This is a genomic window from Enterococcus italicus DSM 15952 (assembly GCF_000185365.1).
Classification (GTDB): Bacteria; Bacillota; Bacilli; order Lactobacillales; family Enterococcaceae; genus Enterococcus_G; species Enterococcus_G italicus.
In genome coordinates, this window is sequence record NZ_GL622241.1 from 1744161 (window position 1) to 1787708 (window position 43548).

At 39.4% G+C, this 43548-nt stretch carries 45 protein-coding genes and 1 pseudogene; 15 read left to right on the forward strand and 31 right to left on the reverse strand.

The features are described 5' to 3' along the window. Positions 1–76 precede the first annotated feature (76 nt). From HMPREF9088_RS08145 to HMPREF9088_RS11700, 3 genes are all read right to left on the reverse strand, one after another. Positions 77–1477: an MFS transporter gene (locus HMPREF9088_RS08145; RefSeq protein ID WP_007208724.1), complete on the reverse strand. Its 1401-nt coding sequence runs from the start codon at positions 1475–1477 to the stop codon at positions 77–79. A 255-nt stretch (positions 1478–1732) separates the two neighbouring features. Next, a complete protein-coding gene (locus HMPREF9088_RS08150; protein ID WP_007208725.1) occupies positions 1733–2251 on the reverse strand; it encodes an HdeD family acid-resistance protein in 519 nt (172 codons plus the stop codon). Between the two features lie 221 nt (positions 2252–2472). Then, positions 2473–2643 carry a hypothetical protein gene (locus tag HMPREF9088_RS11700; RefSeq protein ID WP_007208726.1) on the reverse strand — a complete coding sequence of 57 codons (171 nt, stop codon included), beginning with the start codon at positions 2641–2643 and terminating at the stop codon, positions 2473–2475. A 177-nt stretch (positions 2644–2820) separates the two neighbouring features. Between HMPREF9088_RS11700 and HMPREF9088_RS11705 the strand changes: the two genes are divergently transcribed. The 3 genes and pseudogenes from HMPREF9088_RS11705 to HMPREF9088_RS08160 all read left to right on the forward strand — a co-directional run bounded on the left by HMPREF9088_RS11705 (position 2821) and on the right by HMPREF9088_RS08160 (position 4532). After that, a complete protein-coding gene (locus HMPREF9088_RS11705) occupies positions 2821–2982 on the forward strand; it encodes a helix-turn-helix domain-containing protein (protein WP_007208727.1) in 162 nt (53 codons plus the stop codon). A 20-nt stretch (positions 2983–3002) separates the two neighbouring features. Next, positions 3003–3335 carry a hypothetical protein gene (locus tag HMPREF9088_RS08155; protein ID WP_071859062.1) on the forward strand — a complete coding sequence of 111 codons (333 nt, stop codon included), beginning with the start codon at positions 3003–3005 and terminating at the stop codon, positions 3333–3335. 46 nt (positions 3336–3381) lie between these two features. Further along, a pseudogene (locus HMPREF9088_RS08160) lies at positions 3382–4532 on the forward strand (tyrosine-type recombinase/integrase). 80 nt (positions 4533–4612) lie between these two features. Here the strand turns inward: HMPREF9088_RS08160 and HMPREF9088_RS08165 are convergent. The 6 genes from HMPREF9088_RS08165 to HMPREF9088_RS08190 all read right to left on the reverse strand — a co-directional run bounded on the left by HMPREF9088_RS08165 (position 4613) and on the right by HMPREF9088_RS08190 (position 8331). Further along, complete coding sequence (locus HMPREF9088_RS08165) at positions 4613–4921, reverse strand: DUF1292 domain-containing protein (RefSeq protein ID WP_007208732.1); 309 nt, start codon at positions 4919–4921, stop codon at positions 4613–4615. Positions 4922–4938: 17 nt separating this feature from the next. Continuing rightward, entirely contained in the window at positions 4939–5376 is a 438-nt protein-coding gene (ruvX, locus tag HMPREF9088_RS08170) for a Holliday junction resolvase RuvX (RefSeq protein WP_007208733.1), read from the reverse strand. After that, complete coding sequence (locus tag HMPREF9088_RS08175; protein WP_007208734.1) at positions 5376–5642, reverse strand: IreB family regulatory phosphoprotein; 267 nt, start codon at positions 5640–5642, stop codon at positions 5376–5378. Before HMPREF9088_RS08175 ends, ruvX begins: the two co-directional genes overlap by 1 nt. Before the next feature lie 118 nt (positions 5643–5760). After that, on the reverse strand, positions 5761–6591 hold the full coding sequence (locus tag HMPREF9088_RS08180; RefSeq protein WP_007208735.1) for a TIGR03943 family putative permease subunit: 831 nt from the start codon (positions 6589–6591) through the stop codon (positions 5761–5763). 3 nt (positions 6592–6594) lie between these two features. Continuing rightward, positions 6595–7521 (reverse strand): permease, encoded by a 927-nt coding sequence (locus tag HMPREF9088_RS08185; RefSeq protein ID WP_007208736.1) that lies wholly within the window; start codon positions 7519–7521, stop codon positions 6595–6597. Between the two features lie 153 nt (positions 7522–7674). Next, positions 7675–8331 carry a redox-sensing transcriptional repressor Rex gene (locus HMPREF9088_RS08190; RefSeq protein WP_007208737.1) on the reverse strand — a complete coding sequence of 219 codons (657 nt, stop codon included), beginning with the start codon at positions 8329–8331 and terminating at the stop codon, positions 7675–7677. A 222-nt stretch (positions 8332–8553) separates the two neighbouring features. Here HMPREF9088_RS08190 and HMPREF9088_RS08195 point away from each other — a divergent pair, with 222 nt between their 5' ends. Together HMPREF9088_RS08195 and HMPREF9088_RS08200 are read left to right on the forward strand one after the other, a co-directional pair. Then, entirely contained in the window at positions 8554–10491 is a 1938-nt protein-coding gene (locus tag HMPREF9088_RS08195) for an ABC-F family ATP-binding cassette domain-containing protein (protein ID WP_007208738.1), read from the forward strand. A gap of 62 nt (positions 10492–10553) precedes the next feature. After that, positions 10554–11939, forward strand: a complete 1386-nt coding sequence (locus HMPREF9088_RS08200) for an MATE family efflux transporter (RefSeq protein ID WP_007208739.1) — start codon at positions 10554–10556, stop codon at positions 11937–11939. 157 nt (positions 11940–12096) lie between these two features. Here the strand turns inward: HMPREF9088_RS08200 and HMPREF9088_RS12695 are convergent, their stop codons facing one another. The 5 genes from HMPREF9088_RS12695 to HMPREF9088_RS08225 form a co-directional block, all read right to left on the reverse strand. Next, on the reverse strand, positions 12097–12204 hold the full coding sequence (locus HMPREF9088_RS12695; RefSeq protein ID WP_169309448.1) for an IS3 family transposase: 108 nt from the start codon (positions 12202–12204) through the stop codon (positions 12097–12099). A gap of 919 nt (positions 12205–13123) precedes the next feature. Continuing rightward, entirely contained in the window at positions 13124–14197 is a 1074-nt protein-coding gene (locus tag HMPREF9088_RS08210; RefSeq protein ID WP_007208741.1) for an ABC transporter substrate-binding protein, read from the reverse strand. Next, positions 14194–15027: an ABC transporter permease gene (locus HMPREF9088_RS08215; RefSeq protein ID WP_007208742.1), complete on the reverse strand. Its 834-nt coding sequence runs from the start codon at positions 15025–15027 to the stop codon at positions 14194–14196. Before HMPREF9088_RS08215 ends, HMPREF9088_RS08210 begins: the two co-directional genes overlap by 4 nt. Continuing rightward, positions 15024–15833: an ABC transporter permease gene (locus HMPREF9088_RS08220; protein ID WP_007208743.1), complete on the reverse strand. Its 810-nt coding sequence runs from the start codon at positions 15831–15833 to the stop codon at positions 15024–15026. The genes HMPREF9088_RS08215 and HMPREF9088_RS08220 overlap by 4 nt, the downstream gene beginning before the upstream one ends. Positions 15834–15848: 15 nt before the next feature. After that, on the reverse strand, positions 15849–16934 hold the full coding sequence (locus HMPREF9088_RS08225; RefSeq protein ID WP_040366858.1) for an ABC transporter ATP-binding protein: 1086 nt from the start codon (positions 16932–16934) through the stop codon (positions 15849–15851). Positions 16935–17195: 261 nt separating this feature from the next. Here HMPREF9088_RS08225 and HMPREF9088_RS08230 point away from each other — a divergent pair, with 261 nt between their 5' ends. Genes HMPREF9088_RS08230 through HMPREF9088_RS08245 form a run of 4 tightly spaced genes read left to right on the forward strand, consistent with a single transcriptional unit; the run spans position 17196 to position 20154 of the window. After that, positions 17196–18191, forward strand: coding sequence for a YhdH/YhfP family quinone oxidoreductase (locus tag HMPREF9088_RS08230; protein ID WP_007208745.1), 996 nt, complete (start codon positions 17196–17198; stop codon positions 18189–18191). Next, entirely contained in the window at positions 18188–18934 is a 747-nt protein-coding gene (coaB, locus tag HMPREF9088_RS08235; protein WP_007208746.1) for a phosphopantothenate--cysteine ligase, read from the forward strand. The genes HMPREF9088_RS08230 and coaB overlap by 4 nt, the downstream gene beginning before the upstream one ends. A gap of 11 nt (positions 18935–18945) precedes the next feature. Beyond that, positions 18946–19497 carry a phosphopantothenoylcysteine decarboxylase gene (coaC, locus tag HMPREF9088_RS08240; protein ID WP_007208747.1) on the forward strand — a complete coding sequence of 184 codons (552 nt, stop codon included), beginning with the start codon at positions 18946–18948 and terminating at the stop codon, positions 19495–19497. A gap of 18 nt (positions 19498–19515) precedes the next feature. After that, positions 19516–20154 carry an ECF transporter S component gene (locus tag HMPREF9088_RS08245; RefSeq protein WP_007208748.1) on the forward strand — a complete coding sequence of 213 codons (639 nt, stop codon included), beginning with the start codon at positions 19516–19518 and terminating at the stop codon, positions 20152–20154. Between the two features lie 55 nt (positions 20155–20209). Here HMPREF9088_RS08245 and murB read toward each other — a convergent pair whose 3' ends face one another. Next, positions 20210–21115, reverse strand: coding sequence for a UDP-N-acetylmuramate dehydrogenase (murB, locus tag HMPREF9088_RS08250; protein WP_040366860.1), 906 nt, complete (start codon positions 21113–21115; stop codon positions 20210–20212). A gap of 156 nt (positions 21116–21271) precedes the next feature. Here murB and HMPREF9088_RS08255 point away from each other — a divergent pair, with 156 nt between their 5' ends. Both HMPREF9088_RS08255 and HMPREF9088_RS08260 read left to right on the forward strand, forming a co-directional pair. Beyond that, positions 21272–22030, forward strand: a complete 759-nt coding sequence (locus HMPREF9088_RS08255) for an exodeoxyribonuclease III (protein WP_007208750.1) — start codon at positions 21272–21274, stop codon at positions 22028–22030. Between the two features lie 4 nt (positions 22031–22034). Continuing rightward, entirely contained in the window at positions 22035–22568 is a 534-nt protein-coding gene (locus tag HMPREF9088_RS08260) for a 3'-5' exonuclease (protein ID WP_007208751.1), read from the forward strand. Between the two features lie 42 nt (positions 22569–22610). Here HMPREF9088_RS08260 and tsaE read toward each other — a convergent pair whose 3' ends face one another. The 3 genes from tsaE to HMPREF9088_RS08275 form a co-directional block, all read right to left on the reverse strand. Next, complete coding sequence (tsaE, locus tag HMPREF9088_RS08265) at positions 22611–23078, reverse strand: tRNA (adenosine(37)-N6)-threonylcarbamoyltransferase complex ATPase subunit type 1 TsaE (RefSeq protein WP_040366862.1); 468 nt, start codon at positions 23076–23078, stop codon at positions 22611–22613. A 198-nt stretch (positions 23079–23276) separates the two neighbouring features. After that, the gene (gene pta, locus HMPREF9088_RS08270) at positions 23277–24260 is read right to left on the reverse strand and encodes a phosphate acetyltransferase (RefSeq protein ID WP_040366864.1); all 984 of its coding nucleotides are present in this window, start codon (positions 24258–24260) and stop codon (positions 23277–23279) included. Between the two features lie 160 nt (positions 24261–24420). Next, positions 24421–25095 (reverse strand): uracil-DNA glycosylase, encoded by a 675-nt coding sequence (locus tag HMPREF9088_RS08275; RefSeq protein WP_007208754.1) that lies wholly within the window; start codon positions 25093–25095, stop codon positions 24421–24423. 109 nt (positions 25096–25204) lie between these two features. On the opposite strand from HMPREF9088_RS08275, the gene HMPREF9088_RS08280 reads away from it, so the two are divergent. Further along, a complete protein-coding gene (locus HMPREF9088_RS08280) occupies positions 25205–25720 on the forward strand; it encodes an LURP-one-related/scramblase family protein (protein ID WP_007208755.1) in 516 nt (171 codons plus the stop codon). Between the two features lies 1 nt (position 25721). On the opposite strand, the gene HMPREF9088_RS08285 is transcribed toward HMPREF9088_RS08280, so the two are convergent. Next, the gene (locus tag HMPREF9088_RS08285; protein WP_007208756.1) at positions 25722–26288 is read right to left on the reverse strand and encodes a GNAT family N-acetyltransferase; all 567 of its coding nucleotides are present in this window, start codon (positions 26286–26288) and stop codon (positions 25722–25724) included. A 56-nt stretch (positions 26289–26344) separates the two neighbouring features. Between HMPREF9088_RS08285 and nrdI the strand changes: the two genes are divergently transcribed. Continuing rightward, complete coding sequence (gene nrdI, locus HMPREF9088_RS08290) at positions 26345–26794, forward strand: class Ib ribonucleoside-diphosphate reductase assembly flavoprotein NrdI (RefSeq protein ID WP_007208757.1); 450 nt, start codon at positions 26345–26347, stop codon at positions 26792–26794. Between the two features lie 283 nt (positions 26795–27077). Here the strand turns inward: nrdI and HMPREF9088_RS08295 are convergent, their stop codons facing one another. The 6 genes from HMPREF9088_RS08295 to groES all read right to left on the reverse strand — a co-directional run bounded on the left by HMPREF9088_RS08295 (position 27078) and on the right by groES (position 33953). Continuing rightward, complete coding sequence (locus HMPREF9088_RS08295; protein WP_040366868.1) at positions 27078–28898, reverse strand: LTA synthase family protein; 1821 nt, start codon at positions 28896–28898, stop codon at positions 27078–27080. A gap of 251 nt (positions 28899–29149) precedes the next feature. Continuing rightward, positions 29150–29974 (reverse strand): ammonia-dependent NAD(+) synthetase, encoded by an 825-nt coding sequence (gene nadE, locus HMPREF9088_RS08300; protein ID WP_007208760.1) that lies wholly within the window; start codon positions 29972–29974, stop codon positions 29150–29152. Positions 29975–29986: 12 nt separating this feature from the next. Next, entirely contained in the window at positions 29987–31456 is a 1470-nt protein-coding gene (locus HMPREF9088_RS08305; RefSeq protein WP_007208761.1) for a nicotinate phosphoribosyltransferase, read from the reverse strand. Positions 31457–31529: 73 nt separating this feature from the next. Then, entirely contained in the window at positions 31530–31808 is a 279-nt protein-coding gene (locus tag HMPREF9088_RS08310; RefSeq protein WP_007208762.1) for a hypothetical protein, read from the reverse strand. A 203-nt stretch (positions 31809–32011) separates the two neighbouring features. Then, complete coding sequence (gene groL / locus HMPREF9088_RS08315) at positions 32012–33637, reverse strand: chaperonin GroEL (protein ID WP_040366870.1); 1626 nt, start codon at positions 33635–33637, stop codon at positions 32012–32014. A gap of 31 nt (positions 33638–33668) precedes the next feature. Further along, complete coding sequence (gene groES / locus HMPREF9088_RS08320) at positions 33669–33953, reverse strand: co-chaperone GroES (RefSeq protein ID WP_007208764.1); 285 nt, start codon at positions 33951–33953, stop codon at positions 33669–33671. A gap of 202 nt (positions 33954–34155) precedes the next feature. On the opposite strand from groES, the gene HMPREF9088_RS08325 reads away from it, so the two are divergent. After that, positions 34156–34782 carry a CPBP family intramembrane glutamic endopeptidase gene (locus HMPREF9088_RS08325; protein WP_007208765.1) on the forward strand — a complete coding sequence of 209 codons (627 nt, stop codon included), beginning with the start codon at positions 34156–34158 and terminating at the stop codon, positions 34780–34782. Positions 34783–34999: 217 nt separating this feature from the next. Here HMPREF9088_RS08325 and HMPREF9088_RS08330 read toward each other — a convergent pair whose 3' ends face one another. From HMPREF9088_RS08330 to yycF, 5 genes are read right to left on the reverse strand one after another with little or no spacing between them, the layout of a single operon-like run. Then, complete coding sequence (locus HMPREF9088_RS08330) at positions 35000–35806, reverse strand: MBL fold metallo-hydrolase (RefSeq protein ID WP_007208767.1); 807 nt, start codon at positions 35804–35806, stop codon at positions 35000–35002. Positions 35807–35856: 50 nt separating this feature from the next. Next, complete coding sequence (locus tag HMPREF9088_RS08335; protein ID WP_007208768.1) at positions 35857–36711, reverse strand: two-component system regulatory protein YycI; 855 nt, start codon at positions 36709–36711, stop codon at positions 35857–35859. Position 36712: 1 nt separating this feature from the next. Then, positions 36713–38026: a YycH family regulatory protein gene (locus HMPREF9088_RS08340; protein ID WP_007208769.1), complete on the reverse strand. Its 1314-nt coding sequence runs from the start codon at positions 38024–38026 to the stop codon at positions 36713–36715. Continuing rightward, entirely contained in the window at positions 38023–39864 is a 1842-nt protein-coding gene (gene walK / locus HMPREF9088_RS08345) for a cell wall metabolism sensor histidine kinase WalK (RefSeq protein WP_007208770.1), read from the reverse strand. The genes HMPREF9088_RS08340 and walK overlap by 4 nt, the downstream gene beginning before the upstream one ends. 8 nt (positions 39865–39872) lie before the next feature. Continuing rightward, positions 39873–40577, reverse strand: a complete 705-nt coding sequence (yycF, locus tag HMPREF9088_RS08350) for a response regulator YycF (protein WP_007208771.1) — start codon at positions 40575–40577, stop codon at positions 39873–39875. Positions 40578–40926: 349 nt separating this feature from the next. Here yycF and HMPREF9088_RS08355 point away from each other — a divergent pair, with 349 nt between their 5' ends. Continuing rightward, complete coding sequence (locus HMPREF9088_RS08355) at positions 40927–41940, forward strand: zinc-binding alcohol dehydrogenase family protein (RefSeq protein WP_007208772.1); 1014 nt, start codon at positions 40927–40929, stop codon at positions 41938–41940. 71 nt (positions 41941–42011) lie between these two features. Here HMPREF9088_RS08355 and HMPREF9088_RS08360 read toward each other — a convergent pair whose 3' ends face one another. Then, positions 42012–43418, reverse strand: a complete 1407-nt coding sequence (locus HMPREF9088_RS08360; RefSeq protein ID WP_040366873.1) for an aldehyde dehydrogenase family protein — start codon at positions 43416–43418, stop codon at positions 42012–42014. Positions 43419–43548: the final 130 nt, after the last annotated feature.

Here is a 43548-nt window from a genome sequence, read left to right on the forward strand (position 1 = left end):
GGATGTGCTGTTTTTTTTTGCGTCTAACCGAGCTTTTATTCAGATTTAACAGCACAATATTAGTTATGTACCGTGTCTATTTTTTGGATTTTTTTGCCGAAAAAAGTGTCAACAAAAAGGCAATTGTACAAAGGATAGCAGAAAAACCAAATGCCAAGTGCATGCCTTGAAAGAAGTAACTTGGATTGGCTGTTAGACTTGTTACGGCCTTGCCATTCATTTGAGTAATCGATACTGTTAATATCAATGTTGATAATGCGACACCTAATACCATACCTAAATTCCTAGCCAAGGCGTTCAGTGCGCCTGCAATTCCTAAAAACTTTGTATCTACTGCATTCATTATGACTGTATTGTTTGGCGCTTGAAAAAATGAATTTCCAATCGAAGACAATACAATAGACGGAATAATAATCGTTAGAGGTGTATCTAATTGCCAAAGAAAATAACTAGCTTGTCCTAGTGTTAATAAAAATAGCCCGAGAATTGTTAGCTTTCTTTTATCATAACGATCGGCTAAATAACCCGCGATTGGCGCCAAAATAACTTGCACAATTGGAAAAACCATCATAATCAGACCAGCATCACTCGCTGTGTATCCTTTAATATCTTGCAAATAAAATCGCATAATCATCGTGTAAAAAAAGGCGGAAATAAACACTAAAAAAGCACTGAGCAAACTCTCCGAAAAAATTTTATTCGAAAAGAGTGACAACTGTAGCAAAGGTTTCTCTATTCGTTTTTCCCAATGTAGGAAAAAATAACAGCTACCTAAAAACAACCCAGTCAAAATAATGACAGGCCATTGGAAAATATTGCCACTTTGGATAAATTGAATGCTTGCATACATAGACAAAATCGTTAGTGCAAGTAAAATAAAACCAAGGTAGTCGATTGTTCCTTTGCCCACTCTTTTTTGGACAGGTAAAATTCGATGGCCCAACAAAATACCGAATATACCAATTGGTACATTTACTAGAAAAATCGAGTTCCATGAAAACTGAGCCAATAATAACCCACCTAAACCAGGACCAGTAATCGCACCCAGCGAAACAAAAGCTCCCACCATTCCAAGTGCACGCCCCCGCTGATTCGGAGCAAACGTCTCAGTGATGATGCCATTACTGTTACTCATGGTCATACCTGATCCTGCCGCTTGGATAATCCGGGAAACAACAAGCATTGGTAAACTATTGCTAAATCCACATAAAGCCGAACCAATAATAAAAATAATGCCACCGATTTTAAAAATTTTTGCCTTTCCAAAGGTGTCACCTAGCTTACCGTAAAGTAACAAGCTACAACAAATGACTAATAAATAGCTAGAAACAATCCATTCACTATGAGTCAACGTAATTTCTAACTCTTTACTAATTGTCGGTAATGCAATATTTACGATACTTGAGTCCAACACGGACATAAATGTAAACAAACAGACCGTCACTAAAATCCATAACTGTTTTTTTGTGTTTTCCAAAAATCATTCTCCTCATATTGCTTCTCAAAATGAAAAAGCTAAATCCAAGTATACTTGAAGTTAGCTTTTTTCATTTTTTTTTATTCTTCTTCAGTCATGAATGACGTTTTAATTTCAACGAATTACGAAGCCTATTATAATAACAATAATTTAATGATTATCAGTAACTTTACATCATACAAACTCATATTTAATTAATGATATGTGGGTCACTGTGTGGGTCAATAAATATCATTGCGCTTGGGGAGCATTTTTTTAAAATGCAAATGCGATTAAAGAAATACCAATCATCATTAAATAAAAACCTACTAAAAAGGCTAAAGTAAATGCTGAAACGATAGGATTAAAGAATAGCATAACTCCCAAAATAATTCCGATAATATTTAAAATGACTACAAACCAGTAATAACCTTTACTAGCACTTTTGAAAATATCTGCTTCTGCCAAATTGATAACAGAATCTACAATAAACCAAATTGCAAAAATAAATGGTAACGTTAGCAATCCAATTTCTACGTTAAAGAACAAGAAAATACCAATGATTAAATCAAGAATACCTAGCACGATTAATAAAGTTGATTTTTGATTTGTAAATTCATGTAATTTACGTCTGAAAAACAGTTCAAAAACCCCTTTAATAATAGCAAGTATTGCGAACAAATAAACGATTGCTACCAAACTACCTGTTACATCTTGAAACGCAAATAAAGAAACCAATACAAACAATACTCCCATTAAAAAATAAGGCCAATTAAAACTACTTCTTTTTTCCATTTTAAATCATCCTTTCTATGTTTGAAATAATTATATCGCTTATTAAAAAATAATGAAAATAATAACATAAAAAAAAGCCGCTCTCTATTAAAAGAAAGCGACTTTATTTGTATTTAAAATGCTAGATTGATTTCTGAATCTTGCCCCATTGCTTGAGAAATATCGTCTACTAATGCCGAAAATTGTTGATACTTAGACGAATGTTGAACGTAGCCGATTGTTTAGCATCTTCCAAATTTAAGGTGTGTATTGCGTAACTGCTCGGCGTTTTTCTGCATCGTCTTAGATTGATTTTCAAAGGCTGCAATTCCTTTACTAAATTGTTCTTCATCACTAGCGATATACAACCCAAACGGCTTTTCTCTTGATGCAACAATAGGGACTTGCTTCAAGTCTCGCTCGTTTAGATAGCCACCCTTTGCATTTAAGCTTACAGATCGTGTAGGGCTTTCCTACAAGTCTCTCGGTTATCTTATTCAATTATTGAATCCTATCGGTGTCACATAGTTTTAAAAAAAAACTTTAATCGACAACTATCGGCGTCATTTTTTTTAGAAAGGGGTGAATTGATGTCAATTGGAGAAAATTTGAAAGTTCTAAGAAAGAAAGCAAAGAAAAATCAAACTAAATTTGCGAAAGATATTGGAATTTCCAGAACATATTTAAGCGATTTAGAGCACAATAGAAAGTCTCTTAGCATAGATACAATAGAAAAGATCGCAAAAAATTAAACGTTCCTGTAACTGATTTATTGTATTCTGGAAAATCATTAGATGCCATGTTTTCAAATTCATTAGATAATATGAAAAAAAATGCGAGCAATGATGAAATAAAAAAATCTATTATCAGTTTCCAAAATATTGTACAAAAGGAAAAAGATAACAAAGAATTCTTTGATTTATTTTCAAAACTATTTTCCGATACAGATAGGTTTACTGAGTTTGATTTTTTAGATTGGAAAATTTCGAATATGCAATCACAAGAAGAAATTGAAGAAGAAATTCAAAAGCGTTTTGAAGCATACAAAAATACGTTTGAAAAATTATCTTCTTATCAATTAGAAAATATTTTAAAAGAACTATAAGATTAACCCCCCACTTGCCCCCACGCATAGTACGGAGGGAAAAATAATGGCAACATTTAAAAAATATAATAGAAAAGATGGCACTGAAGCATGGCAGTTTCAAGCCTATCTCGGTGTAAATTCTGCTACTGGTAAGCCTGTAAAGACTACTAGGCGCAATTTTAAGACAAAAAAAGAAGCCCAACCTGCGCTGCTAAGGCTTCAAGTGGACTTCGAGAACAACGAATTGCAAAAGGATTCTAAACAGACTTTTAAAGAAGTCTTTGAGTTGTGGCTTGAAACTTATCAAACGACTGTGAAAGAAGTAACGTTCATTAAAACAAAAATCAAGTTTGATAAGTGGATATTGCCAAAATATGGCCACATGAGAATAAAAGAAATTGACGTTTCCACCGCTCAAAAAAATTGTCAATCACTGGGCAAAGACTACCGATTAGTATAGAGTGCTTCACTCTAGCGCTAGTCGTGTATTCAAGTATGCTATTAACCTAGGTATCATAGACCGTAACCCACTAGAGTATGTTCTAATGCCTAAACGTATCAAAGAAGCGCCACGAACTGAAAAAATCAAGGTATATACTAAGCAAGAATTAAAAGAGTTATTCCACTACTTAGACAATACCAAACCAAGCTACAATAACGATTTTAACAATATTCTGTTTCGTTTCTTGATTTATAGCGGCTGCCGTATCAGTGAAGCTCTAGCGCTTAATTGGTCGGATATTGATTTCAATAATCAAACGGTCACAATCAACAAGACACTAAGCCAAACGAAAAACGGTTATAAGGTATCTACCACTAAGACCGCTGCAAGTAATGCTACTTTGATTCTAGACGCTACAACAATCAATAAATTAAAGAAATGGCAAATAAACCAAAGAAAATATATGCTGACTTTGGGCATTACTGAACCAACTACAATTTTTTGTGGTATTTACAAACAGACTATAAACCACCATGCCAATATATGCACGTTTAATCACAATCACAAAAGAAGCTAATGTGCCATTCTTAGGAGTACATTCCACAAGACACACACACGCTTCTCTTTTACTGGATAGCGGTGCAACAATGAAAGAAGTCCAAGAACGTTTACGGCATACAAAAATTTCTCAAACGCTAGATGTATATGGTCACTTAGCTAAAGAAACCAAAGAAAAAACGGTTGAGAAACTCGTAAAACATTTGAATTTTTAACTGATGGCATTCAATATGGCATTCAATAAGCAAATAAAAAAGGAGAAACCTTTTTGTATCAAGGTTTCTCCTACTTATTTCTATTCTGCTTCTTCTTCAGCCATGAACGTATTGAATACTTCTTCAATCATATCCCATTCTTGATCCGTTTCGATTTGTTGCAAGTCACCTTCCATACCGTCTTCTTTTTCAACGTAGGCATAGGCTAATAATTCTACATCCTCTTCTTCCGGCACACCTGCTGGATAAAGTAGGACGTAATTCCGACCAAATTCTTCTTGTCCATCAATCGTTAACAAGATTTCGTATAATGTTTCGTTGCCCTCGTCGTCAACTAGTGTAATGTGCTCATGTCCTTCGTGGTCATGATCATGTGTATGTTCTGTCATTTCGTTTCCCTCGTTTCTTATAATTCAAAGATTTTTTTGCCGCTACCATCCAGAAAATTTTGAAGTATCATCACTGCAGCTAGTTTATCGATGACTTTCTTTCGTTTTGCTCTGGATGCATTCGCTTGTTCAATTAGCATCCGCTCAGCTTGCACTGTCGTCAAACGCTCATCTTGATACGAAACAGGCAGACCAAATAGTTGTTCCAACTTTTCACCATAAGACATGGATGCTTCTGCTCTAGGGCCAATGGTATTATTCATATTTTTTGGTAAACCTACAACAAAATGACCAATCTCATATTGATCAGCTAGTTCCTTCACGCGATCAAATCCAAAATTATCTTCGTCTTCATTGATCTTGATGATTTCGATTCCTTGCGCTGTCCACCCCATCGGATCGCTGACTGCAATCCCAACAGTACGTGAACCCACATCTAATCCCATAATTCTCATTATAAATCGACTCCGTGATTCTTTAAATAATCTCGAATGAGAACTTCTAATAACTCATCTCGTTCATATCTGCGAATCAAATTACGAGCATCTTGATAACGAGGAATGTAGGCAGGGTCGCCAGAGAGCAAATACCCTACGATTTGATTAATCGGATTGTATCCTTTTTCCTCTAACGCACGATAGACAACTGCTAATGTCTCACTCACTTCTCTTTTTCGATTATCGTCAAAATCAAAGCGAACTGTTTTATCTGTAAACCCCATGGTACAACACCTCTTTCATAAAAAAATCCGTTTCCTACTTACCTATTGTACTAAACATTTTTGCAAACTACAATTATATCTGGTTCAAACTAATAGAAAAATAATATTTTACTTGATTCTAGAACGAACGATAGACATATTCATTCTTTGGCGTCGCAATCTTGGTTATTTTTGATACATTTACAGTCGGCAAGTCGCGTTGCAAGTGTTCATAATAATCCAATTCAATCGTTCCTTCAACTTGAATCCATTCGTTGTCTTTAACCGTCGTTCCTTGTGGTAATATAATCCGCAGACCAAATACCCCAGAGTCTGCCACACAATGAATAATCCCAAAGCGAAACAGAAACGTACCTTGATTCTTTGGGGCATTAAAGATAAATCCTTCGTAGTGGATCTTGCGCCCAGTAAATTCACTCGGGTAGTTATAAATGAGCTCCATCACTTCTAGATAATTCTCATCCGTGACCGCTACTGTACCGGTCGAGCCATATTTTTCTTTTAATTTGTCCATTTGTTTTTGATAATCTTCTTTGTTGAAGTAAATACTTGTATTCGGTTGCAAATATTGTGTATTCATTTCGGGATCACCGACTGACTCTTTGCTTATCGGAAACTGAAAACCTTTTGCTTGAACGATGGTTGTATCCAAACTGACGGTAGGGAATAAAAAGCCCACCATTAACGGAATGCTGAGTAAACAATAGGCACCTATCTTTTGTTTTCGACTCATCACATGCGTATGATTGTGAAGATGCGGATGGCGATGCTCTTTGGGATCATTGGTTACCCAAACATACAATTGAACCAATGCGAGGATAAAGGAAAGCACCATAGAAAGTATTGCTAAATACTGGTAATGGGTATTAATGAATTGATCTAATTTGCCAGTTAATTGCAAATACATCATTAGCTGACTATACCCTAACAAAATAAAAAACCGAATCATTGTCTACACCACCCATGCAAAAATCGTAACCAAACTTGCGATCACTAACACCAACTGAACGATAAATTTGCCACCAAAATATCGTTTCATCATCAACAAATTTTTAATATCTACCATTGGACCAAAAACCAAAAATGCAACAACTGGTGCCACACCAAACAAACTCAACAGACTCGCGCCAATAAAAGCATCTGCTTCTGAACACAACGACATCACAACAGCTAATACTAACATTACACCAATTGCTAATAATTTAGTGGAGCCTAATGTAAGCATAACACTTGTCGGTAGGTACACCTGCAATGACGATGCGATTAACGCTCCAATTATCAAGTAGCGGCCTGTATCGAAAAATTCATCTAAGCTATGCTCTAGAAATTGAATGATTTTTTTACCTACACTTGTCTTCTTTTCGTTAGGCAGCGTGCAATCCTCATGGTGATGCCTATGCTTTTCTCTTTGCTCGTTGTGATGCGGTTCTTCTTTTAAAGGTGTCCCCTCATATAGATACGCTAACCAAAGCCCAACAACTAACGAGACAAAAATACTGCCGCCAACTCGTAAAAACACAAAGCGCCACGAATCACTGAATGCAATAAAGGTCGAAAAGACAACAATTGGATTGATGATTGGTGCCGTCAACATAAATGGAAAAGCGGTATATATGGGGACATCTTTTTTGACAAACTGATTGACAATCGGCACGATGCCACACTCACAAGATGGGAAAAAGACACCCATAAAAGAGCCTAGTAAAATCGCTAAAAAGCGATTTTTTGGTACATATTTTTTGACCACTTCGGGACTTAAAAATTCGTGGAGTAGGCCTGAAATCAGGCAACCTACTAAAACAAACGGCAATGCCTCGATGACCACAGACAAAAAAATCATACTCATTTGCGACAATGAGTTTGGGATTGATTGAAACATAAAACGGCTCCTTCATAAAAAATATCTCATAGGAATCTTACGTCTCACTAGAAAAAGAAACTAGTTATTTTATCAAAACTTTGGAAATAGTTAAGATTTAAAAAAACTGATCCTAAAGCGCTACTATGCAACACTTTAGGCTCAGTCTATCCATTAGTCTTCAGTTGTTTCATCAAAGGAAGGTTCGTTTGAATGTAGAAAATAAATCAGTGTTTGTAATTCATTGGTTAAGTCTACATTTTGGATTAGCACGCCTTCTGGAGCTGTGATACGCGCTGGCGTAAAGTTCAAAATCCCCTTAATCCCTGCGTCCACTAGAGTATTCACGACATCTTGAGATTTTTGCGCAGGAACAGTCAAAATCGCAATATCAATTTGTTGGATTTCGATTTGCTCTTTCATGTCGCTCATTGGGTAAACCGGTATACCATCGACAATTCTACCAACAATATCATCATTCACATCAAACGCAGCACTCACACGGATACTATTGCTTTGATGAAATTTGTATTTCAATAAGGCACTTCCCAAATTCCCAACCCCTACTAAGGCAACGTTGGTCATTTGATCGTCATTTAATGTTTTCGCAAAAAACTGCATCAAGTCTTGGACATCATAACCATATCCGCGCTTTCCTAACTCACCAAAGTAAGAAAAATCCCGACGAATCGTTGCGCTGTCAACTTGCACTGCTTCACTTAATTCAGTAGAAGACACTTTTTTCTTTCCTGCATTATTCAATATCCGTAAGTAACGGTAATACAAAGGCAAGCGTTTCGCTGTCGCCTTTGGAATTTGATTGTCTTTCAATTAAAACCCTCCATTTGTGAAAACTTCACTAGTACAAAATCCATCATACAAAATTCATCTTAAAAAGGCAATTTGATTGCTCAGAAACTTGCAACTTTCTAAAGAATGTTCGTCTCTCAAGTCGCGCTAATCTAGAAAATATGATAGACTAGTTTTGCGATAAATCCCTTTATTGTAGGGAAGGCTATCTGATTAGACAATATTAATTAAAGTGGGGATCATATGATTTTATTACAAGTAGCGCAAATTGCTCGTCTCTTTGGCGCAGATGTATTGTTTCAAAATATACAAATGGAAATTGACAGCCACGCGCGGATAGGCTTAGTAGGCAGAAATGGCGCGGGAAAATCGACCTTGCTGAAAATCATCGCTGGTCTTGAAGAACCTGATCGAGGAACAATTTCAAAAAACAAACAAGCCACCCTTAGCTATTTGGCGCAAGATACTGGCTTGATTTCTGATAAGACGGTCTGGGAAGAGATGCTAGACGCCTTCTCTTCTGTTCGTAAAATGGAAGCTCGCATGCGCGAAGTCGAACTAGCCATTAGTCAAATATCACCCAGCGACTCGAACTACGCTCGGCTATTAAAAGAATACGATCAGCTACAACATGAATTTGCTGAAAAAAATGGGTATGGCTACGAAAATGAGATTCGGTCCGTCCTCCATGGCTTTCAATTTGATGCATCCTTTTATGACAAAGCCATTGCAACGTTGTCCGGTGGTCAAAAAACTAGATTAGCTTTAGCAAAATTACTCCTACAAAAACCAGATATCTTGATTCTTGATGAACCGACCAATCACTTAGACATCCCGACCTTGTCTTGGCTAGAGTCGTATCTGCAAGGATATAGTGGCGCCCTTTTGATTGTCTCGCATGACCGCTATTTTCTAGATAAAGTGGTCAATGAAGTCTATGAAATCAGTCGTCACAAAATGCGTCACTATAAGGGAAATTATAGCCGCTATTTAACGATGAAAGCCGAACAACTGACTAGCGAGATGAAGGCATATGAAAAGCAACAAGACCAAATAGCCAAACTTGAAGATTTCGTCGCACGTAATCTCGTACGTGCCTCTACTACTAAACGGGCCCAAAGCCGTCGCAAACAATTAGAAAAAATGGATCGCCTAGACCGTCCTCAAGGCGATGAAAAATCTGCTCATTTTTTATTTGCTATCGAAAAGCCCTCTGGTAATATCGTCTTACAAGTCGAAGATGGCGCCATTGGCTACGATGCCCAGCATGTATTGGCGGAGCCCATTCAACTTGATATCCGTAAAACGGAAGCTGTCGCACTAGTCGGACCAAACGGAATTGGGAAATCAACTCTTCTGAAATCCATTATCCATCAGTTGCCGTTCATCAGAGGAAAAGAACAACTAGGGACCAATGTAACGATTGGCTACTATGATCAAGGACAAGCAGACTTGCATTCTAATAAGACTATCTTGCAAGAACTATGGGACGAACATCCAACCACACCAGAAGTAGAAATTCGTAATGTCTTAGGCGGATTCTTATTTTCTGGTCAAGATGTAGAAAAAACAATTCCTCTACTAAGTGGTGGTGAGAAAGCTCGGGTCGCCTTGGCGAAGCTAGCGATGAACCAAGAGAATTTTTTAATTTTGGATGAACCGACCAATCACCTAGATATCGATAACAAAGAAGTCCTCGAAAATGCCTTGATTGATTATGAGGGTACACTATTATTTGTTTCCCATGACCGATACTTCATTAATCGGGTCGCGACCAAAGTCGTGGAGCTTTCTGAAAATGGGACCAGAGTGTATCTAGGAGACTATGATTACTACTTAGAAAAGAAACAAGAAGAACGAGAATTGCAGGCTTTGTTGCAAGACGAGCAAGAAGAAGAGGTCAATCCTTCAGCAGGCAAGCAGTCGTTTCAATTGTCAAAAGAGCAGCAAAAACAACTTCGCCAAGCGCGCCGCAAAGTAGAGCAAATTGAAAACCAATTAGCAAAATTAGAGGATGACATCGCCAATTACCAGACTCAAATGGCCGATCCAGACATCCTCGATGATCATGTGCAGCTCCAAAAGCTAAATCAGCAATTAGAAGAAGCCCAAGAAGCACAAATGACCCTGCTAGAGGAATGGGAACAAGAGAGTCTGATATTAGAATCATTAGAAGAATAATCAAAACAATAGACTTGATAACAACTTGTTGACTGGTCTATTCTCTTGAGAACGGAGTAATTATGAAGCGATTCATTGGAACCAAACAGTTTTACCGCACCTTATTAACTATCGCCATTCCCGTGATGATTCAAAATGCCATCACGAACTTTGTCGGTTTATTAGATAATTTGATGGTCGGACAATTAGGAACAGCTGAAATGTCGGGCGTAGCCATCGTCAATCAGCTCATTTTCGTCTTTAATTTAAGTATTTTTGGCATAGTCTCTGCCGGTAGTATCTTCGGTACACAATTTTATGGCAAGCGTGATTATCACGGAATGCGCGATGCCTTTCGCTTTAAAGTAATCGGCAATGCCATAATTTGCCTCATTGCTATGCTAGGCCTGTATACGTTTCGAGACTTTTTTATTTCTTTATACTTACACGGTAGCCCACGTTCACAGGAACTAGCCGTGGCACTAAAATCAGCCGAAGAATTTTTATTGATTCTCCTATTTAGCTTGCCATTTTTTGCCTGTTCACAAGCCTATGCTAGCTCCTTACGTGAGATGGGCAAGACGACAGTACCGATGTTTGCCAGTAGCATCGCTGTTGTAACCAATACCTTATTGAACTTTTTATTGATTTTCGGCTTGATGGGCTTTCCACGATTGGGTGTAGTAGGAGCGGGTATTTCCACATTAATTGCACGAATCATTGAATGTGCCATCACTGTCTTTTGGGTACACAAGCATGCAGCAACGACTCCATTTGTTCTCCATGCCTATCGTGAGTTTCACATTCCAAAGCAATTAATCAAAAATATTTTAAAAAAAGGATCGCCTCTGATGGCCAATGAAATTCTTTGGGCAATCGGACAAACACTTATCATGCAAGCTTACTCTGTGCGTGGTCTTTCCGTCATCGCATCCTTAAATATTTCATCAACTGTTTCAAATTTATTTAATATTGTTTATGTTGCATTAGGCAGCGCAGTGGCTGTAATGGTCGGGCAATTACTTGGAGCCAATCAAGCTGAGCAAGCCAAAGATACTGCTCGCAAGCTACTATTCTTTTCAGTTGTGAGCTGCCTAGTTATCGGCTTACTGATGTTTGTCATTGCCCCCTTCTTTCCAGAAATTTATCATACGGACCAGACCGTCAAGCGCTTAGCTAGCCAATTTATCGCCATCGCCGCACTGTGCATGCCGATGTACGCATTTAATCATGCAAGTTACTTTATACTTCGCTCTGGCGGCCAAACTTTTTTGACCTTTTTATTCGATAGTGTCTTTACTTGCTTCATCGTGCTCCCACTAGCCGTCCTTTTAAGTACTCATACTGCACTGTCCATTGTCCTAGTCTATCTCTTCTGCCAACTGGTAGAACTACTAAAAAGTGGCATTGGCTATCAGTTAATAAAATCAGGCAAGTGGATTCAAACAATTGTCCATGAAAATAATTAACGTATGACTAACAATGCATTCTTATAAAAAACTAGCACACTTCATGATAATGAACCGCTCCGGGCAAGTAGTTAGGAAAAAATTGTTAGAATTTCACTCGAACTGGCCTTGCGAGGAGAGAAAGTCCCTCTCTCCTCTTACAGGTTAATAAAAAGACTTAAGCGACTGCCTTGCTTCTGATTTCCATCGGAGTGAGTCCGTCGTGTTTTATTGTGATTCGTGTGTGATTGTAGAAGTGAATATAGTCTTCCACGGCTGTGACCAAAGCTTCTCTAGTCAGTTATTCAGGTAGTAACGCTCTATTTTTAAAGTGCCCCAGAAGCTTTCGATTGGCTGGTTATCTAGACATTTCGAAACTCGTGACATACTTGCGATAAATTTGTACGTATCTCTCAATACTTTGTAGGGCAAAATTTTATTGCATTACTTAAATGAAAGTATTTGCATTTTATAAAAAAAGAATAAAACGAAGAAAAGTGAACGCGATCACAAGTAATGCAAGGACTTTGCTGGAAAAAACCTATGTTAGAATTCATAAAAAAATCTCAATATGTAACTCCTATTTTTTCGACTCAAAGCTTTGGAACGTTTAATAAACAAGTAATGAGAAAATCTCATAGTATAAATAAGTGGAAAAAACGCACAAGAAATTGGCAAGGTAAAAAAAATTCGAATAAATTCGGTATTTTTAGGACAAAGTATACAAGAATTAGAAAAAATTATAGACTTTTGCTATGAAAATAATGTTGAAAAATATTCTTTAGCATATAAATACGATACCAATGCTGATTGGAATACTTTATTAATATTTAGTGCAACAATGGAGGGAATTTAGGTTTGACATTTGTCAATTGATGCAATCTAATTCAGTAACAACAATATCCTCTTCACGAATATACTTCAGCGTATCTTGCAATTGTAGACGTTCCATGGACTTCAGCACTTATTTAGCAGTAAAAACCTTAAAAATACCCTCTGATGCTTTCAGCTGTCTATCTATATTTGTATCTTTACTGATAACAATTGCACAACTTAGTTGGCATTCGATGAACACTAATATAATACTACATACCAAAAGCGGCTAAAGAGCCGCTTTTGGTATGTTATTGGAAAACTCAAGATAAAAAGGATGCTTTTTTCTTACTAGGTAGTTGATAAATTCGCACTCTTCCTGAGTTTTATAGCTATTTTCTGTACATCTTCAATTCTAAAAATAAATCATTGTAAATACCTAGATATTTTGAACCTAGGTCACGATAGACTTCCATTTTAGCCATCATTTCTTTGGTAGGATAGAATTGCTTATCTTCAACAACTTCTTTGGGCATTAATTTCATAGCCGCTTCATTTGGTGTTGAATAGCCAATGTACTCTGCATTTTGTGCCGCATTTTTTGGCTCTAACATGAAATTAATAAACGCATAAGCGCCCTCTTGATTTTTGGATGTTTTTGGAATCACAATATTGTCTGACCAAAGATTGGTGCCTTCTTTTGGAATCACGTAATGAAGATGACTATTTTCATACATCATATCCGCTGCTTCACCAGAAAATGTGACCGCGACTGCACTCTCTTCATTTTCCATATACATTTTGATTTCATCTGCCACAATGGCTTTCACGTTTGGAGTGAGTGTCCGAAGTTTGGCGACTGCTTGATTTAATTGGTCCATATTTTTACTATTGACCGAATAACCTAAACTATTAAGCCCCAACCCAATAATTTCGCGTGCACCATCAATTAACATGATATTGTCTTTTAATTCTGGACGCCACAAGTCATTCCATGAAGTCATATCTTCGGCATTCACAAATTTGTCATTGTAGACAATACCTAGAGTTCCCCAAAAATAGGGAATCGAGTATTGATTACCTGGATCAAAATCTAAATTTAAGAAGGAATCACCAATATTCGATAACCCTTTGATTTTACTATGGTCTAGGGGAATCAACAAGTTAGCTTTGATCATTTTTTGAATCATGTATTCACTCGGAATGGCTATATCATACGCCGTTCCGCCTTGTTGAATCTTTGTATACATGGCTTCATTGGAATCAAATGTTTCATAGTTTACTTTATAACCTGATTCTTTTTCAAACTTTTTAATTAAAGCTGGATCAATATAGTCGCCCCAGTTGTAAATATTGACGACTTTCGCACCCGCCATACCTGTCGACTTTTCTAATTGGTGTGCACCAAACATCAGGACAAGGATGACGCATACAATTCCGATAATAAGTGAAGTAATTTTTTTCATCGTAAAGGAGCCACCTCCACATCACGTTTGCGTGAGCGTTTGGACGTGTCATCTTTACTAATGAAGTAATAGCCGACAACAAGAACCATCGAAAATAAGAAGACTAACGTGCTTAATGCATTGATTTCCAAACTGATTCCTTGGCGGGCCCGTGAATAGATTTCGACTGAGAGTGTTGAGAAGCCATTACCGGTAACAAAAAATGTCACAGCAAAGTCATCTAATGAATACGTAAAAGCCATAAAATAGCCGGCGATAATACCCGGTGACAAAAATGGCAAAACAATATTTTTAATGACTTGTAAATTATTCGCTCCTAAATCTCTTGCCGCATCAATCATCGAGTCATTCATTTCTTGTAGTTTTGGCATCACCATTAATACCACGATTGGAATACTAAAAGCGATATGCGAAAGCAAGACGCTAAAGAACCCAAGACTAAAACCACGAATCACCGCGCCTACCATCGTAAAGAAAATCAAGAAACTCGCACCGATAATAACATCTGGTGAGACTAATAAGATATTGTTTAGCCCTAAAAGAAGTGCTCGACTTTTTCGCTTGGGCGTATAGTAAATGGCCATCGCCCCGAACGTGCCAATCAAAGTGGCCAATAAAGAAGAAAGAAATGCCAACATAAATGTATCCAAGACAATAATCAATAAGCGCGTATCCTCAAAGACAGACAAATAATTGTCCCAGGTAAAGCCTGTAAAGCGATTCATTGTTCCACCATCATTAAAAGAATAAAAAATCAAATAAAAGATAGGTGCATACAATAATGCAAAGACGAGCACGAGATACACATACGACCATTTTATTTTTTTCATTTTCTTACTCCTCCTTTGCGAGATTCACCCGTAAAGAACATTACGATAAACATCGCAATGATTAGCACCACGCCAATGGTTGAACCCATGCCCCAGTTTTGAGTGACTAAGAAATGTTGCTCAATCGCAGTACCTAGTGTAATCACGCGATTTCCACCAATCAAACGAGTCAGCATAAATAGTGAAAGCGAAGGAATAAACACCGCTTGCACACCGCTTTTCACACCGTTCAATGACAGTGGAAAAACAACGCGTCGAAATGTTTCAAATGAATTGGCACCCAAATCACGACTGGCGCTAATCAATGAAGGATTTAACTCCTCCAATGCATTAAAGATTGGCATGATCATAAACGGCAACTCGATATACGTAGCAACGACTAAAAAACTAAAATCGGTAAACAATATTTGCTTTGGCCCAATGCCAAAGATGCTTAAGAAATTATTGACGCTGCCATGAATGCCAAAAATACCGATAAAGGCATAGGCTTTTAACAACAGATTGACCCAGGTTGGTAAAATAATTAGCAATAGCCACAAATTTTTATGCTTTAGCTTCGATAAAAAATAGGCAGTTGGGTAGCTAATAGCCAGTGTAATCATCGTAATCAAAAACGCATACCAGACAGAATTAACTGTCATGGTCAGGTATTTTCCTGAAGCAAAATACGTGGCATAGTTGGTCAAGGATACTTGACCGGCCATATTAAAGAATGACTGATAGACAATCAACAAGACTGGGGCAATCACAAACAAAAGTAACCAAACAAAATACGGGACGGCATACACGCGACGAATTTTTTTCATTTCTTTCCCCCCGCCCTATTCTTCATAACTTTCAAGTCGTGCATCAAACTCTTCTTCCGACTCATTAAAACGCATAACATGAATGTCTTCTGGTTCGAAAGCTAGCCCAATTTGGCTACCTTCGACCGCTTTACGTGTCGAGTGAACCATCCATTCATTTTCTTGCTCATCGTAGCAAATGATTTCATAATGTACGCCTCTGAATAGCTGCGTATCCACTCTAACAACTAATTTTCCCTTATCAACTGTGGTTAAACTCAAGTCTTCCGGCCGAATAACTACTTCGACTGGTTCATTGGTCCGCATACCACCATCGACACATTCGAACCGCTTGCCGACAAATTCGACCACATTGTCTTCAATCATTGTCCCATTGACAATATTGGATTCTCCGACAAAGTCAGCAACAAAATGATTAATTGGTTCATCGTAAATATCCACTGGTGTCCCACTTTGAACGATCTTTCCTTTATTGATGACGAAAATCTCGTCGCTCATCGCTAACGCTTCTTCTTGATCGTGGGTCACAAAGATAAACGTAATACCTAGTCGTTGTTGTAATTCTCTTAACTCATATTGCATATCTGTACGGAGCTTTAAGTCTAATGCTGACAATGGTTCATCTAACAAAAGAACTTTCGGCTCGTTAATAATTGCGCGTGCAATGGCGACCCGCTGACGCTGCCCACCAGACATCTCGCTGATTTCTCGCGACTCATATCCTCCGAGTTGGACGAGACGAAGCGCCTGTTTCACCTTTTGCTCGATTTCTTTTTTGGGAACTTTTTTGATTTTGAGACCAAAAGCCACATTATCAAAGACATTCATATGTGGAAACAAAGCATAATCTTGAAAAACCGTATTTACTTGGCGTTGATTCGCAGGCACATCATTGATTCGCTTTCCTTCAAAGAAAACATCTCCTTCCGTTGCCTCAGAAAACCCGGCGATAATACGCAGAATCGTCGTTTTGCCACAACCTGACGGACCAAGAAGCGTATAAAACTTTCCTTCTTCTAGCTCGAAGCTAACTTTCTTTAGAACATCCTCGTCGTCGTAGCGTTTGACCACATCGTTAAACGAAATGATTGGTTTTCCCATTTTTTTCCTCCTTGTATACAGTGTATTATATGTCATTGCTTCAAAACGTAATTGAAGACATACCATATCGGTCTTTCTCGCTTTATTGTTCATGGCACAACATACTGTATAAGAATAGGGTTTTTTTGAAAAAAATACAAGCATATAATTGTAAGAATGAATGATTCAAAGAAATTCGATAGAAAATAAATAATCCGTTTTGAAAATATGTTATGATGTTCGTGATATCTATGATTGAAAGAAACAAGGAGGCTCATACTCATGACAACCTACCAAGCATTAGAAGTAACTCAGCAAGAAGCAAACGTATTCGCGACTGTCACAGATAGACAGCTGGCTGAACCCAAAGAAAATGAAGTCATCGTTAAAATCCATTATTCTTCCCTTAACTATAAAGATGCCTTGGCAACCAAACAAAACGGAGGCGTTATCCGTAACTATCCAATGGTGCCTGGCATTGATCTAGCCGGTGAAATTCTCGCGTCTCATGACCCGCAGTGGCCAATAGGAGAAAAAGTACTGGTGACTGGCTTTGGTCTAGGAGTGACACATCCTGGTGGCTATAGCCAAGCACAAGTTGTTCCTACCGACTGGCTCGTGCGACTACCTGATCGTCTTTCCTTAAAAGAAAGTATGCTCTTTGGCACCGCTGGCTTCACCGCAGCATTGGCCGTTTTGGCTGTTATTGATGACTCTGTCAAAAAAAATGCATCTATCTTCGTGACAGGAGCAACTGGGGGGGTTGCTAGTACCGCGATTGGTTTACTTGCATCACTAGGCTATCAATCCATTACCGCCATCACGCGCAAAAAAGAAACGGCTCAATGGCTCACTGTCTGTGGTGCAACAAGCATTTGTACCCCAGAAGAAGTCCTACCCGAAAAAAAACGCCCCCTTGCCAAGCAAACAATCGATGTGCTTATCGACACAGTCGGTGGCCCATTCGTCAGTGAGTTGCTACCGTCTCTTTCTTATGGCGGAAAAGCTGCTCTGTGTGGCAATGCTGGCGGTATTCAACTAGAAACAACTGTTTTACCATTTATCTTGCGTAGTGTTCAGCTGATTGGGATTGATTCTGTGGCAGTACCGATTGATAAAAGAGCAGCTATCTGGGACTTTTTAGCAGCACACAAAGAGCTACTCACAGCGATTCCACAGACGGAGATTGCTTTATCGGCTATCCCAGCCCAGGCTGATCTACTCCTTGCAGGGACGCACAGCGGTAGAACATTGATTTCTATCCAGGTGAAAAAATGAGAATCTTAGTCACACTGGGTGGTACAAGTGAAAAAATCGATGATGTGCGGTCGATTACCAATCATGCCACTGGTACATTAGGCACCTTGATTGCTTCTGCTTTTGAACAATCGGGTGCAACCGTCGATGTCATCGCATCCGCATCTGCCATTAAACCCAACGAATCAAGCAAGCTACACGTGACGACCATTCACGATACGTATGAACTTAGTCAAGCCCTTGAACGATGCATGAAAGAACACGTCTATGATGCGGTCATCCATAGCATGGCCGTCAGCGACTTTACGACGGAAACAGTCTACTCAGAGGAACAATTTTTGACACAGATGAATCAGTGGCATCTTGCCCATCCCAATCAAACATTAGACAAAGAGTCGTTGGCCACCTTCTTGGCTAATAAGCCTGAAGTAAATGAAACAAAGCTCTCGTCAAATACCAATCACTTAGTCTTATTTCTACAAAAAACACCGAAAGTGATTCAGATGATTAAGTCACTTCAACCCAAAACGTGTTTGGTTGGGTTCAAATTACTTGTTGATGTCTCAAAAGATGATCTGTTCGCCGTGGCAGAGGCAAGTCGTAAAAAAAGCCAAGCTGATTTTGTATTGGCCAATGACTTGACTTCGATTGCCGGTAATGACCATATTGGCTACTTGCTAAATGAACACGGTATCGTCGCACAGGCTGAAACCAAGCCAGCCATCGCACAAATGCTAGTCGATCAACTAAAACACATCAACTAAGGAGCAAAACTATGAGAAAAACGCGGATTTTACTCGGTGTCAGTGGCAGTATCTCAGCTTATAAGGCTGCTGACTTAACCAATGAATTAACCAAAATAGGCTATGATGTCGATGTCTTGATGACCCAAAATAGCCAAGCATTTATTACACCGCTAACGCTACAATCGTTATCCAAACGCGCAGTTCACACTGACGTAATGAGTGAGCAAAACCCAGCATTCATCAATCACATTGAACTGGCAAAGCAAGCAGATCTATTTGTCATTGCACCAGCGACAGCCAATATCATCGCCAAATTGGCAAATGGTATAGCCGATGACCTATTAACGACCATTGCCTTAGCATTAGAGCCATCGACCCCAAAACTAATCGCACCGGCGATGAATACGAAAATGTATCTCCACCCGTTGACGCAAAAAAATCTGCAACAACTTAAAGATATTGGCTACCAAGAAATTGAACCTCGCCAAGCATTATTGGCTTGTGGCGATTTTGGTCCAGGTGCTCTAGCAACTGTCGACACGATTATAAAAGAGATTGAAGCGGTCGTATCGACCCAATAAAAAAAGGAGGTGCCTTTCATGAAAAACAATACTCGTGTTTTTCGCTTAGTACTCACGGCATTTTTCTTGGCAATTTTGCTGTTGTTCTCATTTGTGCCGTTTTTAGGGTTTATTCCCTTAGGACCTATTAATGCAACGACCATGCACATTCCCGTCATTATCGCTTCCATCATCCTTGGCCCAAAGATTGGCGGGTTTTTAGGCGGATGTTTTGGTCTCATTAGTATGATTCGCTCCACCATTATTGTCACGCCAATGTCTTTTGTGTTTTCACCCTTTATCGCACCAATCGGAGCAGAACACGGCAGCCCACTTGCATTGCTAGTAGCATTTGTCCCTCGGATCTTGATCGGGATTGTTCCTTACTTTGTATTCCGTGGCTTGTCTCGCTTCTTAAAAGAAAAGTACCAGCCTGTCACCTTGTTTCTCGCAGGATTAATTGGTGGCCTGACCAATACCATCTTAGTCATGAATGCCATTTACTTTTTCTTCCAAAAAGAATATGCCTCAATAATCGGCAAAGCTGGTAATGCGGTCTATCTTGCCATTAATACGATTATTCTAACTCAAGGAATTCCTGAAGCCATCGTAGCAGGTATTGCCACTGCTACTGTCGCCTCAGTCTTATTAAAATTTACCAAACGAACTGGACTATAGTAAAAAAATCCATCAAAGAATTGGCAACTTCGCCTAGTTCTTTGATGGATTTCTTTTATTTTTTTTCTACGCCAATGATTCGGACTTCTGTTTCTAGCTGCACACCGTACTTCTCGTCAATGACTTGCTGAATATGTGCAATCAATTCAATGTAATCCGTCGCAGTCGCATGGTTAACGTTCACGATAAACCCAGCATGTTTCTCAGAGATTTGGGCACCACCCCAGATGAGACCTTGTAGACCAGCATCTTGAATCAATTTACCAGTAAAATAACCTTCTGGACGCTTAAAGACACTCCCACATGATGGGTATTCTAAAGGCTGCTTTGCTTCTCTTAGCTCAGTTAATTCTGCCATTTTCGCCTTCATTACGTCTTGATCACCAGGCTGTAATTGGAAGGTCGCTGATAGGACGATTCCTTTTCGTTCTTGCACAGCGCTATGGCGATAGGCAAAGGCCATCGCTTCATTCGTAAGCGTGACTACGGTTCCATCTGCTTGCAAAAATTCACATGAATAAAAGCAATCTTTGATCTCGCCCCCATAAGCACCCGCGTTCATATAGACTGCTCCACCGATGCTACCGGGAATACCACACGCAAATTCCAATCCCGATAGAGAGGCCGCCAATGCTTGACGACTCGTGTCGATTAATTTTGTGCCCGCTTCGACAGTTAAAAACTGTCCCTCAATCTGACAAGCCGTCAGATCTGTCAACATAATGACCACGCCACGGATACCACCATCTCTGACGATAAGGTTGCTCGCATTCCCCAATACCATCCAGTCAAGATGATGTTCCTTGCAATAACGAACAATATCTTGGACCTCTTTTGACGAAGATGGAAAGGCAAGCACATCGGCTGGTCCGCCAGTTTTTGTGTACGTATAATTCATTAATGGTTCATCTAGTAATAAGTTCATAGTCGGAAATTCATTTTTTATTTCAGTATTTAACATGCTTGGATGTCTCCTTTGGTTTTTCAATCTCATATATTTTAGCATGATTCATACCTACTGACCACTATCGAAAAGTATTTCCTAAGAATGAGGACTTTCCTTTGATTTTTTTCGAGCATTCAGTAGAATAAAAAGTGTAAATAAGGAGGCGTTACTTTGAAACTTATATCTTGGAATGTCAACGGCTTACGTGCTGTTATGAAAAAAAACTTTATGGATGTCTTCACGCAATTGGATGCAGATTTCTTTTGCTTACAAGAAACAAAACTACAAGCAGGTCAAATTGAAATGGATTTACCTGGCTATACTCAATATTGGAACTACGCAGTCAAAAAAGGCTACTCTGGTACAGCCATCTTTGCCAAAGAACCTGCTGATAACGTCTTTTATGGCATCGGTAAGGAAGAACATGACCAAGAAGGGCGCGTCATTACACTTGAATATCCGCAGTTTTATTTAGTCACCTGCTATACACCAAATTCACAAAACGAATTGAAACGCTTAGACTATCGAATGGAATGGGAGGATGATTTTGTCGCTTATCTCGATGAATTAAAAAAAGACCGCCCAGTGATTGTCTGCGGTGATTTAAATGTTGCCCATCAAGAAATTGACTTAAAAAATTGGAAAACCAATCAAAAGAATGCCGGCTTCACAAATGAAGAGCGCGCAAAATTCACAGCCTTACTCGACCATGGCTATACAGATACTTTCCGCCATTTTTACCCTGAGTTGACCGGTGCTTATTCTTGGTGGAGCTATCGCTTTAATGCACGTAAAAATAATGCTGGTTGGCGCATTGACTATTTTATCGTCTCTAATGACCTCACCTCTCACCTAACTTCTGCTTCGATACATGCGGATATTTTAGGCAGCGATCATTGTCCAGTAGAGTTACAAGTCACATTAGGGTGAGCACATGAATTTTATTGCAATGGACTTTGAGACTGCCAACCACCAACGCCATAGTGCTTGTTCTTTGGCACTCGTCATGGTACGTGATAGTAAAATAGTCGGCGAATATTATTCGTTAATTCAGCCGGAAACGTCTTTCTTTTGGCGTAACATCCAAATTCATGGAATTAAGCCACAAGATGTCAAAACGGCCCCTAAATTTCCAGAAGTCTGGGAGAGCATCGCTCAGTACTTTAATCCATACAGCTTGATTATTGCCCACAATGCTCCGTTTGATAATGGTGTATTGGCTGGCTGTTTGGACTACTACAATCTTGAACAACCCCATTACTTAACGCTAGACACGGTGCGAACAAGTCGCAAATTTTATCAAAACTTGCCGAATCATCGTCTAAATACCGTTTGCGGGTATTTAGATATCCCACTACTAAATCACCACGATGCATTAGAAGATAGTCGCGCCTGTGCGGAAATTTTACTCGCTCAAGAAAAAGAATTTGGGCGCACGCCACTAAAAAAATTCGTTCGAAGTATTTAAAAAAGATGAAGTCCATTTGCGCTAAGCTGGACTTCATCTTTTTTAGTTTTCTGACCAAGCTTTCATAAGCTTGACTGATAATGCAGAGCCTTTTTCTCCGTGAGGTGCCAGTGCAATGATTCGTTTCGCTACATCATTAGGATCTTTTTTGATAATAACTTCTAGATAGTCCTCGGGTAGCCATTTGCCTAGCTGATTTCCCCATTCGACAACAGTCAAGCCATCTCCTTCAAAATAATCATCCAAGCCCAGGTCATCATAGCCTGTCGTTATCCGATAGACATCCATATGATAAAAAGGAAGCCGACCTTGCGTATACTCGCGAATAATCGTATACGTCGGACTTTTAATCATTTGCGTAATGCCTAAGCCCTCCGCTATCCCTTTGCTAAACGTCGTCTTGCCTGCACCCAAATCACCTGTTAGCACAACCACATCACCTGCTTTGGCAGCTTGTCCTAATAAGAAAGCAAATTGCTTCGTAGCTTCTTCATCTTTTGCTTCGTACATCATGTTCCTCCATTTTGATTCTCTTTTAGCAGTATACCTTGTTTTTTGAAGAAATTCAAAATACGACTGTTGTAGCCTGACATAGAATTTGTTACTACGACAAAAAGCCAGAAAGTCCAAGAGTTGAAAAACAACTTTTGGATTTTCTGGGCTTTTGCTTATAACTCTACTGTTCTATCTCAGCTTAGTCAATCTTGCTTATTCGTTTGATAAAGATTGAGCTGCAGTAATAATTGTTAATTTGTAAACATCTTCTTCGTTACAGCCACGAGACAAATCAGAAATTGGTTTGTTTAGGCCTTGTAAGATTGGTCCGATTGCTTCAAAGTTACCGAAACGTTGCGCAATTTTGTAACCAATGTTTCCAGATTGTAAGTCAGGGAAAACAAAAACATTCGCTTTACCAGCAACTTTAGAGTCTGGTGCTTTTAATTGGGCAACTGATTGGATATATGCCGCATCAAATTGCAATTCGCCATCGATATCAAGCTCAGGAGCTAATTCTTGAGCTAATCTCGTTGCTTCAACTGTCGCATCAACTTGAGGTGCTTTAGCAGAACCTTTTGAAGAGAAGCTTAACATTGCGACTTTTGGATCAATATCAAACATTTTTGCAGTATGTGCAGAAGCAACAGCGATTTCAGCTAATTCTTGTGGTGTTGGTGCAACATTGATTGCACAGTCAGAGAATAAATATTTTTCTTGTTCATTCCCGCGAATCATTAAGAATGCACCACTTGTACGGCTAATACCTGGTTTAGTTTTGATGATTTGTAGAGCTGGTCTTACTGTGTCACCTGTTGAGTGAATGGCACCTGACACTAATCCATCAGTAATCCCCATGTAAGTCAGCATCGTACCAAAATAGTTTTCGTCTTTTAATAATTTTTCAGCTTGTTCTTTGGTTGTTTTGCCGTTACGTCGTTCAACAAACGCTTCAACAATTTCATCCCAACGTGCGCAGTCATCTGGATCATACACTGTCAAGTTTTCGATTGAAATCCCACGCGTTTTCGCAGCTTTTTCAATTTCGCCACGATTACCGATTAGTACTGGTTCAACTAATTCTTCCCCTTTTAATCGTGCAACCGCACTCAAAATTCTTGTATCTGTAGCTTCAGGGAACGCGATTTTAATACCACGACGCACAATCTTAAATTTTAAACTATCAAACAATTCCATTACAGAACCCTCCAATTTTATCAATTCATACATCTTCATCATACACTATCAATTCTAAAAAAAACAGTTTTTTTACACTGTATTATAAAAAAACTGTTTTCCTGTTCGGAAAATCACAAAAATCTCCTATTTTCTATTCTACACACCTTAAAATTGTGTATTACTCATGCACTGACCAGTCAATTGGCTGTTTCCCTAGAGCAAGTAACGCATCATTCGCTTTGGAAAATGGACGGGAGCCAAAGAAGCCACGATAGGCCGATAATGGACTCGGATGAACGGATTCAATAACTATGTGTTTTGAACAATCGATTTGCTGCTTCTTCTTTTGCGCTTGACTCCCCCACAAAATAAAAATTACCGGCTCTTCTCGCTGATTTAATTTTTGAATGATGGCATTTGTTAATTGCTCCCAACCCTTGCCTTTGTGCGAGTTGGCTTGACCTGCTCGCACAGTTAATACTGTATTTAAAAGCAATACGCCTTGGTCAGCCCATTCGGATAAATCTCCACTCGTTGGGATTGGACAACCAATATCATCGTGCAATTCTTTATAAATATTTTTAAGTGATGGTGGGATGGTCACCCCTTTTTGTACTGAAAAGGATAACCCGTGTGCTTGGTTTATCCCGTGATATGGATCTTGACCTAAAATTACCACTTTAACAGTTTCATACGGAGTGCGTTGCAACGCCTCATAGATGTGATACATTGACGGATAGATTGTTTGTTCTTGGTATTCTTTTTTTAGAAATTCATGGAGCTGAAGATAATACGGTTTTTGAAACTCTTCAGCGAGTAGTTTTTGCCAACTATTGTGTATAAATTCAGTCATAATTCTCCTCTTTTCTTCATTCGATTTTCTTCTTGGCGACTGAATCAAGCTAGTTTTTGTGGTAAACTATGACTAGAAATGATCACTACGCTAGAAGGAAGTGCGTCACATGCCAGAGTATTTTATTCAAGAGCGACAACTTAGTTCGGTTACCCGTACGCTCGTAAAAGATGAACAAGGCATTTCCCTTTTTTTACTTGTCGGTAAATGGGGCGGCAAAGGTGATGTGCTTGCTCTATACAAAATGAATGGCGATTTAGTCGCTCGCATCAAGCAATCCAGTGTCATCTTTGGCCACAAATTTGATCTGTATAACGGCTTTAAAAAAGTCGGTTCATTAAAAAAAATTTTCAATTGGCCCGGCGACTTTTACTATATCCAACAACTACGCTGGATGGTTTTTGGTGATATATACAATCATCGTTATGCCATCCATCATTTTAATAAAGTTGTCATGGAGATGGACAAGGCAACGCTAGTGACTGGTGATTATTACGTATTATCTATCCCCGAAGCTGCCGATGCACCTATTTGTATTTGTATTGCGGCGATTATGGATTATTGGCTATACAATCGAAAGAAGCAGACCGACATTGATTTAGATGCGACGCCTGATTTTTCGTAAGTTATTCGATTGGTTTTTGCATATGGTAGTACGGATGATTGCTTAACACTTGCTCGCCTACCACTGCAAACCCCAAGCGCTCATATATTTTCTTAGCTTGCACATTGGCAAAGTCACAACACAGCCCCATCTTATCTTTACCCGCTTGCTTGGCAGTCTTACGGACAGCTTGTAGCAACGATGTGCCGATTCCATGACCGCGAAAGTCAGGATGCACACACACTGAGTCAATATACCACTCATTTGGAAAGCCTTCCGGATCAGTAAACAAACGAACATCACCTGTAAGATGCTTTTGTGCGACTGATAGCCAAGCTTGATCAATGATTGCTTCTTGCTCAGAAGGATACCCAAAAGCGATACCTGCTACTTGTCCATCGATTTCTTCCACAAGACCGCGTGATTCGTTGTATCGATAAGTTGGCTCTGCCATCGCTTGTACGAGCATATCCACTAGCTCTTCTTCCGAAACTTTTTGAAGCATCGCAAGCTCCATATCTTTGAAAATAACCATCAGTAAGTTTGCTATAGCAGGACGATCGTTTGGTGTTGCTTTACGTATGACCATGTGTATATCCTCTTTTCTTTTTCTATTTTACCTACTTAACTAAAGGAGCGGCTGTAATGAATCTACTTTATATCTCAATCTCAGGAAATACCAAATCCTTCGCCCAGCGCATGAAGGAGCTTTCCATAAAAAAACATAACGAAGCTATCGACAATCCAATTATACAAATAAAAGAAATTACCGACAATAGCGTCCTTCGTCAAGAATCAGAACCCTTTGTCGTCTGCGTCCCTACTTATCTTGAAGGTGGCAATGGCATCGATAACGGTGATCAGGAGATACTGACAGAGGCGATGCGCGATTATATCGCCTATAAAGATAATGCGACGCTTTGTCTTGGAATAATCGGTAGTGGCAACAAAAACTTCAACTTGCAATATTGTCTGACTGCCAAACAATATGCCGAACAATTTTCAGTCCCTTTTTTAGCAGACTTTGAACTGAGAGGCCTGCCTAATGAAATCGAACAAATTTATTCAATTTTATCCTCACTCTCGAGCAATTAAGTTATCCACATGAATGTTACTGAGGTTGCTCGTTTCACAAAAAATAACTTTCTCTCTTTCGTAAGAAAACTGAAAAAAGGCGTAGTTTACTCGTTTTTTTATCGTTTTCTTTTTTTATCATTTTCAGGTGTGAAACAATCGCTTTTTTCTATTTTTTAGCTCTTGACAACAAAAAAAAGCCGGAAAATCCAATAGTTTGAGAAAAAATACTGGATTTTTCGGACTGTTTGCTTGTAGCTAAATAATTCCGTCTCAGCTGTTTACTGTGCTAGGTAGACTTGCTTTAAGGTGCAACTTGGAAAAAGGCAGAAGTACTGTATTGCTTTCCTTGTAATTGATCATATTGAATCAGCTCATAATCGTGGTATATTTCTTGTTCTTCTTCTGTTAGTTCCGCTAATTGCTGCCAAGTTCCTTGATAATAACTTCTTCCTTTTTCTGATGCAGGTAAAAAGGCCTCTACCTGACTCAATAGCTCATAAAAGCCGGAAATAGGCAGCTGCGCTTTCTTTAGTAAAGTCGGAGCAAAATAATATGGACTCAATGTATTCGTTGTATCTGTCGACCAATCTTGCGCAGTACTGTACATTAAGTACTCGGTCAAATGAAGAGTCACCGCTGAATTCGCCGCTTTTGTACTATCTGAATAGATGCTAGGTAAATGATCACCCCAGAAGACAACAATCGTAGGCCGATCTAGCTTCGCTAATTCACTCACAAATGCACTCAACGATTGACTACTATAAGCGATATCTTGCGCGTAGTCATTGGCAGTGATGGAATTTCCTGTGCCACTAACTGCATACTCTGTTTCATCGTATTTATTTCCGTAGGGCATATGTGTCTGCATCGTAACAAAATGAATAAATTGCGCCTGCTCACTGGTATCTAACGTGTCGATTATCTGATTATACACTGCTTCATCGGAAATATATGGGTTATTTTCAATTTTTGTCGGCTCTTCAATATCCTCTTCATCTAAAAAGTCATCAAATCCCAAAACGCTGTAGACATCCGTGCGTTTATACATCGACGTAGCGTATGGATGGATGGCCGTCGTTTGATAGTTTTGCTTCTTTAAAAATGAAACCAGTGACGGTAGATTGCTTAGCTTCGGTACGAGCATCGTATAAGGTGTTGTCATTTGACTAGTCAAAAGCTCCATCGAAAAACTTGTCAATGCTTCAAATTCAATATTGGCAGTGCCACCTCCGTAGTTTTGTGAAAGCATTTGACCACTAAACGACTTACTTGCGAGCTTTTTATAAGAACTTAGTGGATCCCCACTGACATCGACACCTATCAATCGTGAAGGGTCTGAAAAACTCTCACTTTGAATATAGATAATATTGGGTTGCTCAGTATCGGTCTCTTGATTGTTTTCTGAAGCTAGCTTTGTATATTTTGCGACAATTTTTTGGATGGCTTCTTCTGAATAGCCGGATGGTTCCTCCATCGCTTCCACGTGAAAATTATACAAAAAGCCGCCAATAAAGCCAACATTGTAATAATTCATCTCTTGCGAATAAGAAACCCAAGTCGCTGATTGGTTAAATGCTTGTCGCAGCAAATTCGTATCATCGTTAAAATTACTCGCATATCCTAATAAGCCACCTGAAATAAGCAACGTACTCACCCGCACGAATTGCATTTTTTTTTGCAATCGCAGGCTACAATACATACTCCAAACAAGCAATCCCAAACCAATGAAAATCATCACTACACAAAGAATAAAAATTGGCGTGCCAACAATATCATGTAGCATCTGCCATTGAACCACCATCTTCAGATCATCTGGATACAGTGGTTCACTGCGTAAGCTCATTTTTTGATAGTCTGCAAAACCAATGAGACCAATAGAAATCACAAAAAACAAACTGCTATACTTGAGTTTGCCTAATATACTCCAAATAAATAAAAAAAGAACCCATAAAACAAGCACACCTAAAAAGAATTTACTCGTATGCCATGAAAAGGCAAATTGAATAGCTGTAGCAAATGACAAGTTGTTTTGACACCACTGCAAATAAAGATTACTAAGAAAGGGAAGGATCATACTCCAGAGCATTCCTAAAAAATACAGTCCTTTGATGCGTTTGGACATGGGACAATTCTCCATTCTATTTTTATATACAAAAAAGAGGAAACATTTCTGTTTTCCTCTCGACATTGTTAACAGAGTCTTCCCCAAAACTTCTGTAAATTTATTATATGATATTCATAATAGAGTTGCAAACAAAACCCTTTTCATTTTTACTAAGTTCATAAAATAGTCTATAAAAGACCATCCATCACCCGAGAAATCGTATCATGCCAGCTTTTCGGGCGATAGATTGCCAATTAATTCATTGGTTATTATTTCCAAAAATCATCAAAAATTGTAATTGGTAAATGGCGTTTGTGTTGTGTTTTTACCCACCAATTTTCGATGGTTTCTTTTGCAGCAGCTGATACTTCTTTGCCTTCTAAATAATCATCAATATCATCATAGGTCACACCTAGAGCCACTTCATCAGCAATCAGTGGACGACCATCTTCTAAATCGGCAGTCGGCACTTTGTTATAAATTTCAGCAGGAGCACCGAGCGCTTGCAATAGTTGTTTGCCTTGTCGTTTGTTCAGACGGAAGATAGGAAGAATATCCGCACCACCATCCCCAAATTTTGTGAAGAAGCCGGTAATATTTTCAGCCGCGTGATCCGTACCAATTACAGCACCTTTTTTCTCACTTGCAATGGCATATTGGGTGATCATTCGCTGACGAGCTTTCATATTCCCCTTATTAAAATCCCCAATACCGATGCCGCTTTCCTCAATCGCCGCTACTTGAGCATCGACAGCTTTTTTTATATTTACACGCAGAGCTACATCTGGTTTTATAAATGTCAAAGCTTTTTGAGCATCAGCTTCATCAGCTTGCTCTCCATACGGTAGACGAACTGCTACAAATTGGTAGTTTGGATTTCCTGTTTCATTTCGTAATTCTTCCATCGCCAATTGAGTCAAGCGGCCAGCTAGTGAAGAATCCTGTCCGCCACTAATACCTAATACATAGGTTTGTAAAAATGGAAATTTCCCCATATAGCTTTTTAGGAAATCAATACTTTTACGAATCTCTTCCTGTGCATCAATGGTTGGTTTTACGCCTAATTCCTGAATAATTTCTTGTTGCAATGTCATATGACTGCCTCCTTATTCTGTCGCTAAGTCTTTTACGTAGTCGCGAACTTCCGCCATAATCTTCATTTTATGATTCCAGCAATCAGTCGACAAGTCGACTGGGTAGGGCTGCGGATTTAAATCACGCTTGTATTCATCCCATAATGAATCTAATCGTTCTTGTGAGAATTGTTTGATTTCATCAAGCTTCGGTAGCGTATAGGTGAGTTCACCTCTTTGATAAATATCTTGCAAGATAGGGCGTGCATGGAAATCACGTACGGTCTTATTGATGTATGTATGCACAGGATGGAACATAAAAATCTCCTCTTCTTCGCGAGGATCCTCATCCCATAACGTCACATAATCACCTTCTGATTTACCATTTGATTTTCTAGTGATGCGCCACACTTGTTTTTTCCCTGGTGTGGATACTTTTTCAGCATTGCTTGATAGCTTAATCGTATCAATCATTTCGCCACTATCATTTTCAATAGAAACCAATTTGTATACTGCACCTAAGGCAGGTTGATCGTAAGCGGTAATTAATTTCGTACCGACGCCCCAGACATCAATTTTTGCCTTTTGCATTTTTAGACTTAGAATTGTGTTCTCGTCCAAATCATTCGATGCATAAATTTTAGCCTCAGTAAAGCCAGCTTCATCCAATTGCTCACGAACTTTTTTTGAAATGTAGGCCATATCACCACTATCAATCCGAACACCTAAAAAGCGAATCTGATCACCCATTTCACGAGCTACGCGAATGGCATTAGGGACACCTGATTTAAGTGTATCATAAGTATCAACTAAGAAAACACAGTCTTTGTGTGTTTTTGCATAAGCAATAAAGGCATCGTAATCATTGCCATAAGACTGCACGAGTGAATGTGCATGCGTTCCACTGGCTGGAATACCAAAAATTTTTCCAGCTCGAACATTACTCGTCGCATCTGCTCCACCTATATAAGCGGCTCTCGTTCCCCAGATGGCTGCATCGAATTCTTGCGCCCGTCGTGAACCAAATTCTAGTAATGGGTCTTTTCCGATAACTGATTTGATTCTCGCTGCTTTCGTCGCAATCAACGTTTGGAAATTGACAATGTTTAGTAGGGCTGTTTCGATCAATTGAGCATGGGCAATGGGTCCTTCGACTTGAATGATTGGCTCATTGCTAAATACCAAGTCACCTTCCAATGTCGAACGAACATCACACGCAAATCGAAATTCTTTTAGATAAGATAAAAATCCTTCTTGGTACCCACCAACTTCGCGAAGATAAGCAATATCCGTCTCAGTAAATCGTAAATTATTCAAATAATCTACCAAACGTTCCAATCCAGCAAAAATAGCATAGCCATGTTTGAAAGGCATTTCTCTAAAGTAACATTCAAAGACGGCATGCTTATCTGCTCTCCCCAGCTCCCAATACGTTTGCATCATGTTAATCTGATACAAATCTGTATGTAGTGTGAAACTATCATCTGCATATATTTTCTGCATGACCTTAACTCCTCTATCATTTTCTTTCCCTACATTATATCAGACTAGCCGATAAATCGGGAAACAATTCCTTTTACTTGGATTCAGCTACTTTTTTATAGACGATACGATTCGTTTTCCTACTAGTCCCTCTTTGGCAGTAAAAACAAAATACAGTTCTTGCTTCGTTTTTTTTTATGAATTTGTACGTCGCACCACTACTGTCTTTATAGACCGATGTATCTTTTGCTCCTTGATTGACTTGCGTTAGCGTACGTTTTTGATCATCTACTTGATAGGTCAATGTATCATTCGTTTTCGTAAGAGTCATCGTTGTTTGATAGTCATCTTGAGATTCCCACTTGCCTGTCAATCACGACTGGCTCCCAGTCATAATGAAATAGGCCCCTACAAAAAATAGTGCTACTAGTAAAAGCAATGGAAATGAATTTTTTTGTCATGTCCTGTACCCGTTCAGTCAATTCCATATCTATTATTTTACCTGAAAGAAAAGTATAGCGATAGAAAATAGAAAAAAAAAGAAACCCCTCGAGAGGGATTCTTTCATCATCTTTCCTACATCATGCCGCCCATCATTGATGGATCCATTGCTGGTGCAGCAGGTTTTGCAGGTTCTGGCTTGTCAGCGACAACTGCTTCAGTCGTTAATAATAATGCAGCAACTGACGCAGCATTTTGTAATGCAGAACGAGTCACTTTAGTTGGGTCAACGATCCCAGCTTCAAGCATATTTACCCATTCACCTGTCGCAGCATTAAACCCAATACCAAGTTCAGAACGTTTTAATTTGTCAATGATCACTGAACCTTCGTAGCCGGCATTTTCAGCGATTTGACGAACTGGTTCTTCAAGTGCACGAACAACGATTCGTACCCCTGTCGCTACGTCGCCTTCTGCTTCAACAGCGGCAACTTTTTCAATAACATTGACTAATGCTGTACCACCACCAGAAACCATACCTTCTTCTACGGCAGCACGAGTAGCATTTAAAGCATCTTCAATGCGAAGTTTTAATTCTTTTAATTCTGTTTCAGTCGCAGCACCGACTTTAATTACAGCCACTCCACCAGCTAATTTCGCTAGACGTTCTTGTAATTTTTCACGGTCAAAATCAGATGTTGTGTCTTCAATTTGTTTGCGAATTGTTTGAACACGTGCATCAATCGCATCTTTGTCGCCAGCCCCTTCAACAATCGTTGTGTTGTCTTTATCGACAACAACTTTGCTAGCACGACCTAACATTTCGATTGTTGCGTCTTTTAATTCAAGACCTAAGTCTTCAGTAATGACAGTACCACCTGTTAAGATAGCAATATCTTCTAACATTGCTTTACGACGATCACCAAATCCCGGTGCTTTTACCGCAACAACATTAAATGTTCCACGAATTTTATTTAGGACAAGAGTTGGCAATGCTTCACCGTCTACATCATCAGCAATGATTAATAAAGGTTTGCTTTGTTGTAAGATTTGTTCTAATAATGGTAACACGTCTTGAATGTTTGAGATTTTTTTATCTGTAATCAATACATAAGGATTATCAAGGACAGCTTCCATCTTGTCGTTATCAGTCACCATGTATTGAGATAGGTAACCACGGTCAAATTGCATCCCTTCAACGACATCTAATTCTGTTTCGATTCCTTTTGATTCTTCAATAGTAATGACGCCATCGTTGCCGACTTTTTCCATCGCATCAGCAATATATCTACCGACTTGTTCGCTACCTGATGAGACAGCTGCTACTTGCGCGATAGCTTCTTTCGTATTCACGATAGATGAGATTGCGTGCAATTGCTCTACAGCTGTTTTTGTTGCTAATTCGATACCACGACGAATGCCTAGCGGGTTCGCACCAGCTGTCACATTTTTTAAGCCTTCGCGAACGATTGCTTGTGTTAAGACAGTGGCAGTTGTTGTACCATCACCAGCAATATCATTTGTTTTTGATGCAACTTCTGAAACTAATTTTGCACCCATATTTTCAAAATGATCTTCTAATTCGATGTCTTTGGCAATTGTAACACCATCATTAGTAATTAATGGCGAGCCAAATCCTTTTTCTAATACGACATTACGTCCTTTAGGGCCTAATGTTACTTTTACTGTATCCGCTAATTTATCTACACCACGGAGCATTGCTGCACGTGCATCTTCTGCAAATTTAATATCTTTTGCCATTTTCATTTCACCTCATTAGTAGTAGTTTATATTATTCAACGATTGCTACGATATCTTTCGCAGCAAAAATCATGTATTCAGTACCTTCATATTTCACTTCGGAGCCTGCGTATTTTTCAAATAATACGGTGTCGCCCACCTTCACTGGAACAGGTGCAGTTTCGCCATTATCTAATACGCGACCTTCACCTACTGCAACAACAACCCCTGTTTGTGGTTTTTCTTTCGCAGCAGAAGCCAAGACAAATCCTCCGGCAGTTTTTTCTTCTTCTTTTGATACTTCGATCAGTACTCGATCACCTAATGGTTTTAACACGGTCTATCCCTCCAAAATTAATAGTTTTTTTATTGTTAGCACTCTTATCTTTAGAGTGCTAACTTACAAAATTAATATTACTCATTTTTCTAATGTTATGCAAGTATTTTCCCTTTTTTTCTTAAACTTTTTCCACGGAGAAAAAACAATGATTGTATCTTAACTAGTAATCATTATACTAAACTTAAAAGGGGGAGTTTTTTTGACCATACGAAAATACGGTCTATTGACCATTATCATCTATGTTATTTGCTATTTCGCACCAGCGCTGTTTCCCACTATCACTTCTGCATTATGGGCTACGATTGTTTTTTATTTAGGCGGCGCTCTTTTGCTCGCTTGGCTGTATCACATCAGTCAGACGACACTCACGTTTGAATCCAAACCAAAACCTTGGAAAACGATCATCATTTGGGGGGTAGCAGGAATCTTCTTAGCTATTTTTGTACAAAATATTGCCAGCCAAATTGAAGTGAGCGTATTAGGAGAAGCAAGCAGTTCTCAAAATACGAATACTATTTTGTCTTTTATTAAAAGCAACTATTTGTTTATTCTAGCCGTATCAGTAGGCGGTCCGATTTTAGAAGAATTTGTCTTTCGGCGGGCGCTGATTGGTCTGTTAGAAACGAAAATACCTTTATGGTTTGCGGTGATTGTCAGTAGTTTAGTCTTTGCGATAATTCATGATGACGGTCATATCTTACTATACACTGCTTTGGGCCTTGTATTTAGTATGCTTTATATAAAAACCGGACGCATTTGGACCTCGATTATTAGTCATGTTGGGATGAATACTTTAGTCGTTGTCGTATCGTTATTTATGACCTAATCTAAGGCAAAATGGTTCATATACAAACAAAAAAAGCCACCAATCCAAAAGTTTGAGAAATAACTTCTGGATTGGTGGCTTTTTTGCTTATAGTTGCTTCTATCTCGCTTTTATGCAGATCTCTGCACAATAAGTCAAAAATCCCCAAAATTGACATGCAATTTTTGAAATTTCCGAACTTATTGCTCAGATCTAATCGCTTTTGTCACAACCTTAATTAGATAGCGAATAAGTGGGTTGCTTTATCAGGGTCGGTGTCGTAGATTTGAAAAGCTTCACCAACACCTCTATCGTACTCTTTTAAGGTGTTTTCCATTGTAAGGTGTGCCAATTCTTTCAGATTGTTTTCACGGCTGAGGTGTCCTAAGTAAATGCGCTTAGTCGCATCTCCTAAAATATCATTCATGACCAAGGCGCCGTCTTCATTTGATAAATGACCTTTATCACCTAAAATTCTTTGCTTTAATGGCCAAGGATAGCCACCCATTCTAAGCATTTGTAAATCATGATTGCTCTCCATCAAATAGGCATTTGCATTGCGAATAACCCCTCGAACATGGTCGCTACAATACCCAGTATCCGTAAGCATAACAAAGGACTTGCCATCTTTGTTAAATTTATAAAATTGTGGTGCTGCTGCGTCATGTGATACGCCAAAGCTTTCAATATCTAAATCACCAAACGTCAATGTAGCGCCCATATCAAAAATAAACTTTTGCTCAACTGGTACATTACCGATTAGTGGCGCCATGGCTTCCCATGTCTTCTCGTTCGCATAGATTGGCAAATGATACTTGCGCGCTAATACCCCTACACCATGGATATGATCACGATGCTCATGCGTGACAAAAATCGCATCCAATTCAGCTGGCGTTTTGCCGACTTCTTGCATCAATGATGTGATTTTTTTGCCACTTAGTCCAGCATCGATTAAAATTTTCTTTTTTTCACTCTCGATATACAAAGAGTTTCCTGTGCTTCCACTAGCCAAAATACTCACTTGAAAAGCGTTTTGCTTCATCATTCTTTGAAAACTCCTTCTATTGATTTTCTTGTTCGAGTATACTCCATTGCTTAATAATTTTCTACTTTCCGAACAGAAGCATTTGTGATGATACGATTACTAAAGGCGTTAACGATTTCTGTTTGCGTTGATTTATCCGCCTTTTCAATAGAAACGAACCACGCCGGTACATACACATTTTGTCCGCGAACATTCAATATCAAGGTATAGGCTAATTGAATCCATTCAATCGTCGCTTTTTTGGCAATCCGATTATTGATATATAACGTATTAATGGCATCTTTTTCAGAATAAAGCGTCATTTTTTCTCGTAAAGGTGTTAAATTGGCGACATATGTCTGTGTGTAGTTTTTGTTCACATATTGGCCATTCTCACTAGCAAACGAAAAGACTAGCTGACTGGACGAATCGTTGATTGGAATTCCTTCATACGATTGCGTGGCAGTTAACTCCACTTGATTCTCACCAATTGTCGAAAAATGAACTTGATACGTATAATCTGAACCATTCATTACCCTTTTTTTCCAATAAGTTTGGCTTGCTTTAGCCAATTGCTCTTTATCTTTTACGAGAAAATGCTCAGATAATGTATGCGTCAACTTTGTTCCATCGAAAGTCGTCGTGCCATCATTTAGTAATTTTTTATTATCGGTCGCATTTTCATTATAGAGTGACTGCATGGTCGTTGCCGTACCCGAGAGATAATAGCCTGTCTCTGATACACTCGAAAGCGTCCCATCATAGGTAATGTCATCATTTTCTAATCGTTGCTCGATAGCGATTTTTTGACTGGAAGTTGTGATAATGCTTTGATCGTTTCTTGAACCAATATAGATATTAATTAGAAAGATATTTACGCCTAAAAAAGCGATGAAAAAAATCCATTCAATGCGCTTAAATCCCATTTTAGTCGTCCTCACTTTCTTCAAATTGCTTCAGCAAAGTATCCGACTCTTGCCAGTGATTATCGTAATTGACATACCAAGTAGGAACCAAATCAACGACACCTGTATCTTTAATATCATTCCATTTGTATCCAATAATAAGGGCTGTGAGTTTTGTCAGATCAGCACCTTGACTTTTCAACTCTTCTAGTACCGTTTGACTAGCAGGTATTTGAACTGTTTGATCGGACGGGATTGGTACTTGGATTGTATTCATATTGGCATCGATACTGACAGACCACGAGTCCGATTGCCGATTTTTCGAAAATGAAGTCGTTACTAACCCCTCTTTATTGGTACTAAAGACAGGATATCCCTCCACAAATACCCGATAATCAATCGTGTTGCCATTGCGATTCATAAAGCGTAAGTTCCCGTAATTCGTTCCGAGATAGCGAATGTATTGGTAGCTTGCCTTATACAAATTATCGTCGATATTCGTAATATTGGTATCACGAAATTCGACAAGACTGTCTTGTATTTGCACGGTCATAATCTCGGATTGATCGACAATCATTAAGTCTGAACTATCATCACTACTTTTTGCATTAGAAGGATTCGTAAAGAAGCTATCGCGAAACAATGTAAACGATTGTACAGAAGAAATGTAGCTATACAGTTTTAATTCAATGGGCTTATTGGTAACATATTGACTGCTAATCAAAGAAGAATCGAGTACAACACTGTACCAACTCGCCTCATTTTCTGCTAATAAGGATTTGATTTTATCAAAGTCACCATCAAAAGCCACGGTTACTATATAGTGCTTCTTTGAGTTCAAGAAACGAAATGTTGCTGTTTTATAATCAATTTGTGCATGATCAAAGGTCAGGTCTTTGTCTGTTAATGATTGATTTAAGGTAAGTCGTAAATTCAAAAGCTCAATACATTCAGCAAGAGACATTTCGTTCATTAAAGTTAATTCGAGCCCATCTGTTAGTTGATGATTTGCCTCAAATTCAGCATCCGTAGTGTATTCCATCAATTTTGGATTTGACATTTTTGTTTCTTCAATTTTTTTAAGTACTTTTTTTATCACGACTTCTGAACTAGTCTCCTGTGCGTTGCCTTTCGTAACACTGACTAATTTTAAAGGCAAGAAAACATCTGCCATACTTCTTGAGCTAACTTCTTTTTCTGTGGTAGTATCGCCGCTTTGGGTGGTATCCAGTCCTGTTTTATTGCTCGGATTCAGCCAGATTAAATAAGACAAATAAAAACTGAGCACGATCATCGCAATTAACCCTAAACGAAGCGCCATCCGTTTCCATCTCATTCCCACCAGTCCTCCTCATATGGTTCATACGGCAAGCTAATATAAAAAGTTGACCCGTAATTTTCTTTACTTTCTGCCCAGATTGATCCTTTGTGTGCTTTGATGACTTCTCTTGAAATAGCTAGTCCTAATCCCGTGCCACCTTGCTTGCGTGCGCGAGCTTTATCTACTCGGTAAAAACGAGTAAAAATTTTAGCTAAATCGACTTTAGGGATCCCCATCCCTTGGTCCCGAATACTTAATAAAATATGATTGTGTGTTTCGGATAAAGAGACAGTGATGACCCCACCATCTGGGGAGTATTTGATTGCATTGTTCATAATATTATCAATCACTTGAATCATGCGATCGGCATCTACTTCTACCCATAGATCTCGTTGGGTGAAGTCACGACGAATGACGTATCGTTTTTCTTTACCTGTAACCATCATATCAAAGCGATTCAGTACGAAGTGGACGAGTTCATTAAAGTTGACATACTCTTTTTGTAATTGCGCATTGCCACCGTCCATACGTGAAAGATTCAGTAAATCATTAATCATGCGAATCATCCGATCTGTTTCATCCAAGGTTACTTTCAAGAAATCTGGTGCGATTTCTTCATCGCGCCATGCACCATCACTCAATGCTTCTAAATAACTATGCATACTTGTCAACGGTGTCCGTAGCTCATGAGAGACATTGGATACGAAGTCACGCCGTTCTTTTTCCGTCTTTTCCTGCTCAGTAACATCATGAATCACGGCAACAATCCCAGAAATAAACCCTGAATCACGGCGAATCATCGAAAAATCGACTCTTAAAATTAACTGGCCGCTCTCGACCTCACTGGAGGAACGATGCAGTAACATTTCATTTGAACTTTCTAGCAATGTCCGTAACGTATACTCCTCCCCAATCTCTAACAAGTCCAAAATTGACTGGCCTATTGCTTCTTCTTCATTTTTTTTATCTAATAAAGAAAGTGCCATTTCATTAATTGTAATGACTTTCCCTCGACGATCGGTCGCGATAACGCCATCGGTCATATGCGAAAGGACACTATTTAGTCGGTTCCGCTCGGACTCAATGGCTTCTTGTGTCTCCTCAATCTGCTCTGCTAACTGATTAAATGTATCAGCCAACTGTCCTAATTCATCTTGGGCATGAATCGCGACTTTCCCTGAATAATCGCCCCGCGCGATGCGTAAGGCTTGCTGACGCATCTCACCAATCGGCTGGGTAATCGAGCGTGCTACAAACAAGGCAATAACCATCGAGATAAACGCTGCAATCAACGACGCCGAAATAAAAATCACGGCGATATCATTAATTTGAGCATATTCCTTTTCAAGATTGCTTTTAATATACAACGCACCAATTACCGCATCACCGGTGGGAGACTGGATGGGTTGGACATTAATTTGCACACGATTCCCAGTCGTCGAGTCCACTGTGACAAAACTTTTGACTGTAAAATCATCCATATCACGATAATCATTACGCTTACCAATAGCGCTTTGATCATTGACATTCGTCGTCGCGCGCACGATTCCCTTTTCATCCACGACTCGCATTTCAATAATTTCTGAGTTGTTATCATTTTCTAAAAAACGCTGGATGGAGGCATTCGTGGTCGTGGTATCCGTGTCGTCTTGATTGCTTAATTCAGAACTGACCATATACGCCACATTGGATGCTTTCGTATTCATATCCGTTATAAAATTATTGATGGTTGATCGTTCTAATCCCCGAATAAAATACGCCCCGATAATCTCGATTGATAAAAGCAAAATCAAGATAAATGTCAGGGCGATTTTAAAGTTCACTGATTGAACGAAGCGAACTTTCGTTTTCATATAAGTCTTTACTCCTGTTCTGGGTTACGAAGGTAATAGCCTACTCCACGACGAGTTGCTAGATAATTAGGATGGCTTGGATTGTCTTCGATCTTCTCACGCAATCTGCGCACCGTCACATCGACCGTCCGTACATCGCCAAAGTAATCATATCCCCAGACAGTCTGCAACAAATGCTCACGTGTCATGACTTGACCGATATGTTTGGCTAAGTAGTGCAACAATTCAAATTCGCGATGGGTCAACTCGATGGCTTCATTGTGCTTGGTCACCATATACGCATCCGGATGAATCGTTAAGTCACCAATCGATAGCTCCGAATTGGTCTGCTCCTCCGCCTCTTTGGCTGCCGAAGAACCACGGCGTAAATTCGCTTTTACACGGGCAACAAGCTCACGATTTGAGAAAGGCTTGGTCACATAATCATCCGCACCTAGCTCCAGACCTAGCACTTTATCAATTTCAGAATCTTTGGCCGTTACCATAATAATCGGCATATCAAAGGTCTTCCGTACTTCCCGTGCTACTTCTAGTCCGTCCATCTTCGGTAGCATCAAATCTAGTAAAATCAAATCCGGTTCCACTTCACGAACTTTTTCCAATGCTTCTTCACCATCATAAGCCGTGAAAACTTCGTAACCTTCTTTACTTAGATTAAATTTGACAATATCCGAGATTGGTTTTTCATCATCGACAACTAATATTTTTTTCACTAAGGTTCACCTCGTTTTTTCTTTCCGAATAACCTAACGCTTCCATTATACATTATTTTCAAATACGTTTCATCTTTCAATTTGAAAGATAAAAAAAGAGCCTACCGGTTTGGGGGACCGATAGGCAGGAGTAAAAATGAAAAAGTGTTAGGGTTGTCTTAAAATAAGACTTTGTTGGTATGAATAAATACTATCATGTAAATATGAATAAATTGTGAAGATTTTTTTGGGTTTCACTTAAATTGTTAAGGCACGAAAATCTTTACAAAAACATAATAATTGTCGCAACCAGACTGTCTTCCCTTTTATTGGTATACTGAGCTTATCCTATGAGAGGTTGGTGAATAACATGACAGAATTGATGAAAGCAGTTGGATATTACCACGCATTGCCTTTAGAGAATCCCGATAGCTTCTTGGATCTTACATTACCTATCCCAAATGTTAGCGGACGTGATTTACTCATTGAGGTAAAAGCTGTCTCGGTCAATCCAGTAGACACAAAACAACGAACACTCGAACCCCAAAATTTAGAACCAAGAATTCTCGGCTTTGACGCAGCTGGTGTTGTCAAAGCAGTCGGTCCAGACTGTACGCTCTTTTCCCAAGGAGATGAAGTTTTCTACGCCGGTGATGTCACCCGACCTGGAAGCAATAGTCACTTTCAGCTAGTAGATGAACGGCTTGTAGCAAAAAAGCCAAGCCAGCTGACATTCGCCGAAGCTGCTGCGATGCCTTTGACATCACTCACTGCGTATGAAGCATTGTTTGAGCGATTAGCGATAGAGCCAAATTCGGGTAAAACAATTTTGATTATTGCTGCAAGTGGCGGTGTCGGCTCGATTGCGACACAATTAGCCAATCATGCCGGCCTCACCGTGATCGGCACCGCCTCTCGGTCAGAGACAGTCACTTGGACCAAAGAACATGGGACAGCGATCGTCTTGAATCACCACCAACCCCTGACTCCACAGCTACATGCTCAAGGTTATGACTACGTGGACTACATCCTTTGCTTAAACAATACCGATGCTTATTGGGATGCGATGGCCGAGTTGATTGCTCCGCAAGGTAAAATCTGTTCCATCGTAGAAAACGAACATCCTCTTGAACTCGGCAAATTAAAAAGCAAAAGTGCTACTTTTGTCTGGGAGTTCATGTTTACAAAAGCCATGTACCAAACAAAGGACCTCTATTCGCAACACGAAATTTTGAAAACTATCAGCCAATTATTGGACCAAGGTGCCATACGATCGACTTTAACGGAAACCCTTCGTCCCATTTCAGCAAAGACGATGAGAGCGGCACACCAAAAAGTAGAAAGTGGCAAAATGATTGGAAAAGTAGTGTTAGAATCCTACTAACGATCTCGCCATTTGCATAGAAAAAGGCCGACAGCCTAGTATCTTGTTCTACTAAGTTCTCGACCTTTTGATTAGCGCACGATGGCTTTTATTTCAACATAATCATCCAAACCATATCGACCATTCTCACGACCAATACCTGATTGCTTGTAGCCTCCGAATGGAACTTTTGGTCCACGAGAGGCTCCATTGATTAAGACATTGCCTGTGCGTAATTGTCTTGCTACGCTCACAGCCTCTTCTTCGGGTCCAACAACCCCACCAGCTAGACCATAGATTGAGTCATTAGCAATCGCGATGGCTTCTTCGACAGTCTGATAGGTGATTACCACCAACACTGGTCCAAAGATTTCTTCTTGGGCGATGCGCATGTCATTGGTCACTTCTGTAAAGACTGTCGGCTGGACATAATAGCCTTTTCTAGACAAAGCTTCCCCACCAATCAAGACCTTGGCTCCTTCATTTTTGCCTATCTCGATATAGTCCAGCACTGTGTCTAATTGATTTTTTGATACCATTGGTCCGACCCGAGTTTCTTTGTCGGCAGGATCACCGACAACCACCTGATCATAGTAGCTCTTTAATTCAGCTTCGACTTTTGGCAATTCACTTTCTGGGACCAATAAGCGCGTCAATGCCGAACAAGTCTGACCTTGATTATCTAATACGGTACTCGCTGCAGCTTTGACAGCTACGGAACAATCGCCACCCTCTAGATAGATCAGAGCCGATTTTCCGCCAAGTTCGAGCACTGTTTTTTTCACTGTGTCAGCAGCGCCCTTCGCTAACGTCTTACCGACCTCTGTTGACCCAGTAAACGACACAAGCGCCACATCTTCATGATCGGCTAAGTATTGACCCGCATCGCCACCACTGCCAGTAATAATATTGGCAACACCTGCCGGTAAGCCAGCCTCTTCGATCAATTCCGCATACAACAATGCTGTTAATGGGGTGTCGCTTGCTGGCTTCACAACAACCGTATTACCCGTTAATAAAGCCGGTGTTAGCTTGCGTTGAATTTGGTTAAATGGATAGTTCCATGGCGTGATACAAGCCACTACGCCATACCCTTCTTTCAGAACTAGTGCATTGTCTACTTCTTCTTCAAATGCATACTGCTCGAATTCTTCTAAAAACCCAGACATTTCTTTGATAGACATCGGTACTTGCCCATTTTCCACAAATGTCCGACTCGCGCCCAACTCGGCAATAATTGTGTCGGCAACTTCTTGTTTCCGTGCTTCTAGCCGTGCCAATAACTTTTTCACATACTCTGCTCGTTCACTTGGTTTCAATGCGTTCCAGGCAGGAAATGCTTTTTTGGCAGACGCCACAGCCTGATCAATATCTGCATGGTCGGCTTGAATCACTTTTGCAATGACTTCTTCCGTCGTCGGATTAAACACTTCTGCATACTTTTGGGCATGTGCGGTTTGCCATTTGCCATCATAAAAAAATTTATCGTACGTCTTCACTTTCAATCCTCCTCGCTTTACTTCTTTAACCGTAGCACGCTTGCCACAGATGGTCAAAATTTAGCTCTTGTTTGACTACCCGCGTATAACAAAAAGTAGAAAAAAGGCCAAAAAATCCAGAAGTTGTGTT

Coding starts and splice junctions, on each gene's coding strand:
- HMPREF9088_RS08175 (WP_007208734.1), bottom strand. CDS start 5,642: ATGGGGTTTACAGATAAAACAGTTCGCTTTGATTTTGACGATAATCGA.
- HMPREF9088_RS08230 (WP_007208745.1), top strand. CDS start 17,196: ATGACAACCTACCAAGCATTAGAAGTAACTCAGCAAGAAGCAAACGTA.
- HMPREF9088_RS08330 (WP_007208767.1), bottom strand. CDS start 35,806: ATGATGAAGCAAAACGCTTTTCAAGTGAGTATTTTGGCTAGTGGAAGC.
- HMPREF9088_RS08225 (WP_040366858.1), bottom strand. CDS start 16,934: ATGGGAAAACCAATCATTTCGTTTAACGATGTGGTCAAACGCTACGAC.
- pta (WP_040366864.1), bottom strand. CDS start 24,260: ATGGAATTGTTTGATAGTTTAAAATTTAAGATTGTGCGTCGTGGTATT.
- tsaE (WP_040366862.1), bottom strand. CDS start 23,078: ATGTACGAAGCAAAAGATGAAGAAGCTACGAAGCAATTTGCTTTCTTA.
- HMPREF9088_RS08210 (WP_007208741.1), bottom strand. CDS start 14,197: ATGAAAAAAATTACTTCACTTATTATCGGAATTGTATGCGTCATCCTT.
- HMPREF9088_RS08335 (WP_007208768.1), bottom strand. CDS start 36,711: ATGGGATTTAAGCGCATTGAATGGATTTTTTTCATCGCTTTTTTAGGC.
- coaC (WP_007208747.1), top strand. CDS start 18,946: ATGAGAAAAACGCGGATTTTACTCGGTGTCAGTGGCAGTATCTCAGCT.
- ruvX (WP_007208733.1), bottom strand. CDS start 5,376: ATGAGAATTATGGGATTAGATGTGGGTTCACGTACTGTTGGGATTGCA.
- HMPREF9088_RS08245 (WP_007208748.1), top strand. CDS start 19,516: ATGAAAAACAATACTCGTGTTTTTCGCTTAGTACTCACGGCATTTTTC.
- groL (WP_040366870.1), bottom strand. CDS start 33,637: ATGGCAAAAGATATTAAATTTGCAGAAGATGCACGTGCAGCAATGCTC.
- HMPREF9088_RS08185 (WP_007208736.1), bottom strand. CDS start 7,521: ATGTTTCAATCAATCCCAAACTCATTGTCGCAAATGAGTATGATTTTT.
- HMPREF9088_RS08340 (WP_007208769.1), bottom strand. CDS start 38,026: ATGAGATGGAAACGGATGGCGCTTCGTTTAGGGTTAATTGCGATGATC.
- HMPREF9088_RS08355 (WP_007208772.1), top strand. CDS start 40,927: ATGACAGAATTGATGAAAGCAGTTGGATATTACCACGCATTGCCTTTA.
- HMPREF9088_RS08150 (WP_007208725.1), bottom strand. CDS start 2,251: ATGGAAAAAAGAAGTAGTTTTAATTGGCCTTATTTTTTAATGGGAGTA.
- HMPREF9088_RS08200 (WP_007208739.1), top strand. CDS start 10,554: ATGAAGCGATTCATTGGAACCAAACAGTTTTACCGCACCTTATTAACT.
- nrdI (WP_007208757.1), top strand. CDS start 26,345: ATGAATCTACTTTATATCTCAATCTCAGGAAATACCAAATCCTTCGCC.
- HMPREF9088_RS08295 (WP_040366868.1), bottom strand. CDS start 28,898: ATGTCCAAACGCATCAAAGGACTGTATTTTTTAGGAATGCTCTGGAGT.
- HMPREF9088_RS11705 (WP_007208727.1), top strand. CDS start 2,821: ATGTCAATTGGAGAAAATTTGAAAGTTCTAAGAAAGAAAGCAAAGAAA.
- HMPREF9088_RS08280 (WP_007208755.1), top strand. CDS start 25,205: ATGCCAGAGTATTTTATTCAAGAGCGACAACTTAGTTCGGTTACCCGT.
- murB (WP_040366860.1), bottom strand. CDS start 21,115: ATGTTAAATACTGAAATAAAAAATGAATTTCCGACTATGAACTTATTA.
- HMPREF9088_RS08165 (WP_007208732.1), bottom strand. CDS start 4,921: ATGACAGAACATACACATGATCATGACCACGAAGGACATGAGCACATT.
- HMPREF9088_RS08220 (WP_007208743.1), bottom strand. CDS start 15,833: ATGAAAAAAATTCGTCGCGTGTATGCCGTCCCGTATTTTGTTTGGTTA.
- HMPREF9088_RS08305 (WP_007208761.1), bottom strand. CDS start 31,456: ATGCAGAAAATATATGCAGATGATAGTTTCACACTACATACAGATTTG.
- HMPREF9088_RS08275 (WP_007208754.1), bottom strand. CDS start 25,095: ATGACTGAATTTATACACAATAGTTGGCAAAAACTACTCGCTGAAGAG.
- HMPREF9088_RS08195 (WP_007208738.1), top strand. CDS start 8,554: ATGATTTTATTACAAGTAGCGCAAATTGCTCGTCTCTTTGGCGCAGAT.
- HMPREF9088_RS08215 (WP_007208742.1), bottom strand. CDS start 15,027: ATGAAAAAAATAAAATGGTCGTATGTGTATCTCGTGCTCGTCTTTGCA.
- nadE (WP_007208760.1), bottom strand. CDS start 29,974: ATGACATTGCAACAAGAAATTATTCAGGAATTAGGCGTAAAACCAACC.
- HMPREF9088_RS08285 (WP_007208756.1), bottom strand. CDS start 26,288: ATGGTCATACGTAAAGCAACACCAAACGATCGTCCTGCTATAGCAAAC.
- coaB (WP_007208746.1), top strand. CDS start 18,188: ATGAGAATCTTAGTCACACTGGGTGGTACAAGTGAAAAAATCGATGAT.
- walK (WP_007208770.1), bottom strand. CDS start 39,864: ATGAAAACGAAAGTTCGCTTCGTTCAATCAGTGAACTTTAAAATCGCC.
- HMPREF9088_RS08260 (WP_007208751.1), top strand. CDS start 22,035: ATGAATTTTATTGCAATGGACTTTGAGACTGCCAACCACCAACGCCAT.
- HMPREF9088_RS08180 (WP_007208735.1), bottom strand. CDS start 6,591: ATGATTCGGTTTTTTATTTTGTTAGGGTATAGTCAGCTAATGATGTAT.